Below are 57,671 nucleotides of genomic sequence, written 5' to 3'. Positions count from 1 at the left end.
ATTTAACTACGAATGATCCTAATACTAATGATGCAAGAAAAGGTTTCTTCATTACAACAGGTGATGACGGAACGGAGTTAGATATTGACGTTTCAATTCCTTTTGAGTGGGGTACAGAAGGTTATAAATATGTGAAATGGACCAATATTGTAAGAGGAGGAACAACAGAGTGGTTATATTCTCCATCTTATGCAGAAAGAGATGCTGCTACTGAGGTATATACTCCGGGTAGAAGTAATGGTTCTACACCTTATACAGATATCAATTTCCCTTTATTTAGACTTGGAGATGCTAATTTAATGTATGCTGAGGCAGTACTTCGTGGAGGTACTGGAGGTACACGTGCAGAGGCCCTTCAAAAGGTCAATGATTTAAGAACAAGAGCAAAAGCGGCTAACATTCTTGATAGTGATTTGGACCTCGACTTCATTCTTGATGAAAGATCAAGAGAGTTAGCATGGGAAGCTCAAAGAAGATCAGATTTAATTCGTTTTGGGGTGTACACAAAAGGTTATAACTGGCCTTACAAAGGTGGTGCACTCAATGGACAGGATGTAGATGATAAGTTTAAAATTTATCCTTTACCATTCTCTGATATTGGAGCGAACCCTAATTTGAAACAAAACCCAGGTTATTAAGTCAATTGATAGGATTAAAATTGAAAACAATGAAAAAAATATATAAAGGGATTTTGTTGATTGGTCTTTTTGCTGCACTTTATGCTTGTAGTGAAGATTCAACAGAACCAAGAATCTCAGGTTCCGAAAATAACGTCTCTGCCGAGATTTTATCTCCTACAACCGGAACAACGATAGCACTAGATACTGCAAACGGAGGTGCAGACTCAGTAGCGGCTACCTTTGAGTGGTCTCCAGCAAAATACAATGGATTAAACTTGGCAAGAAATTATGAGATTCTTTTGTCAGATACAGAGGATTTTGCAAATACTCAATCTCTAGGGACAACAGGTGATACACAACTTGGCGTACTTACAAAAGATATCAATAATGCAGCTGTAGCATTAGGCTTAGCAGTAGATACAGAACATACAATCTATTCGAGAATCAGTACTACGGTGACGGCTAATATTGATACCTTAATTTCTGAAGGGATTAATTTTAAGATGACGCCATATCTTTCAGTTATTAATTACCCAAGAGTTTACGTTCCAGGTGATTTTAATAATTGGACCAATAATTCTGATACTTATAGTCTTGCTTCGGTGAATTTTGATAATACTTATGAAGGTTATATGCCATTGCAAACTGATGCAGATGGCAACCCAGTAACTGGTAACTTCAAGATTTTAACTGAAAGTGGAAATTGGGATTCACAATATGGCTTGCCGAATGGGTCTCCTCTTCCTACGAATAACCCAGTAGCAATAATTCCCAAAAAAGGAAATGGACCGAATGACGATGATCCAGATGCTTGTAGAGTACCTAGTAGTGTTGGAGATCAAGTTCAATATCGTTTGATTGCTAAATTAGGTGAAACAGATGGTTCTTATACAGCCGAGGCATCTATTTGGAGAATTGTTGGGGACGCAACACCTAATGGATGGCCGGGTGATGCTCCTAATGATAAGAATGATACTGATATGGTTTACGATAGAGCGACAAATACATGGTCTGTTGATGTGACTTTAACAACAGGTAACTTGAAATTTAGAGCGAATCACTCTTGGGACTTAAACTTAGGTACAGGTGACCAAGGGCCAAATTCATTAAAATATGGAGGTGGAGATATTCCAATATCTACAGCTGGTGAATATACAGTGAAGTTAGATCTTTCAGATGCTCCAAATTGGAAGTATGAATTAATACAAAAATAAAGGATTGGAATGACTAGTAAATAGATTGAATCAAAATTTATTTTCATCTTACAACACCAATCATAAAATTTATTTTCAGAGGTTACTTAACTATTATTAAGTGACCTCTTTTTTTATAAAATAACGCAACCGATTGCGCTACCGTTTTCGAGTAATTAACACAAAATCAATTGTTTATATGTTTGAAAATATTTAGTGTTATTCATACCTTTATCATAGAATATGAAAATGAAATCTTTTTAAACTACATTATGAGAAGACTTTTACAAAAAGCTGCTTGGCTTGCTTATGTGCTTATGGCTATTCCTTTTTGGGCCAATGCGCAAGTCACAACTAATCCAGAGAAATCAACTGTTTTAACTGAAAATGTTGTTATCACAATAGATGTCTCAGGAACACCTGTGGCTGGCAATGATGATCTATACCTTTGGGCATGGAGTGACGGTGTTGGAGATTTTGCAACCAACGGTACTTGGGGTGCCTCTTCAGATGGTGCTAAACTTAAAAAGGAATCAGACAACGTATTCTCTTTTACTTTCCCTATAACAATGGGAGAGAATACTTATAACAATATCGCTGAAATTTTAGGTGCTGCAGACAGTCCAACTTCTATCAAGTCCGTGGGTGGTTTGGTAAAAACTGTTGACGGTAGTGCTAAAACAAATGATTTATCAATTCCAATTGAAGATCTTGCTGTATCGGTTACTGTAGTAAAACCTTTAGAAACAGATTTATTTGTTGAAGGTGATAAAGTTGAAATCGAAGCGACTTCTCCTGCAACTTCACAATTGGTTATCAAAGTCAATGACGCTGAAGTAGCATCTGTTGAGGGAACTTCTATCACACATACAATTCAAAGTGCTCCGGCAGGAGATTTGAAAATTGAAATTTCTGCATCTTCAGGAGGATTAACAGACACGCAAACATTAAATTTTGTAGTAGGTAAAACAGTTGAAAAAGCTGATAGACCTGCATACGCTACTTTGTTAGGTCCTAACTATAATGGATCAGAAGTGACATTAGTCTTACAAGACCCAGCACAAAAGAAGAATTTTGTGAATGTAATTGGTAGTTTTAATGATTGGAGTGATTTGTCGGCTTACCCAATGAAGTTAGACGAAGAAGCGGAGGAGAACTACTGGTGGTACACATTTACAGACTTAGATCCTGATGCTGAATACATCTATCAATATTTAATTGATGGTACTGTAAAAATTGCAGATCCATATACTGAAAAAGTATCAGATCCTTATGATGATAAATACATCAATCAAGATTATGAAAGATATCCAAATCTAATTGCATATCCTGAAGGGAAAACAGATAAAAGAGCGTCAGTTTTACAAATCAACCAACCTACTTATGGTTGGAAGAATACTGACTTTACAGCTGCACCTTTAGCAGAAGCAGTAGTTTATGAATTGCATATTAGAGATTTTGTAGAAAATGATACTTATGAAGAGGCGATTCAAAAATTAGATTACATCAAGGATTTAGGTGCAAATACAATTCACCTAATGCCAGTAAACGAGTTTGAAGGAAATGATTCTTGGGGTTATAATCCTAACTTTTACTTTGCTCCTGATAAATATTATGGACCAAAAACAAAGTTGATGGAATTCATTGACGAAGCACATGGTAGAGGTATCGCGGTGATTATTGACTTGGTATTGAATCACTCTTTCCATTCATCTCCAATGATCAGAATGTACAATACTGATGGTGAGTTTGGTGATCCTTCTGCTGATAACCCGTGGTTCAATGAAGAATCTAATTTTGAAAATGAAGGCTTACAGTGGGGTGCTGATTTCGACCATGAAAGTAAGTACACTCAAGCATTAGTGGATAGTGTAAATGCACACTGGATGAAATATTACCATGTAGATGGTTTCAGATTTGACTTTACAAAAGGCTTTAGTAATAACATTAAAGGAGAGGATGACTTCTGGGGAAGTAAAAAAGATACTGATAGAATACGCTTGCTAACAAGAATGAAAGATGAGATTCTTGCTAGAAATGCGAATGCGTATGTAGTGTTTGAACACCTTTCTGATAACGAAGAGGAAGTAGAATTGGCGAATGCAGGTATTTCATTATGGGGTAACATTAACCATGACTTCAGAGATATTGTAAAAGGCGGAAACAAAAATATTTCTTGGCAATCACCAAGAGAAAGAGGAATGCCAATTCACGGTGTGATGTCTTATATGGAATCACATGATGAGGAACGTTTGATTTTCGATTCAGAAAACTATGGATCAAGATACCAAACATATGATTTGAAAGTGCTTCAAAATGGTATTGACAGAGAAAAATTAGCCGCTGCATTCTTCTTCATGGTACCTGGTCCAAAAATGATATGGCAATATGGTGAAGTAGGTTATAACGTATCGATCAATCAAGTAGAATATCAAGGTGAAATTGATGGAGGTAATAGAACAGCAAGAAAACCTTTGATTTCAGAATTCGATACTGAAAACGATGCAATTCGTCAACAATTGTACGACACTTATGCCGCTTTATTGAAATTAAGACATGATGAGAACTTAGGTGCTTTAGCAGATGCGGATTATACTTTTAATCTATCTGATGAAGTGAAAACAATCGCTTTAAATGGAGCAAATGCAAAAGTAAGAATCATTGGTAACTTCACGTTACAAGCATTAGAGGAGCACACTTATGACTTCAGTGCTGACGGTGATACTTGGTATAGCTATTTTGAAAATGGTAAAGAGTATGCTGGTAGTGGAGCGTTAACTTTAAATCCATCAGAGTTTGTTGTTTTAGTAAATAAAGCAGTAGACTACCCAACAGATGGATTGGTAACTGGGTTTGTTCCAATGGTAGAGGTAACTCCATATGGTTTTGTTGAAGAAGATGAAATTAAGGTGTACTTTAACCCAGCTCGTAGCGATCAAGAATTTGGTACAACAATTTCTATGACAGCGGGATTAATTTTGGATGAGTACGGTTCAGGAAATATCACAAATGAGAAATCAATGAATATGGTGAAAGAGGGTGATAAGTATGTTGCTTCTTTCGTTCCAAAAGATTTCTTTGAATTGGGTGATGACGCAAAACCTTATGAATTATCATTGAAATTTGACGATGCCAACTCTGATGCTTCAGAGGGGCCAGTATTTGTTGACTTCGTTGAAAATAATAAGAAATTATATATTGTAGGTGATGTTTTAGGTATTGAATGGAATCCAGCTAATGCCATCGAAATGTTATCTGATGGAGAAGGAGGATTCTATTTAGAAGATGCACCTCTTACTAAAGGACAGATTTTCAAGTTCATTGACCAAAAAGATTGGAACGGTGGACAATGGGGATACGAAAGTGATGGTAAATTAAAAGTTGCCAAAGGTGAAGGAGGAGACATTGAAGTACCTGAGACAGGTAATTTCACTGTGAAGGCCAATATTGATGAATTAACGTATTCAATCGAGCCTGATGAACCTACAGCGATTGAGGATGATGAATTATCAAACTCAGTTTCAGTTTATCCTAACCCAACATCTTCTGAAGTAAGTATTTTCGGAGATAGTTTGGTAGGCGACGTAACTTATCAATTAAGAGACAATACGGGTAGAGTTGTGTTATCGGGTCAAGTGAGAATTTCTAATTTCGCAATGACCTTAGATTTATCGGAAGTCTCAGCAGGAATTTACTTTGTGGATATCAACACTTCAAAAGGAAGAGTGGTGAAAAAAGTAATTAGAAAGTAGACTTCGTGAGAAGTTGTACTGTTGAGCAAATAAAAAAGAGAAGCTTTGTGGTAAAGCTTCTCTTTTTTTTGTGGATGAAAATTTTTAATCCTAAAATAATAACCACCTGACTAGCAAACTAAATTATCCTCAAGTTCTCTGTCAGAATCGAATAATGTTCCAAGACTACCTCTTAAGAATTTGATATAAAAGTCTTCAGAGTCATTTTCTAACGGAATTCTTACAATGGAGGTTTCTTTAGTACTTTGTTCAATAGTAATGGATAATTGATAGGTATTTAAGTAATCAATCCAAGCAGAATTTATTTTTATTATTTTACCCGAAGGATAGTCTTTATTGTTAAAACGAATCCATTTTCCGAGCATCAGATCAAATAAACTACGATAAATAGACATAATGGTAAAAGTTATACTATTATAACGTAGTACTTTTGAAAGTATTCTATTAATTTACTTTTTTAAATTCAAATAGATCGAAATTAACAAATCTGTCGAAAACTTTTAGAGCAATATGGCTAAGAAGCGCAAACAATCGAATACTAAAATTTATATTGGCCTCGGAATAGCAGTCATTATCATAGGAATAGTAGGATATTTTTACAATAAAAATAAAGAAGTTGTTACCAAAGTTGAATTTGCGGTAGCCACAAAGGGGAAAATTACCGAAAAAGTATCCGCTTCAGGCAGGGTACAACCTATTAATGAAGTCAATCTTTCTTCTGAAGTTTCTGGTGAAATTAGAGAGCTATATGTTCAAGAAGGCGACTCTGTAAACACCAAACAATTACTTGCTCAAATTAGACCTGATAACTTTCAGTCGGCCTTAGATCAAGCAAGAGCATCTTTAAACGCTCAAAAAGCACAGTTGGCGAGGTCAAGAGCGGATGAAGCCCAAAATGAAGCAAGATTGCATCAAGCAGAATTAACTTTCAAAAGAAATGAGAACCTATGGAAAGACAAGGTGATTTCTGATCAAGACTATGAAAACAGTAAGGCAGACTATGAAATTGCTCAAGCGAATTTAAAAGCTGCAAAAGAAAGTGTAAGAGCTTCAGAATATACTGTAAAAAGTGCAGTAGCACAGGTAGATGATGCGAAAGAAAGTTTGATGTTGACAAAGATTTTTGCACCAATGTCTGGCGTTGTTTCCAAGTTATCCGTTGAAAAAGGTGAAATGGTTGTAGGTGCCCGTCAAATGTCAGCCACTGAGTTGATGCGTATTGCAAACCTTGCTGAAATGGAAACAAGAGTAGATGTAAACGAAAATGATATCATTCGTATTCACGAAGGTGATACTGCTATAATTGATGTTGATGCTTATTCTTATCAAGACCTTAAATTTAAAGGGATAGTAACAGCTATTGCCAACTCAGCAAATGAAACAACAAGTACAGATGTTGTAACTGAGTTTGAAGTGAAAATCAGAATATTACCTTCTTCCTATTCAAATTTATTAGCAGAGAACAAAAGCTCTGAGTCTCCATTTAGGCCTGGTATGACAGCAAGTGTTGATATTATTACTCAAACGAAAAAGGATATTTGGATTGTTCCATTAACCGCTGTAACCACAAGAAAGAGATTTGAATTGAAGAAGAATGAAGAGGCTAGTGCTGAGAAAGAGAAAGAGGAGGGAGAGGTAAAAATAGCCGCTGATGCAAAAGATAATGAGCTAGAAGAAGTTGTATTTGTTTACAATAAAGAATCTCAAAAAGTAGAAGCAAGAATCGTAAAAACGGGAGTGAGTGATTTTGAAAATATCGAAATTGTTGATGGTATTTACGAAGGAGACGTTGTGGTAAGAGGTCCTTTTAGAGTAGTTTCAGAAACACTTTCTAATGGAGATAAAGTAGAGGCGATGAGTGATGAAGAGGCAAACAAGAAGCCTTGGGAATAATAATCGTTAAAATTTAGATCTAACACTGACTTTGTATATTGTTCTTTAAGGATAATATACAAAGTCTTTTTATTTTAGTTCGATGCAATAGGTAATCTACAGCCGTAGTTTTAAAAGCAGTTGAATAAGTGATTACAGAAATAAGGGATATAGAAAAGAAAGTTTAGAATGTCAGAATCATCAAAAGCAGTAAAAGAGCCATTAAACAGATCACAGAAAAATGTATTTTGGTTATTATTTATAAGTATTTCACTACTCAATCTATATGGTAATTATATTGATAGTGATGTTCTTATTATTTATTCAAAACCCTTTATCATACCTTTTATTGCAATTTATTTTTCCACCACTTGGCAGGAAAAGTCTGAAAACTCAATTATTTACAAAAGTATGATGATTGGTTTTTTCTTTGCTTGGTTAGGCGATTTATACATGATGTTCAATGAAGATCAAGATATTATGATGATTGCCTTATTCTGTTTTTTAGTGAGTCATTTATTATATATCATTGCCTTGTTTTTTTCTAGTGTAAAAGGAAATTATAAATGGTTATTCATTGTGACACTTCCTTTACTTTTCGTTGGAGGGTATTTAGGAGATCAGATAGGAGGGACTAATAAAGTGATGGCTTTATCAATCATTTTGTATAGTATTGTTATTTCTGTTATGTTTTCTTTTACAGCAATAAGAATGTTCAGAATGAAAAACATATGGGGGGCGTTAACCTGTTTGGGTGGCTTATTATTTATAGGATCTGATATGATGATTGGCTATAAGAATTTTCAGTCAGTGGATATTTCTGAAGTATACATAATGCTAACTTACATTTTGGCACAAGTCTGTATCACAAGAGGAATGTCAGTAGAAGGCGAGCAATAAAAAAAAGAAACACCCTTAATAAAAGGTGTTTCTAAACAATATTATCGTCAAATGAATAGAGTGTGTATATATAATTTCTTTACATATTTTGTATTCTTATATATAGACAACTAAAGTTGGAGCATAGACAAAAAAATATCAAATATTTTTAAAAAAAATTGTGAGCGGGATTTATTTACATATTCCTTTTTGTAAACAAGCATGTCATTATTGTGATTTTCACTTCAGTACATCTTTGAAAACCAAAGATTTAGTATTGGAGTCCATGTTGAAGGAAATCGAAATGCAAAAAGGATTTCTTTCTGAAAAAATTCAAACAATTTATTTTGGAGGCGGCACGCCATCCATCTTATCTACGCAAGAATTAGGAAGTTTACTGGATGGAATCAACAAATACTTTACTATTGATAGTGAAAATCTAGAGTTGACACTAGAGGCAAATCCTGATGATTTGACAACCTCAAAATTAGAGGAACTGTCATCGCTAGGGGTGAATCGATTGAGTATTGGTCTCCAATCGTTTCATGAACCTCATTTGAAAATGATGAATAGAGCCCATAACGCTGAAGAAAGTAAGCAGTGTGTCAAAATGGCTCAAGATGCAGGCTTTTCAAACCTTACTATTGATCTGATTTATGGAATACCTGCTTCCGATCATTCAATTTGGGAAAACGACTTAGCAACAGCTTTAGAGTTAGATGTACCTCATATCTCTTCTTACTGTTTAACTGTTGAGCCAAAAACGGCTTTAGGTCAATGGTCAAAAACAGGAAAATTTAAACCTGCTGAAGACGAGTTTGCAGCGGAACAGTTTGAATATTTGGTTCAAACCTTAAAAGAAAAAGGGTATGAACAATATGAGATTTCAAATTTTGCAAAAGAAGGGTTTTATTCTAAACATAATAGTTCGTATTGGCAGGGCAAACCTTATTTGGGGATAGGTCCTGGTGCTCATTCCTTTGATGGACATCAGCGAAGACAATACAATGTTTCTAATAATCCAAAATACTATAAATCGATTCTAGACCATCAGAAATTGGATTGTGAAGTGGAACAACTTACAAGAGAAGATGGTATCAACGAGTATCTTCTGACAACACTAAGAACTAGTTGGGGGTGTGATACAGAGCATTTGAAAAATATATATCAATTTGATCTTAAAGAAGAGAAAAAGAGAGAATTAGAGAAAATGTATGATGCTGGATGGCTAATTTGGAAAGAGAACAAGCTCATTTTGTCTTCATCTGGGAAATTATTTGCTGATCAGATTGCTAGTGATTTATTCCTATAAGTTCTATTTTCTGTTCAATAATGTTTGTAAATAAGGTGTAGTTCGTGGCTTATTAACTGTTAACTCTTTTATATTGTGGTGAATAATGTTATTTTTATAACATTCTTAACCCCTACAACAAGATTAATAATTCCAAAATATGAATGAAGAGCTACTTAATTTTTATGAAAACTGTAAACTTGGGGTAGCAGTTTATAAACGTTTGAGTGAAAATAATTACGAATTTGTGTATTACAACCCATCAGGTAAAATGATGGATGGCGTGGAAGGATTGGATGTGATTGGAAAAAAAGTGCACGAAATCTTCCCGAATGTTTTTGAATTTGGACTTATAGAAACTCTTGAAAGAGTTTATAAAACAGGAACCCCTTCCGAAATGCCAATAAAAGGCTACGTCGTGGATAGTGAGACGACTTTGTACAGAACCAATAGAGTTCAAAAGTTATCTTGTGGTTTGATTGTTTCCGTCTATTCAGATGAATCAAAGCTATTTTCCTATATCAATAAAATTGAAAATGAAAATGCTGTTTTAACGCGAGCATTAGATTACACATCTCACAATTTAAGAGGTGATTTATCTACATCATTAGGTGTATTTGAACTTTTTGAGACCGTTGATGTTTCTCCAGAAGAAAAATACACTCTGTTGAAAGTGGTAAAAGACAACCTTGAAAAAATTGATATTAAAATTCACCGTCTCGTTCGGCTATTATCAAAAGGTATTTCAGTTAAAAATTAAAATCAAATGTACATCGTGTGCATTTTCAGAAACAAAAAAGAGTTTGCCTCAAAATAATGAAGCAAACTCTTTTTATATATAAACTACTTGATGAATTCTTACATCATACCTGGCATGCCACCACCCATTGGAGGCATAGCAGGAGCGGCAGCAGCACCACCTTCTTCCTTCTCATTAGAAACTACACAGTCAGTAGTTAATAATAAAGAAGCAACTGAAGCAGCGTGCTCTAATGCTAAACGAGTTACTTTAGTTGGGTCGATTACACCAGCCTCAACTAAGTCTTGGTACTCCTCAGTACGAGCGTTGAAACCGAAGTTACCTTCGCCTTCTAAGATTTTGTTTACGATTACTGAAGCCTCTAAACCAGCGTTACCCAAGATAGTTCTCAAAGGAGCTTGGATAGCAGTTTTGATGATTTGAACACCGATAGCCTCATCAGGGTGAGCAGTTTCAACCGCATCAAGAACAGCAGAAGCACGTAGTAAAGCAGTACCACCACCAACGATGATTCCTTCTTCAACTGCCGCACGTGTAGCTGCTAAAGCATCATCTACACGGTCTTTCTTTTCTTTCATTTCAGTTTCAGTAGCAGCACCGATGTAGATAATTGCTACACCACCAGCTAACTTCGCTAAACGCTCTTGTAATTTTTCTTTGTCGTAATCTGAAGTAGTGTTTTCAATTTGAACACGGATTTCAGCAACACGAGCAGCAACAGCATCAGCAGTACCAGCACCATTTACAACAACAGTGTTGTCTTTGTCGATGATTACTTTCTCAGCTGTACCCAACATATCGATAGTCGCATCTTCTAGTTTCATACCTGTCTCGTCAGAGATTACAGTACCACCAGTTAAGATTGCGATGTCTTGTAACATTGCTTTACGACGGTCACCAAAACCTGGAGCTTTAACAGCTGCCACTTTTAATGCACCACGGATTTTGTTGACTACCAATGTAGCTAAAGCTTCAGAATCAACATCCTCAGCGATGATTACTAATGGCTTACCAGTTTGAGCAACAGCTTCTAAAACAGGAAGTAATTCTTTCATTGTAGAAACCTTCTTGTCGTAGATTAAGATAAATGGAGTTTCCATATCCGCTTCCATTTTCTCTGTGTTCGTCACAAAGTAAGGTGATAAGTAACCGCGGTCAAATTGCATACCTTCTACTGTTTTTACTTCAGTTTCAGTACCTTTAGCTTCTTCAACAGTGATCACACCATCTTTACCTACTTTTTCCATTGCTTCAGCGATCATTTTACCGATCTCAGCATCGTTGTTGGCAGAGATAGTGGCTACTTGCTCAACCTCTTTGTTTGTTTCAACAGTCTTAGAAACGTTCTTTAATTCACCAACGATTGCTTTAACCGCTTTGTCTATACCACGTTTCAAGTCCATTGGGTTCGCTCCAGCTACAACGTTTTTGATACCTGTAGTGAAGATCGCTTGTGTCAATACAGTAGCAGTAGTAGTACCGTCACCTGCTTCATCAGCAGTTTTAGAAGCTACTTCTTTTACTAATTGAGCACCCATATTTTCGATTGGCTCCGCTAATTCGATTTCTTTAGCAACTGAAACACCATCTTTAGTAACGTGAGGTGATCCAAATGATTTTTCTAAAATTACGTTACGTCCTTTTGGTCCTAAAGTAACTTTTACAGCGTTCGCTAATGCGTCAACACCTTTCTTTAATCCTTCGATTGCTTCAGTATCGAAATGAAGATTTTTTGCCATGATTTTTTTATATTTTTAATAGAGAATTTTGATTGATTCTCTGTTGAAATTTTGTTTTAATAATTGTGGAACTTCATCCACCAGTAAATTCAATTAAACGATTGCTAAAATGTCAGCCTCACGCATGATCAAATAATCACTTCCGTCTACGTTTAATTCAGTTCCTGAGTACTTACCATAAATGACAGTGTCACCAACTTTAACAGTTAAAGGCTCATCTTTAGTACCATTACCAACCGCTACAACAGTACCTCTTTGAGGTTTTTCTTTAGCGTTATCAGGAATAAAAAGACCTGATGCTGTTTGAGTTTCTGCAGCTGCAGGCTCAATTAAAACTCTATCTGCTAGGGGTTTAATGTTTACTTGTGACATTTTTATTTATCTGTTTTGTAATTTTTGTTTTTCTAAAAAGTCTAGAAGAAAAAAATAATCTTCATTGCCTTTTTTGCATGAAGTGTGCCAATGTAAAATATGCCTAAGAAATGTCAGTTTTACTGACAAAGCGGCAGTACAATAAAAATGAATCAGAAAGTAATAATGCTACTTAATGAATATGTTTGTAACATAAATGGTTTTGAATTTAACCTTTATTATATTTGGGTGACCTAAGAGTTATTTTCTTAGCTATTCTTTTTCCAATTATTTTTTATCTAAAACATGAGCAAACTTAGATTCTTATTTATTTATTGTATTCTATTATTGAATGCATTCGGTATCGTGCATGCACAAACATCCAACTCCTCCCTTTATTTGAAAGGATCTGCATTACCTAATGACTTGGATATTTTGAAATTGGTGAATGCAGGCAACTCAAATTATGAGACTATTTTGTATGCAACTCGAGATGGAGAAATCTCTTTTGAATCGAAAAAAGGTGAGCAATTCGGTATGTCAATGGATGGAGTACTGTCAAAAGGTGGAGCGTCAATTCCTGTTGATGTTGATGGTGATCAATCACTTTTTCATATTCATGTTGATCTAGCAAATATGACCTATGAAATAACAGAATTAAAAGGACTCTCTGTTGTTACTAAATTTGATAAGGAAAATTCTGATTGGGGTACACCAATGGATTTGTCATATTCCTATCAAAACAAGGTGCTTACCTTTGATCTGCCCTATAGTTTTTTATTACAAGATAGGTATAAGATAGTAGCAGATGCAGATAAAGAACTGGAGTGGTATGGTGCTACAGTCTCTAACCTGTCTTTTTCTGATCAATCAGGAGGTATGACAGTCAATGGGATATTGACCAATTTTGCCTTTGACTATTATTATGATTTAGGCATTGCATCAATTTCTATAGATAGCGAAAGAAAGCATTTTGTTACAGGAATCAGTACTACTAGTGATAATGTAATTGTACTAGGAACAGATTATGATAATGTTGGGAATAAGTATGTTGTAGGTAACTGTTATGATTGTGGTAGTGATTCATTAGGTTATATACAAAAAAATAATGGTGATAAACTCCTTTTTAGTACAACTTTTCAAAATAAAAGAGGAGAGTTTTTACAAGTAAGTGATGATGGTGAAATTATTACAATTTTAGTCAATAATACTACAGAAAATGGTATTGACTTTAACAACATCAATTACACTGACACGAATGAAGATCAGTTAGTCTTGTTTGTGTTGAATAATGACCTTTCCGTTGCTTACACTAAGAAAGTACTTCGTTCATCTACTTTGGGTTTAATAAAAAATGACGGTTATGATCTGTCCATAGATTCAGAAAATAATATTTATACTCAACTTTACCTTGCTGATGGAGAAGTAACAGTGAATGAAGTAAATGAAACTTTTGATTCAGATGCTATTATTCAATTAACAAAATGGAATGCTTCTGGAGCGCATCAGTGGAGTAAAAACCTGACGTTTTATGAAGTTACTGATTTTGAGGTAAGTATCATGGCTACTGACATGTCTGGAAATATTTATGTAGTATCAGATTTGGCAACAGATGGTTATCAATTTGACGATAATTGGGGTACTTATCCTGTGACAAATGATTTACTTTCAGTAAAGATTAATACAGACTTTAGTTTCATGATTTATACATTATTTAGTCGAAGAAATGATGAAAAAGCGTCTACTATTTATAGTATAAAAAGAGGTCAGGAAGAGGTGTTTGTATCAGGTATTTTTCATAAGGATGAAGAAATTAGTTATTATGGAGATTTTAAGTCTGAGAATTATGATAAAGCATATTTTGTTGCAAGTTTTAACAATGAAAGGTTAGATAATGTTGTTTCATTTTATTTAGATGATCCAGGTTTGATCAAAAAAGATAATATTTCAATAGAGGCAGATTCTCTGGAGAATTATTATGTATCATTTAATATTTCTTCAAAGGTGGAAGTATATATGGATCGTGACTACAAAACGTATATCAACGACTTTTCACAAGGTATAAATATCTTTAAGTTTTATGGTTATAATAAATTCAAGGGGTATGGTCAACTGCTTTTCGATGGAGTCAATTATACAAACTTAGATTTAGATCTTTCCAACGGAATTAAAGTAAATGGTAATTTAACGGAATCAGGGTCTGTAATTCAAAATAATCAATCAATACACTCTATAAGCAGTGCTGACAAAACGCTAGAGATAGATTTTGACTTAGAACCAAATACTGATTTTAAAGAAGAACATCCAATTCATTCTTCTAAGGAAATAACGATAGAAGGAACTGCTATTACAAGAAACTCACTATCCTTGTTAAACAAGAAAGACAATATCTTTTACGGTATTAATTACTTGAAAAATGAAGGAGGAATCTTGTTTGAAAATGATAATGGTGAAAAACTTTCAATTGATGAACAATTTAATCTAATTGTTTCTGAAATGGAATACCCACTTAATGGTGAAGGTGATTATTCAACTTATTATTATACGATTGATATTTTCAATAAAAAAGCATCACTTCATGAAATCACATCTGTGGCCTATCAACCTGTTGTTGATGGCGAACTAGGATCATCAATTGAGATTAATACTGTTGAACATCATTCTGATAAAGGTTTTATCAAGTATATCTCTGAAGAAATAACACTTGAGCATGAATTTTATTTTATGTTGAATGGTGATACTACGCTTTTAATCGGTGATGAATGGAATGTAGATAACCGTTTTCCGATTAGAGCAAATAAAGGACTGAAAGCTCAATTAGTTTTCTACATGGACTATATCAATGGTTATTTTACTTATGAAATTTTATCAGACAATATTTCAAAAATCAATGATGTGAAATTTGATAGCACTTATAATTATATAGCAATTGAATCAGATGTAGATCAAAACATCTATCGATTAGGGGTTGATATAGAAAGTCAAAGTACTTCGAATTTACAAAAACTCAATAGTGCAGGAGAGGTGCTTTCAAGTAAGACCTTCTCACTTGGTACAATAGATGTTTTTGGTAATAATCTTAAGGTAGATGAGGCAACAGGCAATATGATACTAGTTTTGCAGAACAGAGATCATGCTCGGTCTTTTACTTTTGATGGTCAGGATTATGTACTAGAGTCAGGTTCAACATCAGTAATTGTTTATTTAGACAATGAGTTGAATATTCTAAATTATGTAGATACTGTAGGGATCAGCGATGACATCTCGGTGACAACTTATAATGGAAAAGGGTATTATGCAGAATTTGAACATACCAATGATATGATTTACGTTCATAGTCTGGATGCCGATAAAAAGGAAGAGGTTACTACTTTTAGTGTCAACATGACTGGTTCTTATTATATAATTACTTTGACAGCAGATAAAGAAGGTTTGTTGTATTTGTCGGGTGAATTCCAATGTTCAGGTATTTCAACTGTTGAAGAAGGAGAACTGGAAGCTTTTAAAAATAGAGAGATTAACGCTCCTTTGATTGCAATCAATTCTAGTGACGGATCAATAAAATGGGCAAAAGCATTGATATCAGGAGAATTGGGTGGAGGTATAGGCTGGCCAACTGGTTTTCAAGCTGGTGATAGTTCCGTTTATATCACAGGATGGATCTATGAAGCCGATACACTTCTTGAAGATCATTTAGTCCCTAATGTAGAAGATATTGATGTTGGAACTTACTCAAACTTTGCCTTAAAAGTTGATAATGATGGAAATGCAGTTTGGAGTGAACTTCTTCCATATGAATACAAATACAGCTTTAATTTCGGTTATACTAGAGTATTAGTTGATGAAGATGAAAGTTTATATTATTTATTGGATATTAAATCGGATATAACAACTTCTGGTCAAGATGTACTTTATACTACTTCAAACAGAGAAACCTATAATGCCTTAATCAAATATTCTAAAGATGGGGTAAGGGAAAAAGTAACACCGCTAAGACCTGTGATGACTAGTTTAAAAGATATGGTGAAGGTAGATGATGAAGTGATCATTACGGGTGGAATGACATATCAAGACAGATATTTTAATTACCAAGACTTTAAATTTATCAACCGAGATGATGAAAAAGTGAATTATACTCTTTTTGTACAAGACGAATATTCTTTCACATCTGAACCTGAAGATATTTACAAGGAAGTGACATGGAATATCAACATGCAGCCTCTTATTGAAGTTTCTTTATTTGATCCTGAGGAAGATTCATTATCAATTTTGATCAAAAGCCCTTCTTCTTCAATTTATAGAGTCGTTTCTACTCATGAGGGAAATGGTATATATAATTTTAGCTATTCATTTACTGATGAATCATTGACCTATGAACTTTCTGTAAACGGAGAAAAAGAAGAAGTACAATCTGTTAGGACTTATACCATCACTGAAGAGGAGAATACCATTGATGTTATTTACCAATTCTCAAACTATCAAGAATTTAAAGAAGAACATCTAGTTGTTGAAAAAATTGATGAAGAGGCCATAGAAATAAAAATTGACGAGAGCTTATTCACAAGTTTAAGTGGAACTGAAAAGAAATTTCTATTAATGCAGAAAAATGGAGATGCTGTTCCTGATTATGTAGTTTTTGATCAAGAAACATTAACCATAACAATTGATGTAACTAAGCTTCCTTCTGGTACAAGAGTAAAAGCAATAGAAGATCTTAACTTGGTATTGGTAGGTAATGATGAGTTACAAAACACCGTTGCTGTAGAAATTATCTTGACTTTAGATGAATATTTGAAAGATATAGACGGAGATATTACTTCAATAGATGATGAACTAAAAAAGTATATTAAGGTGTTCCCAACAAAAACAGAAGGAGTAATTAATATTCATACTTCGCTTAAAGGGTATGAAGTGGCGGTTTATGATATAAACGGAAAACTACTACATTCTGAAATTGCGGATTTGAACACTTCCATCAAAACAGAAAACTTTTCTAGTGGTATGTTGATCATTAAGGTGAAATCAAATGTAGGTTCATTCAACTATAAAGTTTTAAAATAAAGTCTCAAAATAGGAGATAAAAAAAGAGTATTCATTAATTATCGGTGAATGCTCTTTTTTTATGTGACGATTGTTACATTAACTATCATTTTCTTTTTCCACATTTGCATCAGATAATAACATTCAAATGCAAAAACACTTTACGATAGTACCTTGGCTCAAAAATTATAAGAAGTCATATCTTTCCGGAGATTTATTTGCGGGATTGACGGTTGGCATTATGTTGATTCCACAAGGGATGGCCTATGCTAGTTTAGCGGGAATGCCTGCGGTTTATGGATTGTATGCGGCCATGGTTCCTCAATTTATTTATGCTCTACTAGGTACATCAAGACATGTTTCTGTAGGACCGGTAGCCATTGACTCTATGTTGATCGCAGCAACGGTTTCTTCCATAGCGTCAGTCTCTTCAGACAATTACATTGAGGCAGTACTGTTGCTTACTTTAATGATTGGATTGTTTCAAGTGTTTTTTGGGTTGATCCGATTAGGGTTCTTGGTGAATTTCATGAGTAAGCCTGTGATTAGTGGTTTTACATCGGCGGCGGCCTTTATCATTGGTATTGATCAATTAAAAAATCTATTTGGAGTTGAATTGACCGCTAGAGGAACGGCTTTAGAAGTTTTATGGGCAACAGTTCAGCAATTTGATGCTTTTAATGTGCAATCCATTTTAATTGGTATTTCGGGCTTATTTATTATTCATTTCACTAAGAAATGGTTGAAAAAAGTTCCGGGTTCATTAGTGGTGGTATTATTTGGTTTGGGTATAATGTATTTTTTCCACTTGGAAGTGAAAGTTTTGGGTAGTATACCTAGTGGTTTACCGGTATTGAAAATTCCTTACTTTAAGCTGGACCTTATACTACAATTATTGCCTGCATCGGCTATTATTGGATTGATCGCTTATATGGAATCTATTTCTGTTTCAAAAGCATTACAACTCAAGCATAAAAATGAATATAAAATCAAAAATAATAGGGAGTTTATTGCTTTGGGATTAAGTGATATTATTGGGTCATTTTTAGGTGCTTTTCATACTACTGGGGGGTTCAGTAGGTCAGCAGTAAATGAGCAATCAGGTGCAATAACTAATTTAGCGAATATAATAAGTGGCGTTATTTTACTGTTTACACTATTGTTTTTAACGCCTTATTTTGAAGAATTGCCTTTGGCTATCATTGGAGCAATTATCTTGGTGGCAGTGTACGGTTTAATTGACATAGAATATCCAAGGTTGTTGTGGAAAACCAAAAGGGAAGATTTCTATATGTTAGCTATCACATTTCTGGTGACCTTATTTTTTGGAATTCAAATTGGGATTCTTTCAGGAATGATCTTATCCCTTTTATTGTTAGTAAGACGTACAGCAATGCCTCATATCGCTGTTTTAGGAAAACTGAAGGGGTGTAATGAATATAGAAATACAAATCGTTTTAGTGATGTTGAAGTGCGTGACGATGTTTTGATCATTCGTCAGGATGCACAAATGTACTATGCAAACTGTAATCATTTCTATGAATTTGTATTGCAAGAAGTCGAAAAAAAGAAAGATACTTTAGAAGTGGTTGTACTTCATTTCGGGAGTGTTTCTAATATAGATTCTACAGCATTGTCTGTATTGGAGGATTTAATTCTTGAATTACAACAAATGCAGATTAAAACATATTTCTCTGATATGATTGGACCTGTACGTGATTTCTTAAATCGGGTAGGGTTTATCAAAAACTTAGGGAAGAACCACTTTTTCTTAGATGTTCAAAATGCGATTGATTTTTTTGATCAGAAAGGTAATCAACAAGAAATAACGCTTAACTTTGAAAGAGCGATTCAAACCAATGAATTTGAAGAAAGAAAAATATAAACATCATACTGATTTTAAACATATAAACTTATTATATCATGAAAATTGAACAAATCTATACTGGCTGTTTGGCTCAAGGTGCTTACTATATTGAGTCAAAAGGTGAGGCTGCAATTGTGGATCCATTAAGAGAAACAAAGCCCTATACTGAAAAAGCAGACAAAGAAGGCACTAAAATTAAATACATTTTTGAGACCCACTTTCATGCAGATTTTGTTTCTGGTCATGTTTCTTTGGCAGAAAAAACAGGTGCTACAATAGTTTTTGGCCCTACTGCTCAAACAACTTATGATGCTCATATTGCTTCAGACAACGAAGAGTTTAAAATAGGAGACATTACTATTAAAGTTTTACATACGCCTGGACACACGCAAGAATCGACTACATTTTTAGTTATTGATGAAGAGGGGAAAGATTATGCGATCTTCTCTGGAGATACACTTTTCATTGGTGATGTTGGTCGACCTGATTTAGCGGTGAAATCGGATTTGTCTCAAGAAGATTTGGCAGGGATGCTTTTTGATTCTTTGAGGAATAAAATTATGTCTTTAAATGATGATGTGATTGTCTATCCAGCGCACGGTGCAGGTTCTGCTTGTGGAAAAAACATGAGTAAGGAAACTTTTGATGCTTTAGGAAATCAAAAGAAAACCAACTACGCATTGAGAAGTGATATGTCTAAAGAAGAGTTTATCAAAGAAGTAACGGAAGGCTTAACGACACCTCCACAATATTTCCCTCAGAATGTAAAAATGAACAAAGAGGGATATGAAAATATTGATGCTATTCTTGAGAAAGGAACAGTGGCCTTAAACCCTCAATTGTTTGAGGAAGTTGTAAATGCGGAAGGTGCTTTGGTTTTAGATACAAGAGATCCTCAAGTTTTTAAAGATGCTTTTATACCCAACGCTATCAATATTGGCGTAAATGGTGGCTTTGCTCCATGGGTTGGTGCCTTAGTTTTAGACTTAAAACAGCCAATTGTTATTGTTGCAGAGGAAGGCAAGGAAGAAGAGGTGATCACACGATTATCAAGAGTGGGTTATGACAATACTTTGGGTTATTTAGAAGGTGGAATAGCTGCTTGGAAAAATGCTGGTAAAGAAGTAGATGAGATTGTTTCTATTTCAGCTGAGGAGTTAAAAAGTAAGCTTTCTACAGATATTAAGGTAATTGATGCTCGTAAGGATGGCGAGTATAAATCGGAACATATTGATAGTGATAAAGTTGTACATAAACCACTTGATTTCATCAATACAGAATGGTCTGATTTAGACAGGTCGCAAACGTACCATATCCATTGTGCTGGTGGTTATAGATCTATGATTGCTTCATCAATTTTGAAATCAAGAGGCTTTGAAAATATCATAGATGTAAAAGGCGGTTTTAAAGCCATCAAAGAAGCTGGAATTAATACGACGGAATTTGTCTGTCCTTCTACTTTGTCATAACATAGAATGATAAAATTAAAGCTCGATCCTATTTGTAAAAGGATCGAGCTTTATTATTTTATGACTAATTTTAATACAATCTATAGGTTGCTCCAATTTTACCATATAAGTTAAATAAATTGGGGTCAACAGTATCATATCCAACTGGGAAAATTCCATTGAATCCCCATGATATTTGAAGGTCAATTGTAAACTTATTGATTTCTTTTTGTGCCCCAAATTGTGCACCCCAATCAAAATTAACGAGATCATTACTATAATCATAAGGGGTATCTCTTCCAACTTCGGCACTCATACCTGTATCATCTGTTAAAATACTTCCTTGTAGTACTTTCCCATCAAAGGACCCATTCATCATATAGGCTAAATAAATTCCTGCAATGCCATACCAACCATTATCTTTTTTACTGAGTGGTAATCGGAACTGAATAGGTAATTCAATGTAATGAAGATCTATTTCTGTATAAACTTCTCCAGTAACAGACCCTTCATTATTATCGCCAAATTTGAAGTAGCGGTCAGTCACATTGGCCGTTGTATTATTCCCTTTTCGAGTATAGAGTAATTCTATTCTTAGTGACTGTCTGGGATTCCCTAATTTGTAATCTCCGTAGATACCAATAGTGGGATTGAAGCTTGTATTCCATTCAAAACGGTCAGGCATATCTTGAAAATAAAATGGAGCTGAAGCACCTAAGTTAAATCCAATTCTTGCCCCTAAGTTCCATTTTTGATCAGTATTTTTAACTTCTTGACTATAGGACAAGAGAGGGGTTACTGCTAGGATTATTAAAGCAAAAAGAAAGTTTTTCATAGTTAATATTCAATTGAAATTTCATCCACATACATCACACTTCCAACTGCACCTCTAAAAAAGTCACCAGCACTACTTGAAGTAAATACAATGATAACATGAGTTGGAGTTGCAGTAGCATCAGCCCAGCCCGTTTCGTCTTCTCTAAGTCTAAAGCCAGGCTCAGGGTTTTGAATTTCTCCGTACTGCACAGTCAATTTCTTTTCAGTCCACTCTGTTATAGTATCACTGTTTTGCATTGCAGCAGTACCGACTCTTTCTATTTTATCACCTTCTCTTTTTTGGAGATACATATAGGCTAAGCAAGAATCAGTTCCTACAATGGTAGTTCCTGTAGTATTAACGTATTGCTCATACAAGTCGCCTGGAGTGTACTTGTAATGAAACGACATACTTTTAGGTCTCTTTGTATAAGGAACACCAAGAATTGCACTTTTTGCGGGGTCTGCTGAATTGTATTCAAATGCTCCAGTGTAAAAAGTAGAGGCTGCAATTCCTGTAAAAATGACTTTTGCAGTTTCTAGTTTTGCCGCACTTCCTTTCACTACATCGGTTTTTTCTTCTGTAGCATTGAATACGCCTACAATAGAAGTTCCAGCATTAGATGTTTCCCATCCGCTAGGATTGAAGTAAGAACCTTTATCTTCCCATGTATCTAATGTTAGATTATCTTCAAAATAAGGTTCAACTGTTGGCGGAGTATCATCATCGCTACAAGAAAATAGAAACATTGTAATGAAAAAAAATGGTAATGAGTGATTGAAGATCTTCATTCTTAAACTAGTTTTAAAAAGTTTTTAATCAGAAAAATTTATATAGAAATAGTGTTTTAGGAAGCAAACGATTGGTTAGGAGTGAACTTATTCAAGTCATCACACTCAATATAAATTCTCTCCTCGTCGTTTCAATATCTTCTCTGAAAACTTCGTTTTACATTATTTTTAAGAGAGTACTAATATAATTTACTATAAAATTAATGAATTTTACGCCTTCTTAAAGAGAATTTGTAATTCTATTGATTGCTTCTTCAAGAATTGGGAAGGGTGTTGCGGTATTCAATCGCATAAACCCAGTACCATCTATTCCGAATTGCCTTCCATCTTGAACACCAACCTTACATTTTTTATAGAAAAATTCTTTTAATAAAGTACCACTTGGTTCTAATGTTTTACAGTTTAACCATAGGAGGTAGGTCGCATCAGGATGCATTACATTGATGGGAGAGTGGTCGAGTTTTTCTTTTACATACGAAATGTTTTTTTCAATATGTTGAAGAAGCCCTTGATACCATTGTTCTCCATGAGTATATGCAGCGATCATAGATTCAGTGGCAAACGTTCCTCCAAAGTCAAAGTGTAAATGTTGTACTAATTGAAGGTATTTTGCTTTTAACATTTCATTTTTAAAAATGAGATAAGCACAATTTAAGCCTGCTAAGTTAAATGTTTTAGAAGGTGCCATACACGTAATTACTCTCTGCTCTGCGATATCAGATATAGAGGCAAAAGGGATGTGCTTATTTCCCCAAAGAGTCAGATCAGCATGGATTTCATCAGAAATGATATTGACATCATATTTTTCACATAAATCTAATAATTGATTCAGTTCTGCTTTGTTCCACATTCTACCTGAAGGATTATGAGGATTACAGAAAACGATCAACTTTAGACCGTTTTTCATTGCATCTTCCACTTCATTAAAATCAATGAAATATCGGTTGTCTTTATTTTGCAATGAAAAAGTAATGAGTTCTCTCTTATTCTTTTGCACATTTTCGTAGAAAGGTGGATAAACGGGAGTGAAAATTCCTACTTTATCATTGACTTCAGAGAAAGCTTGGACTAAGAAACCAAGTGCTGGAACAATTCCTGGAGCAAACACAAATTCATTTCTTGCAATGTCCCATTGATGTCTTTTCTTGATCCAATTTTGTGCAGATTCCCAAAAAACATCCGTTTGCATAGTATACCCGTAGATAGGGTGACTGACTCTCTTTTGTAATGCTTCTACAATTTCAGGTGCTACGGCCAAGTCCATATCTGCCACCCAAAGTGGTATTATATCTTCAGTGCCAAATAACTGTTTTTTCAAACCGTATTTAACAGTATATGTACTTTCTCTATCGTATATTTTATTAAAATCGTAATTCATGTATTCCTATTTAAATTGAATTACAAAAACTACAAAAAAATAAGGGAATCACAATTATGTAATTCCCTTTTTGTGTTTGCAAGCTTAAATTAAACTACTGACAATCTGAACAATCTTTTTTAACGATCAAGTTATCTATTCCAAAATCATTTCCACCAGCACCATTATTATCAGTCCTGATTGAAATGGTCGCGGATCCTGTAAAGTTAGAAATCCAACACTTTTCAAAAGTAGTCCAAGCATTGGTCGCACTTCCACTTACATCGGGTACCAGATGAGGATAGTCCACTCCATCTATTGTCACAATCAAATTGATATCTGAATCATTACTGATATTAATGTCTCCTAAATCAACAGACAATGTATATCGAGCCCCACTTTCCACCATTACATTGGTACTTAAAGCGGCAGGGTTTGATGAACTGATAGACCCATTGACTATCATTGCTGTTGTTGTGTTTTCAAAAGTGGTGAAATAAAAATGATTAAAACTTGGGTTATCTGTTATAATATATTTTCCTTGAGGAATCAACGAATTTGAAGTATTGGAAGCCAACGCATACTCTGATGTAAAAGGAGCGTCATTATTGTCTTCAAAATTAATCTTCAACACTTCTAAGCATGGGCTGGCACGCTGCCATACGGGTGGTGTACAGCTAAATGATATATTGTCAATGGCGAAATCATTTCCTAGCCATTTATCACTTATTTCAGCGATACCTATCGTCACAATACCACTTGCTGGGGCGGTAAACTCAAGGTACATCTGTTGCCAATAGTCTCCTTCTACAAGGTTTAGAGGTTGATCTAATGAAACCCTATTGGCATTATTGAATCCAATATTATAATCAATATACATATCCAAAAGTGGATCATTAAGGTCACCCCATTGTATGACGTTCAATACTTCAGCTGAGAAGTAATACGTTTCTCCTGCCAACACCGGAATATAGTCTTTGAAGAATGTTCTAGAGTCATCGGCAATGCCTGGCTGATTATGTGAATTTCTATTAGAATTATCATCTTGTGCAGCATTTACTACCATGACGTTATCTCCAAGGTCTTTGTTCATAAAACTATGATGTACACTCTTTGGATTGTTGGTGAAAGTGACAAGACCTTCTTCGTTGTTTTGATCTAGACGGTCGGCATAGTTATACCCTCTTAGGTATGTATTGACAAAGGCATTTTTATCTACTATATTTTCAAAATCACCAGCACCATAATCTTCACAATAATTAGAAAAAGCAGAGACAAAGTTGATATCGAAACAATCACTTTCTTCACTTTCATGATCTACTATTTTTACCCATTGAATTACATCTCCATAGTTTAGCCCATTTGTATTTTCTGCAATATGAGCTAGAGGGAAGATATTATTCGTTAACCTTGCAGTACCAATTTCTATCCATTGTCCCATATTGTTGCTACTATTTGTATCCCCAATCCAAGTGTCATTGATGTATCTTGGTTGTTTTCCGTCAGAAGCTACCCAAACGTATACTTTTGCTCTTTCTGAATAAGAATTCCATGCTCTTTGAATGGCTGAGTTGTCCTCATAATATACACCTTGATTATCCTTTTTATAATATTCATAATCAGGACTTCTTCCCCACGTTGTTTCAACGACTTGTATATAAGTGGAGCTCGTAACAACGGTAGGAGCTCGGAATTTCATGATAGCATAGCCTCCATTTCCTCCAAGTGACGTAAACAATTTGGGTCTTTCTCTCAGATCTGCAATATCAGCGTTTGCTGAATTTTTTCTTTGGTCTTTATTGACTTCAGGCATATCATCAGGTGTGACATCATAAGAATAATTAGGTCGGTAGAGTTTCATTTCGGCTAAGTTCCAATACTCATGAAACCAAGCATCGTCATTTGCACCTCCAGGGTTTCGTATTACTCTATCAGTAACCAAACCATCGGTACCACTTTCACCTTCCAAATCAAAAACTTGAGTACATGCCATATCACCGGCAGATGTCTTAGTGAAGTTTTTCCCCTTATCAATGGTCTCTTGCGTGAAAGTAATGCTAGGAGAAGCAATTATATCACCATCAAGCGAATAAATTTTGAACGCGTTTCTCCCAGCAGTGGAAACTATAACATGATTATCACCCATTAATGCCGCTCCTGTTACTTTTTTATCGATATTGAATAGGTATTCCCCATTTACTTTGGGTTTACCGTTCGCTCCCATACCGATCTTAACTTTTATAGCGGCTCCACCATACGCACGAGTAAATGTGATTAAATGCTCTTCTTCGAAACCTCCAGTTTCAACACTACTTTGTGTGAAAGTAATATCTCCTCCCTTAAACTTCAATTTTGAATTTGGATCAAAAGAAGTGGAAACTTGATCATTGCTGAAATAATCATTGGTAAGTTGATCATCGTCGTCATCCTCACCTTCAGCAATTACAATGTCATTTGCTGCAACTCTTAGATAGTTTTTAGTTGTTAAATATTGCATTGTTGAGCCCTGAAGTGATGCAAAATCCCACCAGTCTCGGATGTCTGAATCAAAAGAAACAGCTTTTAGTTTACCGTTTGATAAACTCATTGTTGGAACAACTTCATAAAAACCGCCCGCAATAAATAACCTTCCTTTCCTGTCAAAATCAACTTGTGTAATCCCAACTTTTTTACCAGTATTCACTACACCTTTCCCATTTGCTTTTCTTAATTTGAAGCTTTTCTCAGCCCTGCTTTTTGGTTGGTAGAAGAATATTTTTCCTTCATTATTTCCTTTTTTATTTTTTCCGTTATTAACGATAACGAGTGTTTCGCCATCCGGAGAAACCGTCATATGTGAATGGCCATTAAATGTTTTGAGGTGGTTTAAAAGGGTAGAAGAACCGAGTCCTTGAAAATCGTATTTTACTTCATAGAGGTCTGAATACCCGTTTTTATTGTTTAAAAGATATACCTTTTGACTAAATGGCATTCTTACATTTGATTTTTGATCAGTTGTATTTTTGGGTGTAACAACCTGCTCGTTGATTTTGGTTTGACAAGCAAATCCAATTAGCAACAAGGTGAGTAAACCTAGTTTTACTAGTTTATACATGATGTTTTCAGTTAAAAGAGAAATTATAGTTTAAAAGCACAATTGGGTTTGTTCAGAATACAATCTTGTTGTTGTTTTAAAATTACCTTTGAAAGTAATTTGTTGAAATCTTAAAACAGAAAACAAGCTTCATTGTTGGACATTTGATATATTGATAAACAAGCCCATTCAAGTACAGTAAAGAAGTAATTTAGAGTGAATTAATATTTATGGAAATTATAACAATAGAAATAAAATTGTTCTGTCATATTGCAAAATAACAAATTTTGAACTGTTATTTAAATCCTTGATTATCATGTAATAATACACTTTGTGAGTGGTATGATATAGTTTTAGTTAGCTGTAATTCGAAATGATTTACAAATTGTAAAAAATAGTTCTTTGGTGTAAGAATATTGATTGAAAAAAAGAATTTGTTGAATTATTTAGCTTAAACAATAAAAAACTTCCATTCATTACATGAGAAGATATTTTTCTTTATTTTTTTTGAGTGTATTGTTCTAAATTAAAATCATAGTTTAAAAACATACCAATACTTTTTCATTAAGAATTACATTTAAATTAAATGGTAACAAGACTGTATATCCCTTGGAATAGGTTAGTTAGTGATTTGTGGTTTTCAGCCTTAATTATCACCATTTACATGCTATTTCTCTCAATTTTAGATGATGAGCACCTATTAAACAACCTAAGCTTGCCTTTAGGCATTATCACTGTACCTGGTACGGCTATTTCATTATTATTAGCTTTTAGAACCAATTCATCCTATCAGAGATGGTGGGAAGCAAGAATGGTTTGGGGAGCCATTGTAAACGACAGTAGATCATGGGTACGCCAATTAATGACTTTTGTAAAAACCGATCCTAAGACAAAAGATGTTGTGATTGAAATGGCTTTTCGTCAGGCCGCATGGTGTTATTCATTAGCAAGACATCTTCGAAAACAAGATACATTAAAAGATATTGGAGGTTTAGTTCCTAAAGATGAATTACCTAAGTTGATGAAGAGTAAGAACGTTCCTAATTCTTTATTATTTACACAAGGAAAAATGCTGAGAGACCTCTACAAAGACGGTTACATTGATACATATCAACTTGTACAACTGGATGAGACCTTATCAAAATTAACGGACTCAATGGGTAAGTGTGAACGAATTAAGAATACGGTCTTTCCGTCTATGTATACATTGTTATTGGAGATATTAATTTACTTATTCATATTTTCAGTTCCATATGGTTTAGTGGAGACGAATGGATTAGTTTTATTGGTCACTAGTCTTACATTAGCCTTAGCATTTTTGGTTATTGAGAGAATTGCGACTTACCTGCAAGATCCATTTGAGGATAAATCTTCTGATACCCCAATGCTTACACTTTCAAGAACTATTGAAATAAATATCAAAGACGAATTAGGGAATATTCCTTTACCAGATGCATTAAAACCTATCCGTCCACACGTTTTGATGTAAAATATTTTTTTTCTAACCATTGTTAGCCCTATTTTTGATGTCTAATATTCCGGAAATAAATTAAACAAACACTTACAATGGATTTAGAAAAAATTTCTGAAGAAATAATTCAGATTGCTGTTGACGCAGGACATGCGATTTTAGAAATTTATAAGCAAGAAGATTTAGGTGTAGAAGTGAAATCAGATAACTCACCTCTAACACTTGCAGATAAAGCCTCTCATGAGGTAATCATGAAGGGATTATCAAATTTTGATTTCCCGATTTTATCGGAAGAAGGTAAGGAAATGTCTTACGACGAAAGAAAAGATTGGGAAACGTACTGGTGTGTAGATCCATTGGATGGAACAAAAGAGTTCATCAACAGAAACGGAGAATTTACTGTAAACATTGCATTAATTTCAAATAAAAAACCTGTATTAGGTGTAATCTATGTTCCTGTTAAAGATGTCATTTATGTGGGTATCGATGGAGTAGGGGCCAAGAAAGGTGAAAAAGGTATTCTTGACCCAATCAAAGTTGAATGGAAAGCGGGAGACCGTGTTGCAGTAAGATCAAAATCTCATGCTAACCCTGCTGAGGAGGAAATTTTAGAGAAATACCAAGTAACTGATGCAATGTCAGTAGGTAGCTCTTTAAAATTCTGTATGGTTGCTGAAGGAAAGGCAGACCTTTATTACAGACATGGACCTACTATGGAGTGGGATACAGCTGCAGGTCAAGCAGTAGTAGAAGCTGCTGGAGGTACTGTTTTTGTTGGCAATACTGAAGATGAAATTTTCAGATACAATAAAGAAAACTTATTAAATGGAAGTTTCTTAGTATTAGGAAAATAAATAAAAAACGCCTTGAATTTTAAAAGTTCAAGGCGTTTTTGTTTCTAGGCAAAAGTAGAAGTCATGATTTGTTCTTCAGGCTTTCTATCTCTTTTCCATCTTTTATGTGTCCATAGCCAATATTGTGGATTGTTGATAATATCCTTTTCCAATATTCGGTTATGCTTTACCGTAATTTCACCGTGAGGTTCTAGCAGAGGGTTCTCAGTGACCACTTCAAAATTAACGACATAATAACCTCTTTTAGGTTTTGTGATTCTTGTATAAATCACCACCATGTCGTTTTCTTTAGCATATTTTTCAGGACCAAAGAAACATGCTGTTTCTTGATTTAGGAAATTAGTCCAAATAACATTTTTACTAAAGGTAGGAGATTGATCAGCCCCAAAAATTAAACTAAAAGGTTCATCATGTTTTTTATTGATAAAATCTTTTGCAAAATCTTTCTGGATCATTTGCAAGCCAAATTGACTTCTAGACTCAGTAATTCTTCCATTGAAAAAATCATTACTTAACTTAGAGAACAAACAACTCACTTGTCGTCCAACCCAACCTGTTGCCGTTGTGGCAGCATATTCATAATTGTTATAATGCCCGCCGACAATACATAAGTTTCTATCTTTATATTTTTCTAATAGATCAAGGTCTTTATAGACACATCTTTCAAATATTTCTTCTTTTTTAATGTTGAAAACTTTAAAGCTTTCGCAAATTATATCACACAGGTGTTTGTAAAATTCACTTTCTATGTGTTTTAGTTCTTCTTTTGATTTATCGGGAAAAGAATTTCTTAAATTTTCACGTACCACAGATGTACGATATCCTAGTATTTTATAAAGTATAAAATAGAGTACATCAGAAAAAGCATAAAGTAGCCTGAAAGGCAGCAAGGTTATAGGTAAAATGAAAATCGTATAAATTATTTTAGTCAACATGTGGTGGTTTATAATGTATAATAGATATTGTTGCAATATTGCAATATAACAAAAATATATATCACTATTTCTTAATAGAATGCTTTGTTAAACACTTGATTAGGTGAATTAGTAAAATTTATGACAATTTTTGATGCGTTGAGATTGTTTGCTAACAATTATCACCATAAAAACACAAATTGAGCTCTTATCTTTAACAAAAAATATTCTATCATTTAATTTTAATTACACCGAAATGCCTAATTATCAAGAAGGTATATTTACAGACAATGCAAATTGTTTTAATGTATCTGAATACAAATTAGTTGAAAATGACCTTACTAAAATCAGAAAAGCGATTCATACAGTACTAGAACGTAAAGCGGAAAATATAAATGTTGTAGTATCGTTTGGTAAAAAGTTGTGGTCTATGTTATCGGACTTTACTTTGGGAAAATTCAATGACTTCTCAACCTTAGAAGGTAAAAATGGGCATCAGATGCCTTCCACTCAAGCAGATCTTTATTTCAGAGTTTTGGGAACGGACCAATCATCGGTATTAGATGCGACGCTTCAAATTGAGGATATATTGAAAGACATTTTTGAAGTAGTTCTTTCTGAAAATGGATTTGTATATAAGGACAATAGAGACTTAACAGGTTTTGTAGATGGGTCGGCAAACCCAAAGGAGGAGCAAAAATACCTTGCGGCACTAATTCCTGCAAACGAAATTGGAGCTAACGGCAGTTTTGTATTTCATCAAAAATGGGTACATGACTTAGATAAATTCAATCAGTTGCCGGTTGCTGTACAAGAAAAAATAATCGGTAGAACAAAAGAAGATAGTATTGAGTTGGAAGGGGATGATATGCCGGAAAACTCACATGTATCAAGAACAGATGCTAAACATGATGGTGTTGCCATGAAAATTTGGCGTAGGTCTTTTCCTTATGGCTCAGCTTTAGAAAAAGGATTGTTTTTCATTGCCTACACTTGTGATCCTTTTAGAGTGGACATTCAATTAGAGAGAATGCTCGGTAATACTGAGGACAAGGTTTCTGATAGAATTATGGAATTCTCTACAGCGGTTTCAGGAGGATATTCTTTTGCTCCTTCAGTTGAAGACTTAGAAAAAGCATTAACAATTCACTAAATCTTTCATTACATCTTTTGTTTTGAACGTGAACTTTTGTCAGTGTGATATTTGTTACAGTTGTATTGTTTACAACCTATTACCTTTGAACTAATAAAAGTTTAGGATAAATAATAATAACACTATGAATATTAATGAATTAAGAGCAGAAGGTGCAAGAATATTGGATGTGAGATCAAAAGAAGAATTTGATGCTGGCCATATTGAAGGCTCAGTAAATATATCTGTAAATGAGATACAATCAAGAATTGGTGAGGTGAAGGATTTAGGTTCTCCTCTGATTGTATGCTGCTTGTCAGGAGGTAGAGCAGGGGTAGCTAAAGCCCTCATCGAAGCTGCTGGGGTCAAAGAAGTATACAATGCAGGTGGTTGGGAAAGTCTTTTATAGGTTTTAGAAGATATTTTTTGATTGCATTCTTATTCTATTAATTTTGAACACATATTTGAGGTGTAGAAAAAACAGCTTGAATATGTGTTTTTTTATTTAAATTATCAGATGAAAGTTTCCAAAAAATATCTTTTACAACAAGGCCCAATGCTTTATGTAGTAGGAAGAACCTTTGTTCAAACGCTACTCCCTTTTCTTAAAAAGTCATCAGGTGATTTTTCAGGATTACACACTAAAACCGTTTCTCCGCCTTCCACAGACTTACAAGAAATATACAAAAGATGGACGGGAGCCGAAGAAAAGAGGTACAATGGCTTGCCACCACATATGCTATCGCAGTTTGGACTTTCATTTGGGCTAAATGTACTTAATCAATTAAAATACCCCCTCGCCAAAATCATTAATCAAGGTGTCGAGATCAAAAGTCATCAAACGTTATCTGGTCATCATAACATTGACTTAGAGACTGAGATCATAAGTGTTGAGGAAGAGAATGGTAGGGCTAAAGTTCGTCAGAAAATGATGATCTTTGAAAAAGGGATATTGTGTATTGAAGTGTTGCTGTTTGTTTCTTTTATCATAGGAAAAAAACAAAAAACGAATGCTAAAAAAACTCAGGAAGAAGAGTTGACTTATAAATCGATCGGGAAATGGTCTGTTCAAAAAAATGCCGGTTTTGAGTTCGGTGTTTTGACTGGAGATTTAAACCCTTTGCACTGGGTTGATTTTATAGCAAAGGCAACACCCTTTAAAAGCACAATCCTTCATGGCTTTGGAATGTACGCTAAGGTGTATGAGATGATCCAAAATAGCTTGGATGTGAATCTAAAGGTAATGGGCGTAAAGTTTATTAAGCCAGTGAAGTTACCAAGCAGTGATCTTGAGGTGAAAGTTTCTGAAGAGAGAAATAAAGATGGAGATTTTGAATTAGAACTCTTGGATGCAGAGGGCAATAAGTTAATGGTAGGGTCCTATAATTTTTAATCATAAAACCCTACTTTACTTATCTTTATGCTATTTCAAGCCCTGTAATAATAATATCATCAATTTGTTGCTCGTCTTTCATCCATTCCGTTAGGAAATCCTCCAAAAGACTTTGATGTTGGAAAAGAGGCTTTGATTGAATCGTATTCAGGAACCTGATCAAGTTTTTAGAGCCTAATTTTTTATTTCTAGGGCCTCCAAACTGATCTGTTACACCATCAGAGAAGAAATAATATCGGTCACCGGGTTTTCTTTCGTATTCCTTATTTGTAAACACTTTTTGATCAACAGAATTATCACCAACAGTATATCGGTCACCTTTCACGACTTCTAATTCTCCATGGTCGGAACTTCTAAAGTACATTCTTTTGGCACTTGAAATGCTTATCGTTTTACTTTGAAGGTCTTCACAAAAGATTGTCATATCAATACTGTCACGATTACTATTCTCATCATCCTGTTTAAGTAGGGTAATGATTGCTTCATCAATTTTTGTATTGAGAATCTTAGGATTGACAATATTTTGCTCTACTACAAAACGGTCCAATAATGTAATAGCAATGAGTGTCATAAAAGCACCTGGTACGCCATGACCTGTACAATCTGCCACCACAAAAATATTGTAATCACCGACTTTTTTACTCCAATAAAAATCTCCTCCTACTAAATCTTTAGGAGTGAAGATTTTGAAGTAATTGGAAAGGTTTTTTCGAAGTGTTTCTGAAGAAGGAAAAATGCTCTTTTGTATATTTTGAGCATAATGTATACTGCTTAGAATTTTTTCATGTGCTCTTTTGATGATATCCGCTTGAAGCTTATGATTTTGTAAGTTTACATTCAACGTTTGAGCAATATTTAATTGCTCGTTGATCATTGAAAGTTCTTCTAAATGCTCACTTAACTCTTCATTCTGTTGCTGGATTTCATTTTTTTGATCAATGATTCTTTCTTGAGCGTCTTCAAGGTCTACAAAAAGCTCGGCTATACGAATATTGGCGTCTGCAAGGGCTGTTTCACTCTCTTTCAGGCGTTTTATTTCTTCATTTTTAGCGTTGAGTTCTTTCTCTAGTTCCTTTATTTTATTTTGTAGATCATCCACTTTCATAAGAAAGCATTCTAGTTTAAAAAGTAAGAGTGATGTTTGATTCAGAGGCTTCCTCTATGTATAAAGCAACGCCACCAAAATCAACATCTTTACGTATTTCGTCAGTAGTAATTCCCATCATTCCCATTGTCATCTGGCAAGCAATTAATTTTGCTCCCATGTCAATTGAAAGATCAATAAGGTCAGGAAGAGTTTCGATGTTGTTTTCTTTCATCATCATCTTCATCATACTTGTGCCTACACCCATCATATTAAGTCTTGAAATTGTAGTGGACTTAGGATTACTCGGTAACATCATAGTGATCATTTTCTCTTTGATGTTCTTTCCTTTATAGATAGATTTTTCTTTGAGAGCGTTTATTCCCCATAAAGTGAAAAAGAGTGTGACATCCATTCCAAAACTAGCAGCTCCATTGGCAATGATAAATGCAGGAATGACTTTGTCTAATTCAAAGCTCGTCACAAGCATTGTGATTTTCTCATTTTCCCTAACCTGAACAGTACTGAGTTGTTGTTGAATATTTTCAAGTTGATTTTGAAAGGCTAGAGTTTTTTCGTTTACTTTTTCTTCAACAAGAGCGTCAATATATTCTTTAAGTTTTTGGTCTTCCATTACTCTGATAAGTTATTTAGTTTTTTCTATAATAGCGATTCTACTTCTACCTTCTTCTGCATATGATATTAAGAGGTGGCCAGTTTTTCTGATCCAAGCTTCTACGTCTGCCTTAAATGCAGGATCAGTAGCAGTTACCTCTATTTGTTCATTAACTTCAATGGTTCTAATAGTTTTTGCTATTCTTACGATTGGCATTGGGCAATTGAGGTTGCTACAATCCAATACATGTTTTTTTATTTCTTCCATAGTACGAGCAAGTCTAGTAAATTGAACAATAAATTTGAATGTTTTATTCTGAAATATAGGAAAAATACAAAAAAATATACTAAAACAGCTACCCTTTTAGAGAGTAGCTGCTTAATTTTTCAGAATTATAATTTTTCTTGAAACAGGTTGAAAATCCTTTTGTATTCATCAATCCAACTTGTAGTTTCCTTAAAACCGTGAGGTTCGATGGGGTAAAGTGCCATATTCCAATTTTCTTTTTTGAGTTCAATTAATCTTTGTGATAATCGCACTACATCTTGAAATTGAACGTTGTCATCGACCATCCCATGTAAGATTAATAAATCTCCTTTTAAACCTTCAGCAAAGTAAATAGGAGAACTTCTTTTAAAAGCTTCTGGATCTAGTGCAGGGGTGTTCAAAATATTGGAAGTATAAGGATGATTATAGTGTGCCCAATCAGTAACCGAACGAATTGCGGCACCTGCTTTAAACGTTTCGCTTTCATTGAACATCGCCATTAAAGTGATAAATCCACCATACGACCCTCCGTAAATACCGATTCTGTTTTGATCAACTCCCTGTTGTTCGACTAAGTATTTTGCACCGTCTACATGATCTGATAAATCTAAGCCTCCCATATGACGATAGATACCCGTTCTCCATTCTCTACCGTAACCTGCAGAAGCTCTGTAATCAATATCCAATACAGTGTAGCCATTATCCACAAGCATGTTATGGAACATATACTCTCTGTAATAAACACTCCACCAATTGTGTGCATTTTGAAGATACCCTGCACCATGTACAAAAATTACAGCTTTGTGTTGGTCCTTGTTCGCTTCAGGCTTATAAAGTCTTGCATGAACATCTTTACCATCTTTTGCTTTGAAAGTAACTACGTTAGGGACTCTCCATTCGTATTGATCAAATGCTTCGGTGGTGGACTTAGTTACTTTTACCCATTCAGCATTTGGTTTGTTAGCTTGAATGTATAATTCCTCAGGTTTGTTGGAGTAAGAATAAATATCTGCAATATATTTTTCATCGGGTGAAAGCGTGCTATTATGGTGCCCAACAGCTTCCGTAATTTTTATCATTTCCCCTCCGTTGATACCCACTTTGTAGAAGTGAACTTCGCTACTATTTTCTTTATTTGAAGTTAAATAGAAGTATTTTTTATCTTTTGATACTTCCGTTTTATGGATTTCAAAATTGCCTGATGTAATTGCTTTCGTCTCTTTGGTCTCCACATTATAAGTATATAAGTGGGAGTAGCCCGTTTTTTCTGATTGATACCAAAGCGTATTTTCATTGATCCAACCAATTGGTTCAATCCAGAAATTCCATCCACTAATACCTGGACCACCAATCCATGCATCATCATGTTGACGATCTATTTCTTCAAATGATCCATCTTGTAAGTTAATTTGGATTAACCATCGGTCCTTATTGTCATAGGCTCTGACGTCTGCTATTGCATAGTTATTTTGAGGTGAAAAGTGAGGGGGATGCATCACAACCTTTCGTGTTTGATTCAATAAAGACGAATCTCTTTCAGGATAATTTTCAAAATATTTTGGAGTGTCTTGAATACCTGAAAGTTGACTAAGATCGATAGTGTAGACAGTATCTTTATTGACATCATACACGAAGTTTTTAAAAGTATTTTCTGGACTACCGACTTTAGGGCGAGCATTTTGCATTTTGACATATCCAGTACCTTCAACCCAAACGGGCATTTCAGTGGCATGATTTCCTACACTTTTCCCTAAAGAAAATACAGCATAGTTGGCATCATTACTGACTACAATATCTGAAAGGTACTGACCGTTCAAATAGATTTTTTCTTTTGATTTGATACTTGTCAACTCATTATGTTGCTCTCTGGCCTCTTTTCTTTCTTCTCTGCGTCTTACAATCTCGAATAATTCTTTTTGTTGCTCTTCTAGAAAGGCATTTTGAGGAGAAGTTGTTGGTGTTTTTGGAGCGTTACCTCTTACAATGTTCGTCACCTGATTTGTGATTCCAGTCTTCTCATCCCAAATAAAAATATTATTTCCTTGCTTGTAAGCAATTTTAGCATTGTCATCCAAAAACTTTACATTCGATTTACTCTCAAGCGTATTGGTTATTTGTTTTTGAACCCCTTTTTTGAAGTCATAAACAAAAAGGTTGTGATTTTTTATATAAACTTTTTTAGTTTGATCACTGTTCCAACTACCATAAGCCGAGGGAAGGTGTTTTTCCTCTTCAGGTGTAACTTTTGAGTATTGTTTTGATTTAATATCAACCTTATACAGCGACTCAAAAGCATTATTTTCTTTATTCCAATAAAAATAGATGGTCTTAGAGTCCTTGGCCCAAAATGCCTTTGTTGGTGATTTGCCAATGTAATCTTCACCACTCATGATCTCATCAAAAGTCAGAACACTTTGATTTTCTTGAGCCAACGAAATGATTGCTCCCAAAAGTAAAGGGAGCATTAAGTAAATTTTTTTCATCGATTTAATTTATTGAATTGGTAGGTAATGGTTTTGAGCCTTAAAATATTAGGTCAAATAATAATTTAGCTTATTGATAAGGCCGAAGTTTATTGTCCTTTAATAGAATACTCTCCAAGCGTTTGAAAAGTCATAGAATCACTTCTTACAGCAGATCTTAGGTAAACATCAGTGACAAAAAAGGCAGTGTCTGCTTTCATTATCAATCCAGCACTATCTTCATTAACATTCAAAATTAGATCCAGTGATTTGTCAGTTATATTGGCAGGAATATCATGGATATAACCCACTCTTGTTCTTTCATCTAATGTATTACTTAGGTACACATCAATAGAATCAATAATCACCAAACTAGAATCAGTTGGAGCTATCACACTAAGTGTAATTCTCTTAAAGCTAACCGTTTTTATTTTCGTTAATTCAATTTGTAGCTTCTGAAAAACACTATCTCTTGTGTTGGAATAAGCATAAGGAACACTTTCAATTCTCTCATTAGGTGGAGTTAATATGTAATAAGAGTTCAAGGAAGCCATTTGTAAGTTTTGGATCGTCAAATCATCCAACTCATTTTCAACTCCTATGTAACTACAACTTATGAATGTAAATCCTACAAAAAGACTAATAAAAAAGGTATTTAACTGTTTAAAAAAATGCTGCATAATGTTGAATTTGTGAGTCACAAATGTATGAAGTGATTCAAATTTTCCCTAATTAAAAGGTATAGCAATTCATAAATTAAAGTGAAATCTATAAATAATGGAAGATAAACTTTTAATTTCCTTAATATTATCAAAATTTGGTCGTAAATTTAATGGTGTTTTATTACTAATATATAGAGTTTTTTTAATCGAAGTACTCTTTTAAATATTTAATTAAATATTTGATAATGAGGTTTTTATCATTTTTTATTACTACTGTTTTACTCACTTTTCAATTATTTGGACAAGATCATTATCCTAAAAGAGAATTCAGAGGGGTTTGGGTGGCCACTTTAAATGCAATTGATTGGCCTTATGATATTCATGACAATGCTTCACAGCAGAAAGAAGAATTTATACGCTTGCTTAACTTTCATAAGAAAAGAGGAATCAATACAGTAATTGTTCAAGTGAGAGCAAGTGCAGATGTGATTTACCCAAGTAATTATGAACCATGGGCTAAATGTATTTCAGGTGAACAGGGTGTACCTCCAAGTCCGTTTTATGATCCTTTAGAATTTATGATTAAGGAAGCACATCAAAGAGGAATGGAGTTTCATGCATGGGTCAATCCTTTTAGAGCAATCACAAATACAGAATATGTAAAAGTTACGGATGATCATATTGCTAAAACTCACCCCGAATGGATTTTAAAATACAACACTTTGGCAATACTTAATCCTGGTATTCCAGAAGCTCGAGAATACATTATAAAAGTAATTGAGGAGTTGATCTCTAACTATGACATTGATGCATTGCACTTTGACGATTACTTTTATCCTTACCCTGATCATGGAGAGATTAAAGGAGATAGATTGACATACAGAAAGTATAAAGTTACAGGAGAGAATATCCGTGATTGGAGAAGAAGTAATATCAATACATTTATTCAGGACGTTCATGAACTATTACTTCAAAAAAAGCCAGGCTTAAAATTTGGTATCAGTCCTTATGGTGTTTGGAGAAATGATAGAATGGATATGGACGGTTCACCAACCAAATCGGGTTATACTTCATATGATCATCTCTATGCTGATGTGAGGTTATGGTTACAAAATGGTTGGATTGATTATGTGGCACCACAAGTATATCAAAGTTCACAACACCGAAAAATTCCTTTTAAACCTTTAGTGACTTGGTGGTCTCAAAATACCTTTGGAAAACACTTGTATGTAGGTCACGCCACTTACAGGGTACAAGTAAGTTTGGAAAGAGGCTGGAGAGATAACAATGAGTTACCATTGCAGATCCAACATTGCAGAGATTTAGATAATGTATTGGGAAGTGTATATTATAATTCTACCTCTTTATTAAACAACCAAGGAGGAATTGCGGATAGTTTAATGCAATTCTATGAGTATCCAGCATTGCCTCCCCTAATGCCATGGATAGATGCTACAAAACCTAATACTCCTTTATCTGCTAAAATTATGACAGGAAAGGAGGGGATAAGTCTTGAATGGGAAACGCCTCAAAAGGCTAAAGATGGAGATTTCCCAAAATACTACGCCATTTACTCATCGGTTAATGGTAAACTTCCTGATATTGAAGATATAAGAAATCGTATTGCATTACTGCCTGCAGATCAAACCAGCTATATTGATGAAAGAACAAATTCATTAGAAGAATTTACTTATCTCATCACATCTATAGATCAATTACAAAATGAAAGCCTTCCTGTATTGCCTTCTTATCCTAAGGATAATAATGTCATTCTTCCAGAAAATTACACCGAAAAAATGATAGTTGAATTACAACAATCTGTATTGAAAACAATATGGGGTGTGGCTGATAGAGTGATTGATAATCAGGGAGTAACAATGATAAAAGAAGTCAATTAAGTGATGCTCGTCATCAAAAAAGTACATTAAATATGTGAAATTGTAAGTGTAGATAATACAATATCTCAATTGAATATATTTTACCAAACTTGTACTAAGATGAAAACTTTTAAAAAACTGATTGTTGCCATTTATAATGATGAGCATAAAGCAAATGAGGAATTCAAAATTCTTTCCAACAAAGAGAAGAAAGATGAGCTTGATTTGAAAGCTTACACAGTAGTCACTAAAAGCAAGGAAGGGAAGACAGTTCTTCATGACACCGAAGGCCGTGATGCATTTTGGGGAGCAGTGATCGGCGGTTTGATAGGCATGCTTATCGGGCCAGTTGGAGCTATTTATGGAGCCGCTTTGTTCGCAGCAGAGGTATTTGCAGGTTCAGTTGCTGCAGGAGTAGGAGTAGGTGCAATCGCAGGATGGTTGAATAGTGACGCGCTCAAAATTCCAACAGATTTGTTGACAGACATAAAGAAATCAATTCATCCAGGAACCTCAGCTATTGTAGCGGTAGTTGAAGAAGATTGGGTGGATGAAGTAGAAGCCGTTTTAGCTTCTGGTGCTGAAATGATGCATCACTATCAGTTCTCAGATACTGTAGTAGAAAGATTTGAAGAAGACTGGAAGCAATTTGAAAAAGTAAATAACCCAACGAATTAATATATGATTTGATAATTACTCTTATTAAAAACGGGATGTTAAAACATTCCGTTTTTTTTATGTGAATAAAAAAGTGAAGATATTTTTAAATATTTGAAAATCAATCATGAAGTGTTTGTTCAATAGGAATGATTGATTTTGGTGGTGGTTATTATTAAAAAATAGTGATATTTATATAGAGTTTTTTTATATCAGAATTAACCAAACTTACTTAAAATGAAAACTTCCAAGAAATTAATTATAGCAATCTATAATGAAGAGCACAAAGCAGATGAAGAATTCAAAATTCTATCTTCAAAAGAAAAAAATGATGAGCTCGACCTAAAAGCTTATACTGTAATCACAAAAAGTAAAGAAGGAAAAACAGTACTTCATGACACTGAAGGTCGTGATGCTTTCTGGGGTGCTGTAGTCGGTGGTTTAATTGGAATGTTGGTTGGCCCAGTAGGAGCAATGTATGGAGCTGCTGTTTTTGCATCACAAGTTTTGGCCGGTTCTCTTGCTGCAGGAGTAGGAGGCGGAGCTATTGCGGGATGGCTGAATAGTGATGCACTCAACATACCAACAGATCTACTGAAAGATATCAAAGAATCTATTCATCCAGGAACTTCAGCAATCGTTGCTGTGGTTGAAGATGAGTGGGTGGAGGAAGTAGAAGCCATTTTAGAATCAGGCTCACAAATGATGCATCATTATCAGTTTTCTGGTTCAGTAGTGGAAAAGTTTGAAGAAGACTGGGAGCAATTTGAAAATGGACAAAACTTGACGAAATAATTCAAGTTGTATTTCCTATAAATTGTTTCATAAAAACGGGATGTTAAAATATTCCGTTTTTTTTATAACATAATGTTATATTTTTCACTATGTGTGATATTATTGTTTAAATTCTATAACCATTCTATAAATCACATCAAAATTATGTACTTTTGCGTGGCCTTTTGATAAGGCTATACGATTTTTAAATATCTCAAACTAAAAGACGAGAGAATCAAAATGTCTAGACAACAATTAATCGAGCAAGCATGGGAAGACCGTGCGTTATTGCAACAACAAGAATATATTGATGCTGTAAAAGCTACAGTTGAGGAATTAGATAAAGGTACTTTAAGATGTGCTGAGCCAGTGGCTGATGGTTGGCAAGTAAACGAGTGGGTAAAGAAAGCTGTAATTATGTTTTTCCCACTTGCTGAAATGGAAACTATCAAAGTTGGTCCTTTCGAATTCCATGATAAAATTCCTTTAAAGAGTGATTACGCAGAAAAAGGTGTTCGTGTAGTACCTCACGCTATTGCTCGTTACGGTTCATTCGTAAACAAAGGGGTAATCATGATGCCTTCATACGTGAACATTGGTGCTTATGTTGATTCAGGTACAATGGTAGATACTTGGGCAACTGTAGGTAGCTGTGCACAAATCGGTAAAGACGTTCACCTTTCAGGTGGTGTTGGTGTAGGTGGTGTACTTGAGCCAGTTCAAGCTGCTCCAGTGATCATCGAAGATGGTGCTTTCGTAGGTTCTCGTTGTATCTTAGTAGAAGGTGTTCACATTGGTAAAGAAGCAGTATTAGGTGCAAACGTAACGCTTACAGCTTCTTCTAAAATCATCGACGTTACAGGTGATGAGCCAGTAGAATACAAAGGTTATGTTCCTCCAAGATCAGTAGTGATCCCAGGTAGCTACACTAAGAAATTCCCAGCAGGTGAATTCTCAGTAGGTTGTGCGATCATCATCGGTCAAAGAAAAGAAAGTACTGATAGAAAGACTTCATTAAATGATGCTTTAAGAGACAATAACGTTTCTGTATAAGTAACATTAGATCATATTTTAAGAGGGATTGTAGCAATGCAATCCCTTTTTTTATGCGATTTTCAAAAGTTAACGACCAATAATGAGCATTTTAATTCAGAATATTCGACTTTTGCATATTGAAATAAACTTGAAACAATTGTTTTAGAATTCAGTTTCAAGTTTTGTGAAAAGAATAATAACCAATCTTTTAAAAAAGTGATTGTAGTTGATAAAGTCGTTTTAAGTGATGACATGATGTCTGAGGAGTTTGTTTGCAACTTGGACAAATGTAAAGGAGCCTGCTGTGTAGAAGGTGATCTTGGTGCACCGTTGAATGAGGATGAGTTGGAGAAAATGGAAGAGGTTTATGAGAAAGTAAAACCTTACATGTCTCCTGAGGGAATTGCAGAAGTAGAACGACAAGGAAAATACATCAAAGATTTTGAAGGTGATTATTCCACTCCAACAATCGATAACAGAGAGTGTGCTTATGCCATCTATGATGAGAAAAAGTACCTGCACTGTGCTATTGAGAAAGCTTATTTAGATAAAAAAGTCTCTTATAGAAAACCGATTTCTTGTTACTTATACCCGGCAAGAATCACCAAGTATGATGCTTACGATGCGGTGAATTATGACAGATGGGAAATCTGCTCTGATGCTTGTGTATTAGGAAAGGAATTAAAAGTACCGGTCTACCAATTTTTGAAAGGGCCTTTCATTTCAAAATATGGAAAAGAATGGTATGAGAAGTTGGAAAAAGAAGTCCAATTGATGAAAGAGAACTTAAGATAATACATAGGGTTTGTTTAGAACTCAATAAGCATGTTTGGAGTAATCAGAAGAGAGGATTCAAACATGCTTTTCTTTTGGTTATTAATTTTTTCAGAATCAAAATACATTCTACATCTTTGTAGAATACATTTTTATAAAAAGAAAATTGAAATATGTTATATCCTAAAAATTTAGAAGAAAAACTTGGTTTTGATAAGCTAAGAGAACTTTTAAAGGATAAATGTAATGGTGAAGTAGGACGTAGTTTTGTAGATAAAATGCGTTTCACTTCAGATGCAAGATTTGTTAGACAAAGAACCGCTCAGGTTAACGAGTGTGTAAATATATACGAGGCAGGGGAGTCGTTTCCTCATTCAGGTTTTATTGATGTAGGTCTTTTCCTTGACAAAGTGGAAATCGTCAATGCCTTTTTGCTGGAAGAAGAACTTTTTGATTTAAAAACAGCATTAACAACGTTGAAAGAGTGTTTGACTTTTTTCAATAGTGTAGACCCTGCATTATATCCTGAATTAGTCAAAATCAGTGAAGGAGTAGAATTTGACACTATGATCCTTCATGAGATTGATATGATTTTAGATGACAAAGGAAAAGTGAGAGATAACGCTTCTCCTGAGTTGGTGAAAATCAGACAGGCTTTACACCGTGAACTGTCAAGTCTTCGTTCAAGAACGGCTTCTGTGATTCAACAGATGAAGAAAAAAGGGTATGCCAAAGAAGACGCTATCCCAACGCTTCGTGAAGGTAGAATTGTGGTGCCGGTACCTGCTGAACACAAACGTCATGTAACAGGTTTCGTGCATGATGCTTCCTCTACAGGACAGACAGTATATATTGAGCCTCAGGAATTATTACAGCTGAATAACTCTATCAAAGATTTAGAGTTAAGAGAGCGTCAAGAGGTGATTCGTATTCTGACAGAAATCACTCATAAAATCCGACCTCAAGTTCCAGGACTTAGAAAAGGTAATAACTATCTAGGTGTTATTGATTTTATCAATGCAAAGGCAAATTTTGCGATGTTGCAAGAATCAATTCAACCAGAAATTGTGGATGAACCTTTAGTCGCTTGGTATCATGTGGCTCACCCTATTTTGCTTTGGTCTTTCACTGAACAAGGTAAAAAGGACAGTGTAGTGAGACAGAAGATTGAATTGGACGAGGAAAGAGGTAGAATATTGCTAATTTCTGGACCGAACGCCGGTGGTAAGTCGATTGCAATGCAGACGGTGGCGTTGGTACAATACATGTTCCAATGCGGTATGTTAGTGCCAATGATGGAAGGTTCAAAGATGGGTATTTTCGATGATATCATGATGGATTATGGTGATGATCAATCATTAGAAAATGACCTTTCTACTTACTCTTCTCATTTGACTAACATGAAAGCCATGTTGAAAAGAGGTAATCCAAAGTCGTTAGTGCTAATTGATGAATTTGGATCGGGTACTGAACCAGAATTAGGTGGTGTGATTGCTGAGTCTATTTTAGAGCAAATGAACCATCAGAAGATGTGGGGTGTGATCACTACTCACTACGCTAACCTTAAGTTTTATGCAGAAAAGCAGAATGGTTTACAGAATGGAGCCATGCGTTATGATGTAGAAAATCTAAGTCCTCTCTATAAATTGGAGCAAGGTCAGCCAGGTAGTTCATTTGCATTAGAGATTGCTCAGAAAATCGGTTTACCTAAGAAAGTCGTCAACATTGCACGTCATAAAGCGGGTAGAAAGAAGATCAATATGGAAGAATTGCTTCGTAATCTTGAAGAAGAAAAGAAGGAGTTCACTAAGAAAAATAAAGAAGTCAGTCGTTTAGAACAGAAGTTGAAGTCAGCTACTGAGAAATTTGAAACGAAATCAATCGAGCTTCAGAATAAGAAGCAGAATATAATGGATAAGGCTCGCAAAGATGCCCAAAAGGTATTGGATACAGCCAACCGCAAGATTGAGTTGACAATCAAAGAGATTAGAGAGACCAACGCTGAAAAAGAGAAGACGAAACAGCTTCGTAAGAACATTGAAAACTTCAAGAATAGTAATCAGCCTTCTAAGAAAATCACCAACAAGAAAGAAGAAGAGCCAAGTTATGAGGTGATAGGTGGTACAATTACCATTGGTGATGCAGTGAGGATAAAAGGACAGGGTTCTATTGGTGAGGTTGCTGCCTTGACAGCCAAAGAAGCTGAAATTATTATTGGTTCACTCCGTACAAATGTGAAATTAAACCGTTTGGAGAGAATCAGTAAGAAAGAATTTAGAAAAGAAGTTAGAGATATAGTGTCTTCACAAAGTGCAGCATCAAATCTTACGCAGAGAAGAATTGATTTTAATTCTCAGCTTGATCTTAGAGGAAAAAGAGCAGAAGAGGTGATGTATGAATTAGATGATTTTATGGATACAGCATTGATGCTCGGTGAAACTTCCGTTCGTATTTTACACGGTAAAGGAACTGGAGCTTTAAGAGAGGTAGTCCGTAATCATCTTAAGTCATTTAGAGGGATCAAGAACGTTTCTGACGATCATCCTGATAGAGGGGGAGCAGGAGTAACGGTTGTAACTTTGAGGTAAATCTTAATAAACAAGTGATTTATTCAGTTTGCTTAACATTTGTTATGTAAACAGTATTAAAAAATATTTATATATTTGATATACCAAAAGTGGAAATATTGTTTCTAACCTTTGGTCTTCATAGCTGGTTGAAATCGTGAATAAGTGAAAGATCTTATTTACGTACTTTATGTTACTCATAAAGTTGAAACGCTCAATATAGTAATATATGTTGGGCGTTTCTTTTTATCGTAATTTCACCACCTTCAAGCTGGATTCATGATATAATACTTTTAATGTAGATATTCTAGTATAAAAACAAGCTATAATTCAATACTATTTCCTTCTCTTACCAAATTCAAACTTTTCTTGTTGGTGTATAGAACCTTTCTTTCATTACATCAAGCTCCATAATCAATAGGATAAATGTCGAAATAGTACACTAAATATACGTTTTAGTTCATAACTTAATTTTGAGTGTCCTGCTACTTACCCGTTATCTTTACACTACTTATAAATGAAATGAGGTAATATTCTTACTCAAAAATTTTATATATAGTCACAATTCAAAATTGAAAGGAAAAAAAAGAAGCCATTATTTTAATCATTATTGTTTGACTTAGGTACCTAATGATTACGCAGATGAAACCCTAAATGGTGATAACATTAAATAATCAAGTATATATAAACTAATAAACTAAATTGAAATGAAGTACTTTATTGTTTGTCTTTCTTTACTTCTAATGTCAGCGGGAGTAAATAAGAAAAAACCAGCCTACAAAAATGCAAAACTTCCTATTGAGGAAAGGGTGCAGGATCTGGTTAGTCATATGACATTGGAAGAAAAAATCCAACAATTAGATATGTATGCGGGCGGTTCCATAACTTCAAACGGGGCGATTGATAAAAAGAAAGCAAAAGCACTATTAGGAGATAAAAGTGTGGGATCTGTACATGATTATTATCCTGAAAATGCCAAGTTGTCGAATGAAATGCAACGCTATTTTGTGGAAGAAACTCGCCTGGGTATTCCTGTTTTATTTATTGAAGAAGCATTGCATGGTTACCAAGGAAAGAAATCAACTGCATTTCCAGTTCCGATCGGGATGGGGAGTATGTGGGATACGCTTTTAATGGAAAAAATTGGTCATGCAGTAGCAAGAGAGACAAGATCTGTAGGCGTTCATATGGTACTTTCTCCAGTATTAGGAATCGGAAGAGAGCCTCGTTGGGGCCGTGTTCAAGAAACATTTGGAGAAGATCCTTATCTAGCAGCAAGAAATGGTGTGGCTGTCATCAAAGGGATGCAAGGCGATGACCTTACCAAAGATGATGCTATTGTTGCTGAACCTAAACATTTTGGTATTCATAGTATTCCAGAAGGAGGTAGTAACACTTCTCCGGTATATATTGGAGAAAGAGAAGCAAGGTCAAATTTCTTATATGTTTTTGAAAAAGCATTTATGGAAGCTGAAGCATTGGGAGCTATGGCCGCGTATCATGAATGGGATGGTATTCCAGCAGCAGCGGATGATTGGTTATTGAAAGATCTTTTAAGAGAGGAGTGGGGTTTCAAAGGAATGGTGATTTCAGACTTAGGAGCCATTGCCAAACAACAGAACAGCCACTTTACTGCAGCAACGCCAAAAGAGGCCATTGCAAATTCAATAAAAGCAGGGTTGGACATGCAGTTTTATGATTATTCCCATGAAGTTTTTGCACAATCAATCAGAGATGCGATTGAAGACAAAACCTTAGCAATGGCGGATGTGGACCGTGCTGTAGCAAGTGTATTATATGTAAAATTCAGATTAGGTTTGTTTGAAAATCCATACATTGATGAAGGGTTAAAAGAAGAACGTTATCACTGCGATGAACATCAAGCCTTAGCACTAGAGTCAGCACATAAATCCATTGTATTGCTTCAAAATAATAATCAAATTTTGCCTTTGTCTGACACGGTAAAGAAGGTAGCTGTACTTGGTAAAATGGCTAATCAAGTGAACTTAGGAGGCTACTCACCTAAAGAAGTAGAGGGTATTTCTATCGTAAACGCTTTTGAGAATACAAACTATGATGTAAAGTATGTAAACCCTAAACTTCCTGCCAATGCATTTGAACATATTGATCCTGAAGTATTATTTACATTTGACGGTGAGAAAGGCGGTTTAACAAGACAATTTTTCAATTCTCCAGATCTGACAGGTGATGCAGTAGTAACGGAAGTGACTTCTGAATTGATTCGTAACTGGCATAATTTAAGTCCTGCAGCTGGAGTGAGTGCATCCAATTATTCTACAAAGTATGAAGGTTATATTGTTCCAAAATATGATGGTGAATATACTTTTGCATTGGTTGCTGATGATTATGGTAGATTATTCTTAGAGGATTCATTATTTATAGATTGTTGGAATGATGAATCATGGAATGTAACAAGAACACGTACAATTCGTCTAGAGAAAGGACATCAATATAAACTAAAGATGGAACATGCTGGTATAGTTGATTCTAACGGTATTGGTTTACGTTGGCAAGTGAAGCCTGATTTTGAAATCAGTAAATTCTCTATGTATGAAGAAGCAGTAGAAGTAGCGGCTAATTCAGATGTTGCTGTTGTTGTTGTAGGGGAGTCTCTTGAAGAATCGGGTGAAGGTTTAGATAAAGTTAGTTTGGAATTAGGTACCTATCATAAAGGCTTGATCGAAGCAATTCATGCTACGGGTACCCCTATTATTTTAGTACTTCAAAATGGTCGTCCATTGATTTTAAATGATGAAGTAGAGCAGTCTGCCGCTATCTTAGAAACATGGTATGCAGGGGAATTAAGTGGACAAGGAACAGTTGATATTATTTCAGGAAAAGTAAATCCATCTGCGAAGTTGCCAATTACATTCCCAAGAAGTGAAGGGCAGTTACCGCTCTATTATAATCACAAGAGATCCTCATCACATCATTATGTAGATGAAGTAAGTACACCTCTATTTGCCTTTGGGTATGGTTTGAACTACAGTACATTTGAGTACAATGACTTGTCACTTTCGAAAAGTCAAATTGATAAAAATGAGAACTTAACCGTACAATTGAAAGTGAAAAATACTTCTGAGGTAGACGGTACAGAAATCGTTCAATTATATATCCAAGATGTTGTGAGTTCAGTTGCTACACCAATTATCCAGTTGAGAGGGTTTAATAGAGTTGACCTTAAAGCTGGAGAGGAAAAAGAAGTGACACTCACTTTGACTCCTGATGATTTAAGTCTGTGGAATAGACAGATGAAATGTGTAGTGGAGTCTGGAGAATTTAAAATAATGATAGGAGCCGCTTCAGATGATATTCGTTTAGAAACGTCTTTTGAAGTAAAGTAAGCCTTTTTTAGTAATCGAAATAAAGAATTATTCTTTTAAGAGAAAGTGATCTTGATGTCATATCGAGGTCACTTTTTTTGTTGAATGATGTTGAAAGATAATTTCATGGGAAAAGAAAAAGGGTTTTGCTATTATTTATAACAAAACCCTTTCAATATTATAAAATGCAATAACTATTGCTTAATACCAAATTTCTTTTCCATATGTTCCCAATACGTATTTAAACTGTCTTTCATATCTTTTCTTAAGATCAGAATACCCACTAAGTTAGGAATAGTCATCAAGGCGATTGTGATGCCTGATAAGGTCCAAATAATTGTAGTGTCAGCAAATGACCCGACAAAGAATGAAACTACATATACACCTCTGTAATAAATTACTGATTTTGATCCTAGAAGGAACGTCATGGCTCTATCTCCATAATAAGACCATGAAATGGCAGTGGAGAAGGCAAATAACAATAAGCCAATAGAGACAATATATTTACCGAAATCACCAAAGTAACTTCTCGTAAATGCCAAACTGGTTAAAGGAGCAGAGTGGATTAGTGATTTACCTTTGATTAAAAGGTTGGACTTCCATTGGATGACACCTTCTTTCACTTCTAAGGCACCATTATATTTTTCACCTTCCAACAATACTTGAACATTTTCAGCTACAGATCGAGCGTGAATCAAAGTAACAGTACTTTTTATCACACCTTCAACTACGGTTAATTCACCAGTGTAAGTCGGTAATTTTTCTTTTCCGCTAATATGAAATGAAAGCTTCTCACGATCATTATTCGGATTAGATTTTCGATCATCATATCTTGAACTTAAAACCTGAAGGTCGGTTTGTTGGAATGTATTGTCTACTTTTTCTCTCCAAACATTAGAAGATAGTAACGCTAAGCCTGTAAGTGAACAAATTACAATAGTATCAATAAATGGCTCTAAAATCGCAACCATACCTTCTGAAACAGGTTCTTTTGTTTTCGCAGATGCGTGAGCAATTGGTGCTGAACCTTGACCTGCTTCGTTAGAGAATAAACCTCTGTTGACACCTCTGTTAAAGGCGTAAGCGAAAGTTGCTCCTAAGAAACCTCCAGTAGCTGATGTACCTGAGAAAATGTCGCTTGCAATCTTACCAATCGAATCTGGAATATTTTCAAAGTTGAATAAAATAACAGCAAGACATCCAATGAAATAGATCACCGCCATCATTGGTACCAGTTTTTCTGTAACCTTGGCAATTCTTGAGATACCACCTAAAATTACAAAAGCTAAAAGAACGGCTAAAATTGCACCTGTTATGTATTGTTCAACTCCAAAAGTAGCATAAATAGAAGAAGCGATGGAATTAACTTGTGGTAAGTTACCCGTTCCAAAAGAAGATAAAACCGTAGCAATAGCAAAAAGTACAGCCATCCATTTCATATTCAATTTGTTCTTCATGAAATACATAGGGCCACCAGCCATAGTACCATCAGCAGTTTTTTCTCTGTATTTATGAGATAAAGTTACTTCCACAAATTTTGTAGTCATACCAAAAAAGGCAGTGACAATCATCCAGAATAATGCAGCAGGGCCACCTAAATGAATTGCTAAAGCAACCCCAGCGATATTACCAGTACCTACTGTGCCAGATAAAGCAGTTGCTAAAGCTTGGAAATGTGAAGTATCTCCTTCATCGTCTTGTTCGTCAAATTTTCCTTTCACGACATCTATAGCATGAGAAAAAAATCTTATCTGAGGAAACTTGAGATAAATCGTGAAAAATAAGCCAGTTAATAGTAAGAGTGCCACAAACCAAAATGAGCCACCTATATAACTGTCTATTAGACTAAGAACGTCGTTTAACTGTTGCATTTGTTGTTTGTTATGAAAAAGTTGTAAAGCCTTTTAAAAGTTTAAATAATCAAATTGTATGCGAATTTATTAATTATCAAAAGAAATACTAAAATTAATATTATTAAATATATAGAATTCGATTGTATAGAGGTGTGAAAATTTAATAATTATATTAACATACAATATGTTTTGTTAACTTATTACTTATTTATAACTTTATGCTTGTATCCGAAAAATTAACGAAGTAGTTAAGAATGTGATTTTTTACCAAACAACAAATCTCAATCTTCACCCTTCAACTGTTTAATTGTTACTTTTTATTTTACTATGAAGCAAATAACTCTACAAGCACTTATGCTTGTCGCATTTCTCTGTGCATCTATGAATAGCTATGCTCAATTCGAAAACAAAATCTCACTCAATTTTTCTGTAACATCTTTTAGTTATATGTCTGAGGGTCAGATAAAGGCAGAAAGTGAGGATGCCTATGCTCGTTATTATGATGAATATTATAATGATATCACGGCAGAATACGCTTTTGCAACAGAAGAGGTCAACTCAGGTATTGGTTTAACAGCAGGTTTACAGTACAACTTCTCAAGCAGGTTTTCTATTGAAGGATTGTTCCGTTTTTCGTATATGAATTATACGACATCCTACTATTATGATTATTTATCCTATCAATACATTAGTGGTGAAGAATACAATCTTGATCCTTCTTTTTATCAACAACAAAGTGTACAGTCTCCAGAGCGATATGACCATTATAATGGAGATACCCAACAGTATACAGGAAGATCTGGTTACTATGCCCAACGCTCGTTTCCTTATTATGGAAGAGAGTACATTGTAAACGGTAAAGGTAACTTTTTTACGTTTGATATCGCTATTGTACCAAAACTCTATTTGAACCCTAGAAATAATTTTAAAGTGTACTTATTTGCAGAAGCACACCTTAATTTCGCTGCTGGGTATGATATTGATTATGATGAGGTGGATAATTATTATGCCCTTAATGATGCAGGACAATTTGTAATCACTGAAGGAACTACTGAGCAAAGTAATGTAACTGGAGGTAAAGAAGATGTAGAATCTAATATCAACTTTGGTTTAATCCCTGGTCTTGGTTTTGATTATGTTTTAAATCAAAATATGTCTCTATTTCTTCAAGGAGGTTACGGTGTAATGGACTCTTATAAAGATATGTTGATGGTACAAGGTGGTGTTAAAATAAGTGCTTTCAAATCTAAGTCATTATAAACGAATAAATATGTTTCTCAAAGTATTAAAGTTAGCTTGTTTTTGTCTATGGAGTGGGATGCTTTGTGGACAAACAATAAAATCTAAACCTGCTTTGGAAACTAAAAATCAAATGCCCACATGTCTAAGTTTTAGTCATGATGGGCAATTTTTGGTTTCTGGTGGTTTTAACCGTAAGATTTCAGTTTTTCATACTGACAATAGAATAAAAGAAATTGAGTATAAAATAAAAGATGTCCCATTGGACATTAAGTACTCATTCGATGACAATTATATAATTTCTGGAGGAAAAGATAAGTTAGTTACTGTTTACAATACCCAAACCAAATCAATCGCCAAAATTTTTAAGGGGCATAAAGGAGACGTTACGTCTATTTCTGCCTCACAGAAAGAAAATATATTTGTAAGTGGAGGGAAAGGAGGAAAAGTATTAATGTGGGATCTTGATTCGGATGAGCCTATTAAATCATATCTGGGATCGAAGACGGAAATATTGTCAGTGGGTATTAGTCCTAATAATAAATACGTTGTTGGAGGAGATAAGTCAGGTGATTTATATATATGGGAACTAGAAAGTACAGAACTGGTTACAAAGGTCGAAGCTCATAAAGGTTTTATACGAGATCTACTATTTAGCACCGATAGTAGACATATAGTAACCTGCGGGGATGATAAAAATATCAGAGTTTGGAATGCGAAGACTTTTGAGCTTGAAAATGCCTATAGATTTCATAAAAAATGGATTCAAACCATTGCAATCAGCCCTGATAATAAATACTTACTGAGTGGTTCGCATGATGGCTATGTTGTATTGTCAGAATTGTCAACAGGTAGAATTATTCATAAATCGGAAAAGCAGAAGAATTTTGTCTTATCGGTAGATTTTTCTGAGAAAAGGAATCAAATAGCAAGTACGACTTTAAATGCCAAAAGAGTTAATGTTTGGGATGTTTCAGGTTTGAATATCAATCATGAAGATGTGGCAATGATGAAAAATATGAGTTCAAAGGTGTACGCTTTACCGAATATAGGATTAAACGCATTACCATCAACGACAGATAAGCAGATTGTTCAACTCCATATCAGCTCAACATCGGAGATTCCAATTGTATCCCTTTCAATTTCGAATAATTCTCAGAATCTTTTTGAATACAATGAAATGGAGATAGAAAAGTCTGTTACTAAAACAGAAAATGGCTATTCTCTTCAATTGGATAAGAGTATTTTGCTGAATGATGGTCTTAACAAAATTTCAGTAACAATTGCTAATGCTTCAGGACTGCAAATTGCTAATTTCACCCCCATAAATTATGTTAAACCTATGTCTCGAGCTGTTCCAGTAGTTGCAACAACAACATCTGTAAGTGCTAAACCTGCTGCAGCTCCACCATCAAGTACCAATAGTTTATATAAATGGGCGTTGGTTATAGGAAATGAACATTATTCTCAATATCAAACTGAAATTGAATCGGAGGCTGATGTACTTTATGCTTCTAATGACGCCAAGGTATTTAAAGAAGTTGCTAAGAAAGTGATTGGCATCCCTGAGGAAAATATCATTTATATCGAAAATGGTACTTATATAAAAATGCGAAGGGGTTTGTCTAAACTGAGTAAAGTTTCGGCAATGCTTAAAAATAAGATGGAAATTTATGTTTACTATGCGGGACATGGCTATCCAGATGAGGAAACAAAAGAACCTTATTTAATACCAATTGACGGTAATGGAACAGAACTAGAGTTTGAGGGAATAAGTCTAAAAAAAGTCTACAGTATGTTAACTCAACATAACCCTAAAAAAGTAACAATTTTTATTGATGCCTGTTTTAGTGGAGGAGCAAGGCAATCAGGTTTAGTAGAGGCAAGAGGTTTTAAAGTGGTTCCTAAAAAACAACAAGCATCAAAAAACCTAGTCGTATTTACAGCAAGTTCTGGTAAAGAATCGAGTTTGCCTTATAAAGATAAAGAACACGGTTTGTTTACTTATTATTTAACGGAGAAGATAAGGGAGACGAATGGAGATATATCTTATTACGAATTATCTGAATATTTGAAGGAGGTCGTAGGAATAAGATCTATCACTGTTAATAATAAACCTCAAACACCTCAGACGAATGTAAGTCCTGAGGTCGGAGAGACATGGAAAACGTGGAGATTAAACGAAAATTCTGAATAGAAAAAATCCCTAAGGTGAAAATCTTAGGGATTTTTTATTAATGAAGTTTTTAATGCTGATGAATCATTGTGAATTAATAGGTAAAAATTGTAGCTTGCAACCTCAAATTCTCACAGCAAAACTTGTGGTCAGTTGTAGGGGCACAAATGGGGGGATTTAAAAATTAAAATTTATATACCACAATGATTAAAATTACATTACCGGATAATTCGGTAAGAGAGTTCGAAAGCGGAGCGTCTTCATTGGATGTAGCAAAAAGCATCAGTGAAGGATTGGCAAGAAACGTACTTGCAGCAGAAGTAAATGGAGAAGTTTGGGATGCCACCAGACCATTGACCGCAGACTCAAATGTAAAATTATTAACGTGGAATGACACGGACGGAAAGCAAACTTTCTGGCACTCTTCAGCTCACTTAATGGCCGAAGCTTTAGAAGCTTTATACCCTGGTGTAAAACTTGGTATTGGACCTTCTATCGAAAATGGTTTCTACTATGATGTGGATTTCGGTGACCACGAATTCTCATCAGAGGAATTGGGCAATGTAGAGAAGAAGATGAAAGAATTGGCAAAGCAAAAAAATATCTACATTCGTGAAGATATTTCTAAAGCTGATGCTGTTAAATACTTCGAAGAAAAAGAAGATCCTTATAAATTAGACCTTTTAGAAGGTTTAGAGGATGGTCAAATCACATTCTATAAGCAAGGTGCTTTCACGGATTTATGTCGTGGACCACATATTCCTAACACAGGCTTTATCAAAGCGGTAAAATTAATGTCTGTAGCTGGAGCTTACTGGAGAGGTGATGAGAAAAATAAAATGTTGACTCGTATCTACGGTGTTACTTTTCCTAAAGCAAAGGAATTGACAGAATACCTAGAGAAATTAGAGGAAGCAAAGAAAAGAGATCACAGAAAAGTAGGTCAAGAATTAGACTTATTTACTTTCTCTCAAAGTGTGGGACAAGGTTTACCATTATGGTTGCCAAAGGGTACTACTTTGAGAGAAAGATTGGAGGGTTTCTTAAGAAAAGCACAAAAGAAGGCGGGTTACCAACAAGTTGTTACACCTCATATTGGTGCGAAAGACTTATATGTGACATCTGGACACTATGCGAAATATGGAGAGGATTCATTCCAACCTATTCATACTCCACATGAAGGAGAAGAATATTTGTTGAAACCAATGAACTGTCCACACCACTGTGAAATCTATAAGGCTAGACCTCGTTCGTATAGAGATCTTCCTGTAAGATTTGCAGAATTTGGTACTGTATATAGATATGAGCAATCAGGTGAATTACATGGATTGACCAGGGTTCGTGGATTTACTCAAGATGATGCTCACATCTTCTGTCGTCCTGATCAAGTAAAAGAGGAATTCAGCAAAGTAATTGACCTTGTGCTTTATATTTTCGGATCTTTAGGGTTCGATGATTACACTGCTCAAATCTCACTACGTGATAAGGAAGATAGATCTAAATATATCGGTAATGAAGCCGATTGGGACAGAGCAGAGAAGGATATCGAAGAGGTAGCGAACGAAAAAGGTCTTAATACAGTTGTGGAATACGGCGAAGCAGCATTCTACGGTCCTAAATTGGACTTTATGGTGCGTGATGCTTTAGGTAGATCTTGGCAGTTAGGTACTATTCAAGTGGATTATCAATTACCACAACGTTTCAAGTTAGAATATAAAGATTCTGATAATTCAATGAAACAACCTGTAATGATTCACCGTGCACCATTCGGTTCTATGGAACGTTTCATTGCAATCTTAATTGAGCATACAGGTGGTAACTTCCCATTATGGTTAGCACCAGAGCAATTTACGGTCTTACCAGTTTCTGATAAATACAATGATTATGCTTACGGTGTAATGAGTGAATTAGAAGAAGCAGGATTTACAGGTACTGTAGATGCTAGAGCGGAGAAGATCGGTAGAAAAATCCGTGATGCAGAGGTTCAAAAAACACCATACATGTTAATTGTAGGTGAGAAAGAAATGGACGGAAATGCAGTTTCAGTACGTAAGAAAGGAGAAGGTGATATTGGTACAATGTCAGTTTCTGATTTCTTAGAATTATTTAAGAAAGAAACAGCAGTTTAAGCTGTAAAGTATAAATTGATAATGAGTTGTAGTTTTTAATTACAACTCATTGTCTTATAATAACATTAATAAAAAATCTAACAATGGTGTATGATGTAATCATTGTTGGTGCCGGTATTGTCGGAATGGCATCAGCTTTGAAAATCAAACAACAATCTCCAGAGTTAAAGGTTTTAGTATTGGAGAAAGAAGGTGATGTTGCACAACATCAGACAGGTCATAATAGCGGTGTGATTCACTCCGGACTTTATTATAAACCAGGTAGCCACAAGGCATTAAATTGTATTGACGGTTACAATCAGTTGATTAAATTCTGTGATGAGGAAGGTGTAAAGTATGATTTGTGTGGAAAGGTAGTAGTAGCAACGGACCAAAAAGAACTAGACAATCTAAATACGTTATACGAAAGAGGTGTAGCAAACGGACTTAAAAACCTAAAACGATTATCAGCATCAGAAATTAAAGATTATGAGCCTTACTGTAATGGTATTGCAGGTCTTTATGTGCCTCAGACAGGTATTATTGATTACACTGAAGTAACAAAAAAATACCAAGAGGTTTTTGAAGAGCGATATGGTGGTGAAGTTAAGTTTAGAAATAAAGTAGAAGATATTCGCTTAGGGAGTATTGGGGTAGAGGTCACTACAAATAGAGATGTTTATAGATCTCATTTAGTGGTGAACTGCGCAGGTTTATACAGTGATCGTGTAGCTCAATTGGCCTTGAAACAATTGGATGTACGTATTATCCCTTTCAGAGGAGAGTATTATGAGATCAAGCCAAATAAACATTATTTGGTGAAAAACTTGATTTATCCTGTACCTGATCCTGCGTTCCCATTCTTGGGTGTTCACTTTACAAGAATGATACATGGAGGTGTAGAGGCAGGGCCAAATGCAGTGTTGGCTTATAGAAGAGAAGGTTATAAAAAGACAGATGTTAATGTTGGTGAACTTTTCGAGTCTTTGACATGGAAAGGATTCATTAAAGTAGCTTCTAAATATTGGCCAACGGGATTAGGTGAAGTTTATAGGTCATATTCTAAAGCGGCATTTACAAAAGCATTACAACGTTTATTGCCTGATTTGAAAGAGTCAGACTTAAAAGTTGGCGGTTCTGGTGTAAGAGCTCAGGCTTGTGATAAGAATGGAGGGTTGATTGATGACTTCTTATTTGTAGAAGAAGATCGTATGATTAACGTATTAAATGCACCATCTCCTGCGGCAACTTCTTCATTGGCGATCGGTGATACGATTGCATCGAAAGTTTTGAAGAAGCTGAAGAAATAAAAATTGAAGCGTATAGAGCTATTTATTGAAAAAAATATGTAATTCTATACGCTTGAATTTCAGCCTTCAAATAATCTATTGATTTTTTTTTACATTAGATTGTTTGTATATCCGAAAACGAGTCTTACCTTTGCACTCGCAATGACACAAACGGTGTCTGTAATACATAAATATTGGGATGTTAGCTCAGTTGGTTTAGAGCACCTGCCTTACAAGCAGGGGGTCATTGGTTCGAATCCAATACGTCCCACC

At 34.8% G+C, this 57,671-nt stretch carries 40 protein-coding genes and 1 tRNA gene (1 of these 41 running past the window's edge); 27 read left to right on the top strand and 14 right to left on the bottom strand.

The features are described 5' to 3' along the window. From IC221_RS20765 to IC221_RS20755, 3 genes are all read left to right on the top strand, one after another. Nucleotides 1-638, top strand: the 3' portion of a protein-coding gene (locus tag IC221_RS20765; RefSeq protein WP_188170796.1) for a RagB/SusD family nutrient uptake outer membrane protein. Its footprint begins 1,033 nt before the window's first position; the window shows 638 of its 1,671 coding nt (coding positions 1,034-1,671); its start codon lies off the left edge, out of view; its stop codon occupies nt 636-638. 29 nt (nt 639-667) lie between these two features. Beyond that, on the top strand, nt 668-1,834 hold the full coding sequence (locus IC221_RS20760) for a SusE domain-containing protein (RefSeq protein ID WP_188170795.1): 1,167 nt from the start codon (nt 668-670) through the stop codon (nt 1,832-1,834). 251 nt (nt 1,835-2,085) lie between these two features. Further along, entirely contained in the window at nt 2,086-5,565 is a 3,480-nt protein-coding gene (locus IC221_RS20755; protein ID WP_188170794.1) for an alpha-amylase family glycosyl hydrolase, read from the top strand. A 110-nt stretch (nt 5,566-5,675) separates the two neighbouring features. On the opposite strand, the gene IC221_RS20750 is transcribed toward IC221_RS20755, so the two are convergent. Next, entirely contained in the window at nt 5,676-5,960 is a 285-nt protein-coding gene (locus tag IC221_RS20750; RefSeq protein ID WP_156152509.1) for a hypothetical protein, read from the bottom strand. Nucleotides 5,961-6,075: 115 nt separating this feature from the next. On the opposite strand from IC221_RS20750, the gene IC221_RS20745 reads away from it, so the two are divergent. The 4 genes from IC221_RS20745 to IC221_RS20730 all read left to right on the top strand — a co-directional run bounded on the left by IC221_RS20745 (nt 6,076) and on the right by IC221_RS20730 (nt 10,367). Next, entirely contained in the window at nt 6,076-7,458 is a 1,383-nt protein-coding gene (locus tag IC221_RS20745; protein ID WP_188170793.1) for an efflux RND transporter periplasmic adaptor subunit, read from the top strand. Between the two features lie 168 nt (nt 7,459-7,626). Then, on the top strand, nt 7,627-8,337 hold the full coding sequence (locus tag IC221_RS20740) for a lysoplasmalogenase (RefSeq protein ID WP_188170792.1): 711 nt from the start codon (nt 7,627-7,629) through the stop codon (nt 8,335-8,337). Between the two features lie 160 nt (nt 8,338-8,497). Further along, entirely contained in the window at nt 8,498-9,628 is a 1,131-nt protein-coding gene (gene hemW / locus IC221_RS20735) for a radical SAM family heme chaperone HemW (RefSeq protein ID WP_188170791.1), read from the top strand. A gap of 139 nt (nt 9,629-9,767) precedes the next feature. Continuing rightward, a complete protein-coding gene (locus IC221_RS20730) occupies nt 9,768-10,367 on the top strand; it encodes a hypothetical protein (protein ID WP_188170790.1) in 600 nt (199 codons plus the stop codon). Between the two features lie 98 nt (nt 10,368-10,465). On the opposite strand, the gene groL is transcribed toward IC221_RS20730, so the two are convergent. Next, complete coding sequence (gene groL, locus IC221_RS20725; protein WP_188170789.1) at nt 10,466-12,106, bottom strand: chaperonin GroEL; 1,641 nt, start codon at nt 12,104-12,106, stop codon at nt 10,466-10,468. 93 nt (nt 12,107-12,199) lie between these two features. Next, on the bottom strand, nt 12,200-12,478 hold the full coding sequence (gene groES / locus IC221_RS20720; protein WP_044210941.1) for a co-chaperone GroES: 279 nt from the start codon (nt 12,476-12,478) through the stop codon (nt 12,200-12,202). Between the two features lie 285 nt (nt 12,479-12,763). On the opposite strand from groES, the gene IC221_RS20715 reads away from it, so the two are divergent. The 3 genes from IC221_RS20715 to IC221_RS20705 all read left to right on the top strand — a co-directional run bounded on the left by IC221_RS20715 (nt 12,764) and on the right by IC221_RS20705 (nt 20,833). Beyond that, nucleotides 12,764-17,518 carry a T9SS type A sorting domain-containing protein gene (locus tag IC221_RS20715; protein WP_188170788.1) on the top strand — a complete coding sequence of 1,585 codons (4,755 nt, stop codon included), beginning with the start codon at nt 12,764-12,766 and terminating at the stop codon, nt 17,516-17,518. A 127-nt stretch (nt 17,519-17,645) separates the two neighbouring features. After that, nucleotides 17,646-19,382, top strand: coding sequence for a SulP family inorganic anion transporter (locus tag IC221_RS20710; RefSeq protein WP_223241448.1), 1,737 nt, complete (start codon nt 17,646-17,648; stop codon nt 19,380-19,382). A gap of 38 nt (nt 19,383-19,420) precedes the next feature. After that, the gene (locus IC221_RS20705) at nt 19,421-20,833 is read left to right on the top strand and encodes a rhodanese-like domain-containing protein (protein ID WP_188170787.1); all 1,413 of its coding nucleotides are present in this window, start codon (nt 19,421-19,423) and stop codon (nt 20,831-20,833) included. 70 nt (nt 20,834-20,903) lie between these two features. Here IC221_RS20705 and IC221_RS20700 read toward each other — a convergent pair whose 3' ends face one another. From IC221_RS20700 to IC221_RS20685, 4 genes are all read right to left on the bottom strand, one after another. Beyond that, the gene (locus tag IC221_RS20700) at nt 20,904-21,647 is read right to left on the bottom strand and encodes a porin family protein (RefSeq protein ID WP_188170786.1); all 744 of its coding nucleotides are present in this window, start codon (nt 21,645-21,647) and stop codon (nt 20,904-20,906) included. 2 nt (nt 21,648-21,649) lie between these two features. Next, entirely contained in the window at nt 21,650-22,378 is a 729-nt protein-coding gene (locus IC221_RS20695; protein WP_188170785.1) for a PCMD domain-containing protein, read from the bottom strand. Nucleotides 22,379-22,640: 262 nt separating this feature from the next. After that, complete coding sequence (locus IC221_RS20690; protein ID WP_188170784.1) at nt 22,641-23,798, bottom strand: MalY/PatB family protein; 1,158 nt, start codon at nt 23,796-23,798, stop codon at nt 22,641-22,643. 94 nt (nt 23,799-23,892) lie between these two features. Beyond that, nucleotides 23,893-26,871, bottom strand: a complete 2,979-nt coding sequence (locus IC221_RS20685; protein WP_188170783.1) for a hypothetical protein — start codon at nt 26,869-26,871, stop codon at nt 23,893-23,895. Nucleotides 26,872-27,436: 565 nt separating this feature from the next. Here IC221_RS20685 and IC221_RS20680 point away from each other — a divergent pair. Both IC221_RS20680 and cysQ read left to right on the top strand, forming a co-directional pair. Continuing rightward, nucleotides 27,437-28,339 (top strand): bestrophin family protein, encoded by a 903-nt coding sequence (locus IC221_RS20680; RefSeq protein WP_188170782.1) that lies wholly within the window; start codon nt 27,437-27,439, stop codon nt 28,337-28,339. Nucleotides 28,340-28,416: 77 nt separating this feature from the next. Continuing rightward, nucleotides 28,417-29,175, top strand: a complete 759-nt coding sequence (gene cysQ / locus IC221_RS20675) for a 3'(2'),5'-bisphosphate nucleotidase CysQ (protein ID WP_188170781.1) — start codon at nt 28,417-28,419, stop codon at nt 29,173-29,175. Between the two features lie 44 nt (nt 29,176-29,219). On the opposite strand, the gene IC221_RS20670 is transcribed toward cysQ, so the two are convergent. Then, entirely contained in the window at nt 29,220-30,110 is an 891-nt protein-coding gene (locus IC221_RS20670) for a lysophospholipid acyltransferase family protein (protein WP_188170780.1), read from the bottom strand. A gap of 235 nt (nt 30,111-30,345) precedes the next feature. Here IC221_RS20670 and IC221_RS20665 point away from each other — a divergent pair, with 235 nt between their 5' ends. The 3 genes from IC221_RS20665 to IC221_RS20655 all read left to right on the top strand — a co-directional run bounded on the left by IC221_RS20665 (nt 30,346) and on the right by IC221_RS20655 (nt 32,614). Further along, a complete protein-coding gene (locus tag IC221_RS20665) occupies nt 30,346-31,242 on the top strand; it encodes a Dyp-type peroxidase (protein ID WP_188170779.1) in 897 nt (298 codons plus the stop codon). A 124-nt stretch (nt 31,243-31,366) separates the two neighbouring features. Continuing rightward, nucleotides 31,367-31,630, top strand: coding sequence for a rhodanese-like domain-containing protein (locus IC221_RS20660; RefSeq protein WP_188170778.1), 264 nt, complete (start codon nt 31,367-31,369; stop codon nt 31,628-31,630). 108 nt (nt 31,631-31,738) lie between these two features. Beyond that, nucleotides 31,739-32,614: a MaoC/PaaZ C-terminal domain-containing protein gene (locus tag IC221_RS20655; protein WP_188170777.1), complete on the top strand. Its 876-nt coding sequence runs from the start codon at nt 31,739-31,741 to the stop codon at nt 32,612-32,614. Nucleotides 32,615-32,639: 25 nt separating this feature from the next. Here the strand turns inward: IC221_RS20655 and IC221_RS20650 are convergent, their stop codons facing one another. The 5 genes from IC221_RS20650 to IC221_RS20630 form a co-directional block, all read right to left on the bottom strand. Continuing rightward, the gene (locus IC221_RS20650; RefSeq protein ID WP_188170776.1) at nt 32,640-33,719 is read right to left on the bottom strand and encodes a SpoIIE family protein phosphatase; all 1,080 of its coding nucleotides are present in this window, start codon (nt 33,717-33,719) and stop codon (nt 32,640-32,642) included. Nucleotides 33,720-33,735: 16 nt separating this feature from the next. Next, a complete protein-coding gene (locus IC221_RS20645) occupies nt 33,736-34,332 on the bottom strand; it encodes a DsrE/DsrF/DrsH-like family protein (RefSeq protein WP_052444670.1) in 597 nt (198 codons plus the stop codon). A gap of 12 nt (nt 34,333-34,344) precedes the next feature. After that, on the bottom strand, nt 34,345-34,581 hold the full coding sequence (locus IC221_RS20640; protein ID WP_188170775.1) for a sulfurtransferase TusA family protein: 237 nt from the start codon (nt 34,579-34,581) through the stop codon (nt 34,345-34,347). Between the two features lie 125 nt (nt 34,582-34,706). Continuing rightward, nucleotides 34,707-37,064 carry a prolyl oligopeptidase family serine peptidase gene (locus tag IC221_RS20635; RefSeq protein WP_188170774.1) on the bottom strand — a complete coding sequence of 786 codons (2,358 nt, stop codon included), beginning with the start codon at nt 37,062-37,064 and terminating at the stop codon, nt 34,707-34,709. 89 nt (nt 37,065-37,153) lie between these two features. After that, nucleotides 37,154-37,723, bottom strand: coding sequence for a hypothetical protein (locus IC221_RS20630; RefSeq protein WP_188170773.1), 570 nt, complete (start codon nt 37,721-37,723; stop codon nt 37,154-37,156). A 227-nt stretch (nt 37,724-37,950) separates the two neighbouring features. On the opposite strand from IC221_RS20630, the gene IC221_RS20625 reads away from it, so the two are divergent. From IC221_RS20625 to IC221_RS20595, 7 genes are all read left to right on the top strand, one after another. Further along, nucleotides 37,951-39,603, top strand: a complete 1,653-nt coding sequence (locus IC221_RS20625) for a glycoside hydrolase family 10 protein (protein WP_188170772.1) — start codon at nt 37,951-37,953, stop codon at nt 39,601-39,603. Between the two features lie 99 nt (nt 39,604-39,702). Beyond that, nucleotides 39,703-40,260 carry a DUF1269 domain-containing protein gene (locus IC221_RS20620; protein WP_188170771.1) on the top strand — a complete coding sequence of 186 codons (558 nt, stop codon included), beginning with the start codon at nt 39,703-39,705 and terminating at the stop codon, nt 40,258-40,260. 216 nt (nt 40,261-40,476) lie between these two features. Then, nucleotides 40,477-41,034: a DUF1269 domain-containing protein gene (locus IC221_RS20615; protein WP_188170770.1), complete on the top strand. Its 558-nt coding sequence runs from the start codon at nt 40,477-40,479 to the stop codon at nt 41,032-41,034. A 219-nt stretch (nt 41,035-41,253) separates the two neighbouring features. After that, entirely contained in the window at nt 41,254-42,066 is an 813-nt protein-coding gene (locus IC221_RS20610; protein WP_188170769.1) for a 2,3,4,5-tetrahydropyridine-2,6-dicarboxylate N-succinyltransferase, read from the top strand. A gap of 198 nt (nt 42,067-42,264) precedes the next feature. Beyond that, entirely contained in the window at nt 42,265-42,843 is a 579-nt protein-coding gene (locus IC221_RS20605) for a DUF3109 family protein (RefSeq protein WP_188170768.1), read from the top strand. A 152-nt stretch (nt 42,844-42,995) separates the two neighbouring features. Continuing rightward, nucleotides 42,996-45,410 (top strand): endonuclease MutS2, encoded by a 2,415-nt coding sequence (locus IC221_RS20600; RefSeq protein ID WP_188170767.1) that lies wholly within the window; start codon nt 42,996-42,998, stop codon nt 45,408-45,410. A gap of 686 nt (nt 45,411-46,096) precedes the next feature. After that, nucleotides 46,097-48,754, top strand: coding sequence for a glycoside hydrolase family 3 N-terminal domain-containing protein (locus tag IC221_RS20595; RefSeq protein WP_188170766.1), 2,658 nt, complete (start codon nt 46,097-46,099; stop codon nt 48,752-48,754). A gap of 173 nt (nt 48,755-48,927) precedes the next feature. Here IC221_RS20595 and IC221_RS20590 read toward each other — a convergent pair whose 3' ends face one another. Next, the gene (locus IC221_RS20590; protein WP_188170765.1) at nt 48,928-50,604 is read right to left on the bottom strand and encodes a sodium:alanine symporter family protein; all 1,677 of its coding nucleotides are present in this window, start codon (nt 50,602-50,604) and stop codon (nt 48,928-48,930) included. Nucleotides 50,605-50,913: 309 nt separating this feature from the next. Between IC221_RS20590 and IC221_RS20585 the strand changes: the two genes are divergently transcribed. From IC221_RS20585 to IC221_RS20565, 5 genes are all read left to right on the top strand, one after another. Next, entirely contained in the window at nt 50,914-51,846 is a 933-nt protein-coding gene (locus IC221_RS20585) for a hypothetical protein (RefSeq protein WP_188170764.1), read from the top strand. A gap of 112 nt (nt 51,847-51,958) precedes the next feature. Beyond that, nucleotides 51,959-54,022 (top strand): caspase family protein, encoded by a 2,064-nt coding sequence (locus IC221_RS20580; RefSeq protein WP_188170763.1) that lies wholly within the window; start codon nt 51,959-51,961, stop codon nt 54,020-54,022. A gap of 182 nt (nt 54,023-54,204) precedes the next feature. Further along, nucleotides 54,205-56,130 carry a threonine--tRNA ligase gene (gene thrS, locus IC221_RS20575; protein WP_188170762.1) on the top strand — a complete coding sequence of 642 codons (1,926 nt, stop codon included), beginning with the start codon at nt 54,205-54,207 and terminating at the stop codon, nt 56,128-56,130. An 86-nt stretch (nt 56,131-56,216) separates the two neighbouring features. After that, nucleotides 56,217-57,419 (top strand): L-2-hydroxyglutarate oxidase, encoded by a 1,203-nt coding sequence (gene lhgO, locus IC221_RS20570; protein ID WP_044209774.1) that lies wholly within the window; start codon nt 56,217-56,219, stop codon nt 57,417-57,419. A gap of 175 nt (nt 57,420-57,594) precedes the next feature. Then, nucleotides 57,595-57,669: transfer RNA gene (locus IC221_RS20565), tRNA-Val, on the top strand. Nucleotides 57,670-57,671 lie beyond the last annotated feature (2 nt).

Source organism: Flammeovirga sp. EKP202, assembly GCF_014534745.1.
Lineage (GTDB): Bacteria > Bacteroidota > Bacteroidia > Cytophagales > Flammeovirgaceae > Flammeovirga.
Note: the sequence above shows the minus strand (reverse complement) of the source record. Positions and strands in the feature narration are given on the sequence as shown.

Bases quoted from the DNA above. Each gene is read 5' to 3' on its own strand.
- IC221_RS20760 (WP_188170795.1), top strand. From the start codon at position 668: ATGAAAAAAATATATAAAGGGATTTTGTTGATTGGTCTTTTTGCTGCA.
- IC221_RS20755 (WP_188170794.1), top strand. From the start codon at position 2,086: ATGAGAAGACTTTTACAAAAAGCTGCTTGGCTTGCTTATGTGCTTATG.
- IC221_RS20750 (WP_156152509.1), bottom strand. From the start codon at position 5,960: ATGTCTATTTATCGTAGTTTATTTGATCTGATGCTCGGAAAATGGATT.
- IC221_RS20745 (WP_188170793.1), top strand. From the start codon at position 6,076: ATGGCTAAGAAGCGCAAACAATCGAATACTAAAATTTATATTGGCCTC.
- IC221_RS20740 (WP_188170792.1), top strand. From the start codon at position 7,627: ATGTCAGAATCATCAAAAGCAGTAAAAGAGCCATTAAACAGATCACAG.
- IC221_RS20730 (WP_188170790.1), top strand. From the start codon at position 9,768: ATGAATGAAGAGCTACTTAATTTTTATGAAAACTGTAAACTTGGGGTA.
- groL (WP_188170789.1), bottom strand. From the start codon at position 12,106: ATGGCAAAAAATCTTCATTTCGATACTGAAGCAATCGAAGGATTAAAG.
- groES (WP_044210941.1), bottom strand. From the start codon at position 12,478: ATGTCACAAGTAAACATTAAACCCCTAGCAGATAGAGTTTTAATTGAG.
- IC221_RS20715 (WP_188170788.1), top strand. From the start codon at position 12,764: ATGAGCAAACTTAGATTCTTATTTATTTATTGTATTCTATTATTGAAT.
- IC221_RS20710 (WP_223241448.1), top strand. From the start codon at position 17,646: ATGCAAAAACACTTTACGATAGTACCTTGGCTCAAAAATTATAAGAAG.
- IC221_RS20705 (WP_188170787.1), top strand. From the start codon at position 19,421: ATGAAAATTGAACAAATCTATACTGGCTGTTTGGCTCAAGGTGCTTAC.
- IC221_RS20700 (WP_188170786.1), bottom strand. From the start codon at position 21,647: ATGAAAAACTTTCTTTTTGCTTTAATAATCCTAGCAGTAACCCCTCTC.
- IC221_RS20695 (WP_188170785.1), bottom strand. From the start codon at position 22,378: ATGTTTCTATTTTCTTGTAGCGATGATGATACTCCGCCAACAGTTGAA.
- IC221_RS20690 (WP_188170784.1), bottom strand. From the start codon at position 23,798: ATGAATTACGATTTTAATAAAATATACGATAGAGAAAGTACATATACT.
- IC221_RS20685 (WP_188170783.1), bottom strand. From the start codon at position 26,871: ATGTATAAACTAGTAAAACTAGGTTTACTCACCTTGTTGCTAATTGGA.
- IC221_RS20680 (WP_188170782.1), top strand. From the start codon at position 27,437: ATGGTAACAAGACTGTATATCCCTTGGAATAGGTTAGTTAGTGATTTG.
- cysQ (WP_188170781.1), top strand. From the start codon at position 28,417: ATGGATTTAGAAAAAATTTCTGAAGAAATAATTCAGATTGCTGTTGAC.
- IC221_RS20670 (WP_188170780.1), bottom strand. From the start codon at position 30,110: ATGTTGACTAAAATAATTTATACGATTTTCATTTTACCTATAACCTTG.
- IC221_RS20665 (WP_188170779.1), top strand. From the start codon at position 30,346: ATGCCTAATTATCAAGAAGGTATATTTACAGACAATGCAAATTGTTTT.
- IC221_RS20660 (WP_188170778.1), top strand. From the start codon at position 31,367: ATGAATATTAATGAATTAAGAGCAGAAGGTGCAAGAATATTGGATGTG.
- IC221_RS20655 (WP_188170777.1), top strand. From the start codon at position 31,739: ATGAAAGTTTCCAAAAAATATCTTTTACAACAAGGCCCAATGCTTTAT.
- IC221_RS20650 (WP_188170776.1), bottom strand. From the start codon at position 33,719: ATGAAAGTGGATGATCTACAAAATAAAATAAAGGAACTAGAGAAAGAA.
- IC221_RS20645 (WP_052444670.1), bottom strand. From the start codon at position 34,332: ATGGAAGACCAAAAACTTAAAGAATATATTGACGCTCTTGTTGAAGAA.
- IC221_RS20640 (WP_188170775.1), bottom strand. From the start codon at position 34,581: ATGGAAGAAATAAAAAAACATGTATTGGATTGTAGCAACCTCAATTGC.
- IC221_RS20635 (WP_188170774.1), bottom strand. From the start codon at position 37,064: ATGAAAAAAATTTACTTAATGCTCCCTTTACTTTTGGGAGCAATCATT.
- IC221_RS20630 (WP_188170773.1), bottom strand. From the start codon at position 37,723: ATGCAGCATTTTTTTAAACAGTTAAATACCTTTTTTATTAGTCTTTTT.
- IC221_RS20625 (WP_188170772.1), top strand. From the start codon at position 37,951: ATGAGGTTTTTATCATTTTTTATTACTACTGTTTTACTCACTTTTCAA.
- IC221_RS20620 (WP_188170771.1), top strand. From the start codon at position 39,703: ATGAAAACTTTTAAAAAACTGATTGTTGCCATTTATAATGATGAGCAT.
- IC221_RS20615 (WP_188170770.1), top strand. From the start codon at position 40,477: ATGAAAACTTCCAAGAAATTAATTATAGCAATCTATAATGAAGAGCAC.
- IC221_RS20610 (WP_188170769.1), top strand. From the start codon at position 41,254: ATGTCTAGACAACAATTAATCGAGCAAGCATGGGAAGACCGTGCGTTA.
- IC221_RS20600 (WP_188170767.1), top strand. From the start codon at position 42,996: ATGTTATATCCTAAAAATTTAGAAGAAAAACTTGGTTTTGATAAGCTA.
- IC221_RS20595 (WP_188170766.1), top strand. From the start codon at position 46,097: ATGAAGTACTTTATTGTTTGTCTTTCTTTACTTCTAATGTCAGCGGGA.
- IC221_RS20590 (WP_188170765.1), bottom strand. From the start codon at position 50,604: ATGCAACAGTTAAACGACGTTCTTAGTCTAATAGACAGTTATATAGGT.
- IC221_RS20585 (WP_188170764.1), top strand. From the start codon at position 50,914: ATGAAGCAAATAACTCTACAAGCACTTATGCTTGTCGCATTTCTCTGT.
- IC221_RS20580 (WP_188170763.1), top strand. From the start codon at position 51,959: ATGCCCACATGTCTAAGTTTTAGTCATGATGGGCAATTTTTGGTTTCT.
- thrS (WP_188170762.1), top strand. From the start codon at position 54,205: ATGATTAAAATTACATTACCGGATAATTCGGTAAGAGAGTTCGAAAGC.